54 protein-coding genes (1 of these 54 only partly in view) are annotated in these 56,475 nt (G+C 68.3%); 28 read left to right on the forward strand and 26 right to left on the reverse strand.

Features of this window, described 5'->3' with window-relative positions:
- The first annotated feature begins 272 nt into the window (after positions 1–272).
- Positions 273–1,052, forward strand: coding sequence for an isoprenyl transferase (locus FDA38_RS11655; protein WP_233714673.1), 780 nt, complete (start codon positions 273–275; stop codon positions 1,050–1,052).
- Positions 1,053–1,162: 110 nt separating this feature from the next.
- Positions 1,163–2,071: a hypothetical protein gene (locus FDA38_RS11660; RefSeq protein ID WP_137253839.1), complete on the forward strand. Its 909-nt coding sequence runs from the start codon at positions 1,163–1,165 to the stop codon at positions 2,069–2,071.
- On the opposite strand, the gene FDA38_RS11665 is transcribed toward FDA38_RS11660, so the two are convergent.
- From FDA38_RS11665 to FDA38_RS11680, 4 genes are read right to left on the reverse strand one after another with little or no spacing between them, the layout of a single operon-like run.
- Positions 2,068–2,709, reverse strand: a complete 642-nt coding sequence (locus FDA38_RS11665) for a response regulator transcription factor (RefSeq protein ID WP_137253840.1) — start codon at positions 2,707–2,709, stop codon at positions 2,068–2,070. The two genes, FDA38_RS11660 and FDA38_RS11665, sit on opposite strands and share 4 nt — an antisense overlap.
- Entirely contained in the window at positions 2,706–4,034 is a 1,329-nt protein-coding gene (locus tag FDA38_RS11670) for a sensor histidine kinase (protein ID WP_233714631.1), read from the reverse strand. Before FDA38_RS11670 ends, FDA38_RS11665 begins: the two co-directional genes overlap by 4 nt.
- Positions 4,034–4,867, reverse strand: a complete 834-nt coding sequence (locus FDA38_RS11675) for an ABC transporter permease (RefSeq protein ID WP_137253841.1) — start codon at positions 4,865–4,867, stop codon at positions 4,034–4,036. The genes FDA38_RS11670 and FDA38_RS11675 overlap by 1 nt, the downstream gene beginning before the upstream one ends.
- Positions 4,867–5,757, reverse strand: a complete 891-nt coding sequence (locus FDA38_RS11680; RefSeq protein ID WP_137253842.1) for an ABC transporter ATP-binding protein — start codon at positions 5,755–5,757, stop codon at positions 4,867–4,869. Before FDA38_RS11680 ends, FDA38_RS11675 begins: the two co-directional genes overlap by 1 nt.
- A gap of 135 nt (positions 5,758–5,892) precedes the next feature.
- On the opposite strand from FDA38_RS11680, the gene FDA38_RS11685 reads away from it, so the two are divergent.
- Complete coding sequence (locus FDA38_RS11685; RefSeq protein WP_137253843.1) at positions 5,893–6,987, forward strand: S-(hydroxymethyl)mycothiol dehydrogenase; 1,095 nt, start codon at positions 5,893–5,895, stop codon at positions 6,985–6,987.
- Here the strand turns inward: FDA38_RS11685 and FDA38_RS11690 are convergent.
- The gene (locus FDA38_RS11690) at positions 6,984–8,336 is read right to left on the reverse strand and encodes an MFS transporter (RefSeq protein WP_137253844.1); all 1,353 of its coding nucleotides are present in this window, start codon (positions 8,334–8,336) and stop codon (positions 6,984–6,986) included. The genes FDA38_RS11685 and FDA38_RS11690 overlap by 4 nt on opposite strands.
- A gap of 139 nt (positions 8,337–8,475) precedes the next feature.
- On the opposite strand from FDA38_RS11690, the gene FDA38_RS11695 reads away from it, so the two are divergent.
- Entirely contained in the window at positions 8,476–9,423 is a 948-nt protein-coding gene (locus FDA38_RS11695; protein WP_233714632.1) for a sigma-70 family RNA polymerase sigma factor, read from the forward strand.
- On the opposite strand, the gene FDA38_RS11700 is transcribed toward FDA38_RS11695, so the two are convergent.
- From FDA38_RS11700 to FDA38_RS11715, 4 genes are all read right to left on the reverse strand, one after another.
- On the reverse strand, positions 9,409–9,903 hold the full coding sequence (locus FDA38_RS11700) for a GNAT family N-acetyltransferase (RefSeq protein ID WP_137253846.1): 495 nt from the start codon (positions 9,901–9,903) through the stop codon (positions 9,409–9,411). The two genes, FDA38_RS11695 and FDA38_RS11700, sit on opposite strands and share 15 nt — an antisense overlap.
- A gap of 83 nt (positions 9,904–9,986) precedes the next feature.
- Positions 9,987–10,961 carry an aldo/keto reductase gene (locus tag FDA38_RS11705; RefSeq protein ID WP_137253847.1) on the reverse strand — a complete coding sequence of 325 codons (975 nt, stop codon included), beginning with the start codon at positions 10,959–10,961 and terminating at the stop codon, positions 9,987–9,989.
- Positions 10,962–11,020: 59 nt separating this feature from the next.
- The gene (locus FDA38_RS11710; RefSeq protein WP_137253848.1) at positions 11,021–11,497 is read right to left on the reverse strand and encodes a MerR family transcriptional regulator; all 477 of its coding nucleotides are present in this window, start codon (positions 11,495–11,497) and stop codon (positions 11,021–11,023) included.
- A gap of 42 nt (positions 11,498–11,539) precedes the next feature.
- Entirely contained in the window at positions 11,540–14,194 is a 2,655-nt protein-coding gene (locus tag FDA38_RS11715; RefSeq protein WP_202877615.1) for a helix-turn-helix transcriptional regulator, read from the reverse strand.
- Positions 14,195–14,294: 100 nt separating this feature from the next.
- On the opposite strand from FDA38_RS11715, the gene FDA38_RS11720 reads away from it, so the two are divergent.
- Entirely contained in the window at positions 14,295–14,987 is a 693-nt protein-coding gene (locus tag FDA38_RS11720; protein WP_137253849.1) for an alpha/beta fold hydrolase, read from the forward strand.
- 37 nt (positions 14,988–15,024) lie between these two features.
- Here the strand turns inward: FDA38_RS11720 and FDA38_RS11725 are convergent, their stop codons facing one another.
- Genes FDA38_RS11725 through FDA38_RS11740 form a run of 4 tightly spaced genes read right to left on the reverse strand, consistent with a single transcriptional unit; the run spans position 15,025 to position 18,175 of the window.
- Complete coding sequence (locus FDA38_RS11725) at positions 15,025–15,414, reverse strand: Fur family transcriptional regulator (RefSeq protein ID WP_233714633.1); 390 nt, start codon at positions 15,412–15,414, stop codon at positions 15,025–15,027.
- Positions 15,415–15,468: 54 nt separating this feature from the next.
- Positions 15,469–16,473, reverse strand: a complete 1,005-nt coding sequence (locus tag FDA38_RS11730; RefSeq protein WP_137253851.1) for a metal ABC transporter permease — start codon at positions 16,471–16,473, stop codon at positions 15,469–15,471.
- Positions 16,470–17,186 carry a metal ABC transporter ATP-binding protein gene (locus FDA38_RS11735; RefSeq protein WP_233714634.1) on the reverse strand — a complete coding sequence of 239 codons (717 nt, stop codon included), beginning with the start codon at positions 17,184–17,186 and terminating at the stop codon, positions 16,470–16,472. Before FDA38_RS11735 ends, FDA38_RS11730 begins: the two co-directional genes overlap by 4 nt.
- Positions 17,187–17,230: 44 nt before the next feature.
- The gene (locus tag FDA38_RS11740; protein WP_137253853.1) at positions 17,231–18,175 is read right to left on the reverse strand and encodes a metal ABC transporter substrate-binding protein; all 945 of its coding nucleotides are present in this window, start codon (positions 18,173–18,175) and stop codon (positions 17,231–17,233) included.
- Positions 18,176–18,225: 50 nt separating this feature from the next.
- Here FDA38_RS11740 and FDA38_RS11745 point away from each other — a divergent pair, with 50 nt between their 5' ends.
- Together FDA38_RS11745 and eboE are read left to right on the forward strand one after the other, a co-directional pair.
- Positions 18,226–19,527: a YibE/F family protein gene (locus tag FDA38_RS11745; protein WP_137253854.1), complete on the forward strand. Its 1,302-nt coding sequence runs from the start codon at positions 18,226–18,228 to the stop codon at positions 19,525–19,527.
- A 104-nt stretch (positions 19,528–19,631) separates the two neighbouring features.
- Positions 19,632–20,774 (forward strand): metabolite traffic protein EboE, encoded by a 1,143-nt coding sequence (eboE, locus tag FDA38_RS11750; RefSeq protein ID WP_137253855.1) that lies wholly within the window; start codon positions 19,632–19,634, stop codon positions 20,772–20,774.
- On the opposite strand, the gene FDA38_RS11755 is transcribed toward eboE, so the two are convergent.
- Positions 20,730–21,950, reverse strand: a complete 1,221-nt coding sequence (locus FDA38_RS11755) for an FAD-dependent monooxygenase (protein ID WP_137253856.1) — start codon at positions 21,948–21,950, stop codon at positions 20,730–20,732. The two genes, eboE and FDA38_RS11755, sit on opposite strands and share 45 nt — an antisense overlap.
- 95 nt (positions 21,951–22,045) lie before the next feature.
- Here FDA38_RS11755 and FDA38_RS11760 point away from each other — a divergent pair, with 95 nt between their 5' ends.
- On the forward strand, positions 22,046–22,588 hold the full coding sequence (locus FDA38_RS11760) for a TetR/AcrR family transcriptional regulator (protein ID WP_137253857.1): 543 nt from the start codon (positions 22,046–22,048) through the stop codon (positions 22,586–22,588).
- Here the strand turns inward: FDA38_RS11760 and FDA38_RS11765 are convergent, their stop codons facing one another.
- Entirely contained in the window at positions 22,589–22,885 is a 297-nt protein-coding gene (locus tag FDA38_RS11765) for a DUF6703 family protein (protein WP_137253858.1), read from the reverse strand.
- A gap of 33 nt (positions 22,886–22,918) precedes the next feature.
- Here FDA38_RS11765 and FDA38_RS11770 point away from each other — a divergent pair, with 33 nt between their 5' ends.
- The 4 genes from FDA38_RS11770 (at position 22,919) to dusB (ending at position 26,483) form a co-directional block, all read left to right on the forward strand.
- Positions 22,919–23,212: an antibiotic biosynthesis monooxygenase family protein gene (locus FDA38_RS11770; RefSeq protein WP_202877616.1), complete on the forward strand. Its 294-nt coding sequence runs from the start codon at positions 22,919–22,921 to the stop codon at positions 23,210–23,212.
- Positions 23,213–23,293: 81 nt separating this feature from the next.
- On the forward strand, positions 23,294–24,679 hold the full coding sequence (locus FDA38_RS11775) for a glycine--tRNA ligase (RefSeq protein WP_137253860.1): 1,386 nt from the start codon (positions 23,294–23,296) through the stop codon (positions 24,677–24,679).
- A 2-nt stretch (positions 24,680–24,681) separates the two neighbouring features.
- Complete coding sequence (locus FDA38_RS11780) at positions 24,682–25,362, forward strand: hypothetical protein (RefSeq protein ID WP_137253861.1); 681 nt, start codon at positions 24,682–24,684, stop codon at positions 25,360–25,362.
- Positions 25,362–26,483, forward strand: coding sequence for a tRNA dihydrouridine synthase DusB (gene dusB, locus FDA38_RS11785; protein WP_137253862.1), 1,122 nt, complete (start codon positions 25,362–25,364; stop codon positions 26,481–26,483). Before FDA38_RS11780 ends, dusB begins: the two co-directional genes overlap by 1 nt.
- 465 nt (positions 26,484–26,948) lie before the next feature.
- On the opposite strand, the gene FDA38_RS11790 is transcribed toward dusB, so the two are convergent.
- On the reverse strand, positions 26,949–27,332 hold the full coding sequence (locus FDA38_RS11790) for a PPOX class F420-dependent oxidoreductase (protein WP_137253863.1): 384 nt from the start codon (positions 27,330–27,332) through the stop codon (positions 26,949–26,951).
- Between the two features lie 12 nt (positions 27,333–27,344).
- On the reverse strand, positions 27,345–28,226 hold the full coding sequence (locus tag FDA38_RS11795; protein ID WP_137253864.1) for an NAD-dependent epimerase/dehydratase family protein: 882 nt from the start codon (positions 28,224–28,226) through the stop codon (positions 27,345–27,347).
- Between the two features lie 142 nt (positions 28,227–28,368).
- On the opposite strand from FDA38_RS11795, the gene FDA38_RS11800 reads away from it, so the two are divergent.
- From FDA38_RS11800 to ligD, 5 genes are read left to right on the forward strand one after another with little or no spacing between them, the layout of a single operon-like run.
- Entirely contained in the window at positions 28,369–29,679 is a 1,311-nt protein-coding gene (locus FDA38_RS11800) for a hypothetical protein (protein WP_202877617.1), read from the forward strand.
- Entirely contained in the window at positions 29,676–30,602 is a 927-nt protein-coding gene (locus tag FDA38_RS11805) for an acetylxylan esterase (RefSeq protein WP_137253865.1), read from the forward strand. The genes FDA38_RS11800 and FDA38_RS11805 overlap by 4 nt, the downstream gene beginning before the upstream one ends.
- A gap of 4 nt (positions 30,603–30,606) precedes the next feature.
- Positions 30,607–31,452 (forward strand): acetylxylan esterase, encoded by an 846-nt coding sequence (locus FDA38_RS11810; RefSeq protein ID WP_137253866.1) that lies wholly within the window; start codon positions 30,607–30,609, stop codon positions 31,450–31,452.
- Complete coding sequence (locus FDA38_RS11815; RefSeq protein WP_137253867.1) at positions 31,449–32,537, forward strand: hypothetical protein; 1,089 nt, start codon at positions 31,449–31,451, stop codon at positions 32,535–32,537. Before FDA38_RS11810 ends, FDA38_RS11815 begins: the two co-directional genes overlap by 4 nt.
- On the forward strand, positions 32,518–33,489 hold the full coding sequence (gene ligD, locus FDA38_RS11820) for a non-homologous end-joining DNA ligase (protein ID WP_137253868.1): 972 nt from the start codon (positions 32,518–32,520) through the stop codon (positions 33,487–33,489). Before FDA38_RS11815 ends, ligD begins: the two co-directional genes overlap by 20 nt.
- On the opposite strand, the gene FDA38_RS11825 is transcribed toward ligD, so the two are convergent.
- The 5 genes from FDA38_RS11825 to FDA38_RS11845 are packed head-to-tail and all read right to left on the reverse strand — an operon-like array spanning position 33,486 to position 38,593.
- The gene (locus FDA38_RS11825; protein ID WP_137253869.1) at positions 33,486–36,779 is read right to left on the reverse strand and encodes a HEAT repeat domain-containing protein; all 3,294 of its coding nucleotides are present in this window, start codon (positions 36,777–36,779) and stop codon (positions 33,486–33,488) included. The two genes, ligD and FDA38_RS11825, sit on opposite strands and share 4 nt — an antisense overlap.
- A 24-nt stretch (positions 36,780–36,803) precedes the next feature.
- The gene (gene mug / locus FDA38_RS11830) at positions 36,804–37,304 is read right to left on the reverse strand and encodes a G/U mismatch-specific DNA glycosylase (protein WP_137253870.1); all 501 of its coding nucleotides are present in this window, start codon (positions 37,302–37,304) and stop codon (positions 36,804–36,806) included.
- A 16-nt stretch (positions 37,305–37,320) separates the two neighbouring features.
- Positions 37,321–38,013: a hypothetical protein gene (locus FDA38_RS11835; protein ID WP_137253871.1), complete on the reverse strand. Its 693-nt coding sequence runs from the start codon at positions 38,011–38,013 to the stop codon at positions 37,321–37,323.
- Positions 38,001–38,273: a hypothetical protein gene (locus FDA38_RS11840; protein WP_137253872.1), complete on the reverse strand. Its 273-nt coding sequence runs from the start codon at positions 38,271–38,273 to the stop codon at positions 38,001–38,003. Before FDA38_RS11840 ends, FDA38_RS11835 begins: the two co-directional genes overlap by 13 nt.
- Positions 38,273–38,593 carry a hypothetical protein gene (locus FDA38_RS11845; protein ID WP_137253873.1) on the reverse strand — a complete coding sequence of 107 codons (321 nt, stop codon included), beginning with the start codon at positions 38,591–38,593 and terminating at the stop codon, positions 38,273–38,275. Before FDA38_RS11845 ends, FDA38_RS11840 begins: the two co-directional genes overlap by 1 nt.
- A gap of 89 nt (positions 38,594–38,682) precedes the next feature.
- Between FDA38_RS11845 and FDA38_RS11850 the strand changes: the two genes are divergently transcribed.
- From FDA38_RS11850 to FDA38_RS11875, 6 genes are read left to right on the forward strand one after another with little or no spacing between them, the layout of a single operon-like run.
- Positions 38,683–39,210, forward strand: coding sequence for a hypothetical protein (locus tag FDA38_RS11850; RefSeq protein WP_137253874.1), 528 nt, complete (start codon positions 38,683–38,685; stop codon positions 39,208–39,210).
- A gap of 10 nt (positions 39,211–39,220) precedes the next feature.
- On the forward strand, positions 39,221–40,363 hold the full coding sequence (locus FDA38_RS11855) for a serine/threonine protein kinase (RefSeq protein WP_137253875.1): 1,143 nt from the start codon (positions 39,221–39,223) through the stop codon (positions 40,361–40,363).
- Positions 40,364–40,412: 49 nt separating this feature from the next.
- Positions 40,413–41,129, forward strand: coding sequence for a Clp protease N-terminal domain-containing protein (locus FDA38_RS11860; RefSeq protein WP_137253876.1), 717 nt, complete (start codon positions 40,413–40,415; stop codon positions 41,127–41,129).
- A gap of 9 nt (positions 41,130–41,138) precedes the next feature.
- Complete coding sequence (locus tag FDA38_RS11865; RefSeq protein WP_137253877.1) at positions 41,139–42,416, forward strand: serine hydrolase domain-containing protein; 1,278 nt, start codon at positions 41,139–41,141, stop codon at positions 42,414–42,416.
- A gap of 45 nt (positions 42,417–42,461) precedes the next feature.
- On the forward strand, positions 42,462–43,859 hold the full coding sequence (locus FDA38_RS11870) for a sigma 54-interacting transcriptional regulator (RefSeq protein WP_137253878.1): 1,398 nt from the start codon (positions 42,462–42,464) through the stop codon (positions 43,857–43,859).
- 2 nt (positions 43,860–43,861) lie between these two features.
- Positions 43,862–45,820: a vWA domain-containing protein gene (locus FDA38_RS11875; RefSeq protein WP_137253879.1), complete on the forward strand. Its 1,959-nt coding sequence runs from the start codon at positions 43,862–43,864 to the stop codon at positions 45,818–45,820.
- Here the strand turns inward: FDA38_RS11875 and FDA38_RS11880 are convergent.
- Positions 45,817–46,665 carry a cobalamin-binding protein gene (locus FDA38_RS11880; RefSeq protein ID WP_137253880.1) on the reverse strand — a complete coding sequence of 283 codons (849 nt, stop codon included), beginning with the start codon at positions 46,663–46,665 and terminating at the stop codon, positions 45,817–45,819. The two genes, FDA38_RS11875 and FDA38_RS11880, sit on opposite strands and share 4 nt — an antisense overlap.
- Positions 46,666–46,951: 286 nt before the next feature.
- On the opposite strand from FDA38_RS11880, the gene ppdK reads away from it, so the two are divergent.
- The 3 genes from ppdK (at position 46,952) to FDA38_RS11895 (ending at position 50,811) form a co-directional block, all read left to right on the forward strand.
- Positions 46,952–49,612: a pyruvate, phosphate dikinase gene (gene ppdK, locus FDA38_RS11885; protein ID WP_137253881.1), complete on the forward strand. Its 2,661-nt coding sequence runs from the start codon at positions 46,952–46,954 to the stop codon at positions 49,610–49,612.
- A complete protein-coding gene (locus tag FDA38_RS11890; RefSeq protein ID WP_137253882.1) occupies positions 49,605–50,384 on the forward strand; it encodes a class I SAM-dependent methyltransferase in 780 nt (259 codons plus the stop codon). The genes ppdK and FDA38_RS11890 overlap by 8 nt, the downstream gene beginning before the upstream one ends.
- 148 nt (positions 50,385–50,532) lie before the next feature.
- Positions 50,533–50,811, forward strand: coding sequence for a YciI family protein (locus tag FDA38_RS11895; RefSeq protein ID WP_137253883.1), 279 nt, complete (start codon positions 50,533–50,535; stop codon positions 50,809–50,811).
- Here FDA38_RS11895 and FDA38_RS11900 read toward each other — a convergent pair.
- Together FDA38_RS11900 and FDA38_RS11905 are read right to left on the reverse strand one after the other, a co-directional pair.
- The gene (locus FDA38_RS11900) at positions 50,804–52,048 is read right to left on the reverse strand and encodes an acyl-CoA thioesterase/bile acid-CoA:amino acid N-acyltransferase family protein (RefSeq protein WP_202877618.1); all 1,245 of its coding nucleotides are present in this window, start codon (positions 52,046–52,048) and stop codon (positions 50,804–50,806) included. The genes FDA38_RS11895 and FDA38_RS11900 overlap by 8 nt on opposite strands.
- A gap of 46 nt (positions 52,049–52,094) precedes the next feature.
- A complete protein-coding gene (locus tag FDA38_RS11905) occupies positions 52,095–53,318 on the reverse strand; it encodes a hypothetical protein (RefSeq protein ID WP_137253884.1) in 1,224 nt (407 codons plus the stop codon).
- Between the two features lie 174 nt (positions 53,319–53,492).
- Between FDA38_RS11905 and FDA38_RS11910 the strand changes: the two genes are divergently transcribed.
- Positions 53,493–55,019 (forward strand): helix-turn-helix domain-containing protein, encoded by a 1,527-nt coding sequence (locus tag FDA38_RS11910; RefSeq protein WP_137253885.1) that lies wholly within the window; start codon positions 53,493–53,495, stop codon positions 55,017–55,019.
- Here FDA38_RS11910 and FDA38_RS11915 read toward each other — a convergent pair.
- Positions 54,984–55,829: an alpha/beta hydrolase gene (locus tag FDA38_RS11915; RefSeq protein ID WP_137253886.1), complete on the reverse strand. Its 846-nt coding sequence runs from the start codon at positions 55,827–55,829 to the stop codon at positions 54,984–54,986. The genes FDA38_RS11910 and FDA38_RS11915 overlap by 36 nt on opposite strands.
- Before the next feature lie 83 nt (positions 55,830–55,912).
- Here FDA38_RS11915 and FDA38_RS11920 point away from each other — a divergent pair, with 83 nt between their 5' ends.
- Positions 55,913–56,475 carry the 5' portion of a TetR/AcrR family transcriptional regulator gene (locus FDA38_RS11920; RefSeq protein WP_137253887.1) on the forward strand. The gene runs 67 nt beyond the window's last position, so only the first 563 of its 630 coding nucleotides appear in the window; the start codon lies at positions 55,913–55,915; the stop codon falls past the right edge of the window.

Consider the following 56,475-nt stretch of genomic DNA (forward strand, 5'->3'; position numbering starts at 1 on the left):
GGGGAGCTTTGGCACGCGGTTAGCGCTGTGAGGGCGCAGAGGGCGGCTGTGGCGGTGGGGAGGGCCGGTCGGCGGGGCATGGGGTGGGGCTCCGTTCTTGGGTTGCTGGTGGTGTAAGGGTGGCATACGGAGGGTGTTCGGCGGGGTGGGTTATCCACAGGTTGCAGGTTGTTGCAGGGGTGGGTGGGAGGGGGTGGGAGGATGCGGGTATGTCGCCTATTGGTCGTCGTCGGGGTCGGGGGATTTTGGGGGGTTCGGGGGAGAAGAAGGTGGTGGTGCCGCCGGAGCCGCACCCGTCCGGGGCTCGGGCGCCGGGGATTCCCAAGGAGCTGGTGCCGCGGCATGTGGCGATCGTGATGGACGGGAACGGGCGGTGGGCCAAGCAGCGGGGGCTGCCGAGGACCGAGGGGCACAAGGCGGGGGAGGCCTCGCTGCTCGATGTGATCAAGGGTGGGATCGAGATCGGGGTGAAGTACATCTCGGCGTACGCGTTCTCGACGGAGAACTGGGCGCGGTCGCCCGAGGAGGTGCGGTTCCTGATGGGGTTCAACCGGGAGGTGATCCATCGGCGCCGGGACGAGCTGGATGCGATGGGGGTCCGGGTGGTGTGGTCCGGGCGGCGGCCGCGGTTGTGGAAGTCGGTGATCGACGAGCTCGAGTACGCGCAGGAGCGGACCAAGGACAACGACACGATCACCCTGCAGTTCTGCGTGAACTACGGCGGCCAGGCGGAGATCGCCGACGCGATGAAGTCGATCGCGGCGGAAGTTGCCGCAGGCAAGCTCAAGCCGGACCGGATCACCGAGAAGACGATCGCGCGGCACCTGTACGCGCCGGACATCCCCGAGGTGGACCTGTTCGTCCGTTCGTCGGGGGAGCAGCGGACGAGCAACTTCCTGGTCTGGCAGCTCGCGTACGCCGAGATGGTGTTCCTGGACACACTGTGGCCGGACTTCGACCGCCGCGACCTGTGGCGGGCGATCGAGCTCTACGCGCAGCGCGACCGCAGGTACGGCGGCGCCGTACCGAACGAGGTCACCGCCGAGGGGTGACCCGCAGGCAGGGTGGTCGACCCGGCTGCGTCTAGGCTCGTTGTGCAAGGCATCGATCATGACGAGAGCGCGGCCCCGACCAGACCGCGCGGCGGACGAAGGACGAACTGATGGCGAACGAGGCGGAATTCGCCCACTACACCGACCAGATCGCGAAGGCGGTCATCGAGGTGAATGCGACGCTACGGTCGGTGACCTACGATCTCGGCGACGATCAGATCGGCCGGGTGCTGGGCAGCCGCTCGGACGATCTCGCGATGCTGAGACCGGGTGTCGACGGCCTGGCCGCAGCGGAGCTGACGGTGCAGCGGGCCGAAGGCGCCGCCGTTGCTCCGGCCAAGGGGAACCTGGTCCACACGCTCGCGGCGTACCAGGGCGACGTCGAGGCGCAGTCAGCCCGCATCGGCGGCGTCCAGCGAACGCTGGGTGAGCAGCGCACCGGCACGAACCCGCAGGACCGCCACTGCCTGCAGGCCGGCTCGCAGGCGCTGGAGAGCGCGCTGAAGGATCTGGACAGGATCGAGCAGCTGCCCGGTCGGGCGACGGCCGACGTGGCGAAGCTCCGGACCGGCGTCGAGTACCTGAAGAACGTCGTCGATGTCGTCGACAGCCGGGTAGATCAGATGACCGCCCAACTGTCGGAGGGCAGGCAGGCGGCGTACAAGTTCCACACCGCCGCGCCCAGCGAGCTCCAGCCGTCTGCCGATCTCGGCCGGACCATCGGCCGGATGCAGGACTCGATCGCCGACACGCGTGACAACGCGCAACGTCTGCACGCGGACCTCGCGAAGAGCAGCGGCGGTTTCCAGTCGGTCGCCGAGTTCGCCGTCGGCGTCGCCAACGGCGCGCATGCCGAGCAGCAGGACGCAGCCCAGGAAGCCGAACAGCTGGCCGATGCGGTGCGAGCCGGCGTGAACCCGACCGCTCGCGCCGACCAGCACCCCGTCGCGCACCAGCCGGAGTCGGATCTCAGCCGCCGGCTCAACGGTCCCGCCCAGGAAGGCGGCCTGAAGCTCTAGCGACCCGGTGACGGCAGCAGGCCGCGCTCGATGGCGACCGTCACGGCGCGCGTGCGGTCGTCGACGTCCAGCTTGGCAAAGAGCCGCTGCAGATGGGTCTTCACCGTGGCCTCGCCGATGAACAGCTCACGCCCGATCTCCGCGTTGCTGAGCCCGCGCGCCACCGCGGCCAGCACCTCCAGCTCACGGGGCGACGGCGAAGCCGCGGCAGGTGCAGCCGGCGTACGAAGACGAGACATCAACCGCGCCGCAACCGGCGGAGCCAACACGGTCTCACCACGAGCAGCCGCGCGGATCCCGTTGAGCAGTTCGGCGTGCGGGGTGTCCTTCAGCAGATACCCGGCCGCGCCCGCCTCGACCGCGTGCAGGATGTCCGTGTCGGTGTCGTACGTCGTCAACACCAGCACCCGCGTCGACGGGTACCCGGACACGATCGCCCCGGTCGCGGTCACGCCGTCCATCCGCGGCATCCGCAGATCCATCAGTACGACGTCAGGCCGCGTCGACTCGACCAGCGCCACCGCTTCCGAACCGTCGCCGGCCTCGCCGACCACGGAGATGTCCTCGGTCACCGACAACATCCCGGTCAGCCCCGACCGTACGACCGGATGATCGTCGACCACCAGAACCCGAATCACGCATCCTCCTGCACAGCCGGGATCAACACCTGCACGCGCGTACCGCGTCCCGGCGCACTCTCCACCTGGACCGAACCGCCCGACTCCTCGACCCGCCCGCGCATCGCGTTCAACCCGAACCCGCCGGACACGGTCGCCGGCGTGAACCCGGAGCCGTCGTCCCGGATCTCGATCCACACCCCGTCGTCGGACAACCCGAGCGTGATCCGCACCTGCGTCGCGCGCGCATGCTTGCGTACGTTGGCCAGCGCCTCCTGCGCCGACCGCAACAGTACGACCTGCTGCGCCTGCGGCAGCGCCGCGACCTCGTCATCAGGCAGGTCCAGCGACACCTGTACGTCGACACCGGTCTCGGTCGCGAACCGCTCCGCCTGCCGCCGCAGTACCTCGGTCAACGTTGCCTCCGACAACGCAACCGGGGTGAACGCGGCAACCAACGCCCGCGCCTCCGCCAGGTTCTCCCGGGCAGTGTCCTCGATCGCCGCCAGCCGCGCCGAAGCGTCGGCCCCGCGTGAAAGCTCGACCGCCGCCGCCTGCGCCAGCATCACGATGCTCGTCATCCCCTGCGCGAGCGTGTCGTGGATCTCCCGCGCCATCCGCTCCCGCTCGGCCATCACACCCGCACTGTGGTGCGCCTCGGCGAGCTCGTCCCGCGCGGCCTCGAGCTGCTCGATCAGCTCGGCGCGCTGCTGGCTCTGCGTGATGACCTTCTCGATCCAGATCCCGAACAGCAGGCTGACCACGAGGCTGACCAGCATCCACGGCAGGATCTCCCAGAACGCCTTCCAGCCCCACCCCGCGCTCCACAACTGCGCCGTACCCACGCCGAGTATCAGCAGGACACTGAGCCCGATCCCCTCACGGATGTCCTCGCACAGCAACCAGATCTGCGCCGACCCGATGAACATCAGGAACACCGACTGCGGATAGATCCCGATCAGCACCACCAGCGCCGCGATCAGTACCAGCCGATACGCGTACCGCGGAAGCCGCTCCCGCGACCGGATCGCGGGCAGCCCGATGAACTGGTACGCCGCTCCGAGCACCACGACCGTACCGGCGAACACCGACTGCCGGACCGTCCCGAGATGCCCCAGGAACGACAGCGCCAGCGTCATCCCGAGCAGCACCCAGAAAACGATGTGCCAACCGATCAACGCCCGGGTCCACACGGGCTGTCCGGCGCCACCGCTCGAGCTCTGCACGGACCCCATCTTCCTCCACAACAGGATCCACACACGAGGTCCGGTCCAGGCAGGCTCAGGAGACAGCTCGGTACGACGCCGGTCCGGAAGGGCCGACGTCGTACCGGTGACCTCGTTCATCAGCCCGCGTCCCGGCGGGTCCAGCGGAACACCCGCTGGGCGAGGAACAGGCCGACGACCAGCCAGATCGACAGCACGATCGCGCCGGTGCCGAGCTGCCACGACTTGGCCGGCTCGGTCAGTTCGAAGCCGTCCGGCAGGAACACCGACCGCATGCCCTGGGCCAGCCACTTCAGCGGGAAGATCGCGGCGACGTTGCGCATCCAGGCCGGGAGGCTGCTGTAGACGAAGTACACGCCGGACATGAACTGCAGCAGCAGGACGATCGGCGTGATCACCGCGGACGCCGCCTTGCCGGACTTCGGTACGACGCTGAACGCGATCCCGAGCACCGATCCGGACGCCGTACCGAGGATGAAGATCCAGACGAAGTTCGCCCACTTGCCCGGCTCGGTCGGCAGGTCGACGCCGAGCAGCAGCCCGGAGATCGCCAGCAGCAGCGCGATCTGCGCGATCGAGGTGATCAGGACCTGGCCGATCTTGCCGATGAAGTAGGCCTGCGGCGGCATCGGCGTACCGCGGAGCCGCTTCAGCAGGCCTTCGTCGCGCTCCAGCGCGATGCTGATCGAGAGCGACTGGAAGCTGCTCAGGAAGATGCCGGAGGCGATCATCCCGGGGGTGAAGTAGGTCGCGGCGTTGACGCCGTTGAAGTCGGTGTTGCCGAACACGGCGGAGAAGATGCCGAGGAAGATGATCGGGAAGAAGAACGTGAAGATCAGCGCTTCCCGCTCGCGGAAGAACTCACGGACCTCGAGCTTGGTCCGGGCCAGGCCGATCGCCAGGGTCGACGGCAACGCCTTCGAGGTCGGGCGCTGCGTGGTCGTGTTCGCCATCAGAGTGCTCCAGCTTCCATCGCGAGTGCGGCGGTGTCGGCGGCGGTGGCCTTGCCGATCAGGTCCAGGTAGATGTCTTCGAGGCTCGGACGGCGGACCTCGAGCTCGGGAACCTCGCCGCCGAAGCGGGCCATCAGGGCGGCCACCTCGGCGGTCGGCTGGTCGGTGCGCAGTTCGTGCTGTCCGTCGGCGTCGGTCCAGGAGACCCGCGCGGTCCGGGCGCCGCGGCCGCCGAGTGTTTCCGGCGTACCGATCTCGATCATCCGGCCGTCGGCGATCACGCCGACCCGGTCGGCGAGGTGCTCGGCCTCGTCGAGGTAGTGGGTGGTCAGCAGGATCGTGGTGCCCTCGGTGCGGAGCTCCTCGATCAGCGTCCAGAACTGCCGGCGCGCCTCGGGGTCGAACCCGGTCGTCGGCTCGTCGAGGAACAGCAGCTCCGGGTTGCCGATCACGCCGAGCGCCACATCGAGCCGCCGGCGCTGACCGCCAGACAGCTTGCGCGGGCGGGTCTTGCGCTTCTCCTCGAGCCCGACGGCGGCGATCACCTCGTCGGGGTCGCGCGGGTTCGGGTAGTAGCCGGCGTAGTGGTTGACCAGCTCGGAGACCGTCGACTCGGCCTCGTCGCGGGACGTCTGCAGGACGATGCCGAGTCGGCTGCGCCAGGCCCGGTCGCTGTGCGCCGGGTCCGTCCCCAGCACGCTCACTTCTCCCTCGTCGGCCCGGCGATACCCCTCCAGAATCTCCGTGGTCGTCGTCTTACCGGCCCCGTTCGGGCCGAGCAGGGCGAAGACCTCGCCCCGGTGGATGTCCAGATCGACACCGTCGACCGCGACCTTGTCCGGGTACCGCTTGACCAGGCCGCGCACCCTCACTGCGTTGTCGTTCTCCATGCCTCAACTCTCGCGGCCCGGGGCCGGTCGGCGGGAGCACCGGCTGACGGACTGTGTGTCCACCGACCGGGGGACACGGCGACGTACACGCCGAGGGGGCTGACGGGAGTGGGGGCGGGCGGTTAGGTTCGGGGAATGGCTCAGACGGTGCGTGGCGTGGTGGCGGCGGGCAAGGGTGCTCCGGTGACGATCGAGGAGATCACGATCCCGGATCCGGGTCCGGGCGAGGCAGTGGTGAAGGTCCAGGCCTGCGGGGTCTGCCACACCGACCTGCACTACCGGGAGGGCGGGATCAACGACGACTTCCCGTTCCTGCTCGGGCACGAGGCGGCAGGGATCGTGGAGTCGGTCGGCGAGGGCGTGACCGACGTACAGCCGGGGGACTTCGTCGTACTGAACTGGCGGGCGGTGTGCGGGAACTGTCGCGCCTGCCTGCGCGGGCGGCCGTGGTACTGCTTCAACACCCACAACGCGAAGCAGAAGATGACGCTCGCGGATGGGACCGAGCTCAGCCCGGCGCTCGGCATCGGGGCGTTCGCCGAGAAGACGCTGGTCGCGGCGGGTCAGTGCACGAAGGTCGACCCGGCCGCGAAGCCGGAGGTCGCCGGGCTGCTCGGCTGTGGCGTGATGGCTGGTCTCGGTGCCGCGATCAACACGGGCAACGTCGGTCGCGGTGACACGGTCGCGGTCATCGGTTCGGGCGGCGTCGGTACGGCGGCTGTGGTCGGAGCCCGGCTCGCCGGCGCCGCGAAGGTCATTGCCATCGACATCGATGACCGCAAGCTGACCGTGGCGCAGGAGCTCGGCGCGACCCACGCGATCAACTCCAAGAACCTCGACCACGACGGCGTCGTCGAGGCGGTTCAGGAGCTGACCGGCGGATTCGGCGCGGACGTCGTGATCGACGCGGTCGGCCGTCCGGAGACGTGGAAGCAGGCATTCTACGCGCGGGACCTGGCCGGGACGGTCGTGCTCGTCGGCGTACCCACACCTGACATGACCCTCGAGATGCCGCTGCTCGACTTCTTCGGTCGCGGCGGGTCGCTCAAGTCCAGCTGGTACGGCGACTGCCTGCCGACCCGCGATTTCCCACTGCTGATCGACCTCCACCTGCAGGGTCGCTTGCCGCTGGACCGCTTCGTCTCCGAGACGATCGGGCTGGACGACGTGGAGGCAGCCTTCACCAAGATGCACCACGGCGACGTACTCCGCTCGGTGGTCGTCTTCTAGGCCTGGCGGACGCTGCGGGCGAGGAAGCTGCCCGCGACGATGCCGATCGCGGCGACAGCGGCGAGGTACCAACTCGTCGTGGTGAGCGAGCCTGTCGACAGGTACAGGGTTCCGAAGATCGTCACGCCGCCGACCTGGCTCAGTTGGATGGTCGTGGTGAGTACTCCGCTCGCATCGGCCGCTCTGCTCAGTGGGACGTGGACCAGGGCTTGGGTGACGAGCGGGCTGGCGGACAGGCCCATGCCGGCCCCGGCCAGTACCAGCGCCGGCCACACGAATGAACCGGCGCCGGCGTACCCGAGCATGCACAGCGCGAGGCCGGTGGGAACGACCAGGTAATGCAGCCGGCCCGGGAGGGAACGCCAGAAGAACCCGACCAGACCGAAGGTGACGGCGAACGGCAGCCAGGTGAGCCCGGAGTGGAGGGCCGATTCGCCGAGACCGTCCTGCAGGTGGAGGGTGAAGCTGAACATGAACCCGCCGAGTGCCAACAGCGTGCAGGTGAGCGTCGCGATACCCGCCACGAGGCCGCGGGCACGGAGTACGTCGAGATTCAGGAGCGGATCGTCGACCCGGCGCTCGACCCGGACGAAGACCACCGCGAGCACGAGCCCCGCGCCGAAGCAGACGAACCTCCACCGCGGCCAGCCGAGCTCGTGCCCGATCACCATCGGCAGCACCAGCAGGAGTACTGCGCAGGTCGAGATCGCCAGCCCGGTCAGGTCCAGACGACGCGCGGCCGTCGGACGGTCGGCCGGTACCAGCCGGGGGACCAGGACCGCGAGAAGGATGCCGACCGGGACGTTGATCAGGAAGCTCGGGCGCCACTGAGCGCCGAACAGGTTCGCGGCGAGGAGCAGGCCGCCGACGACCAGGCCCGCCACCTGGCCGGCGGACAGCGTCACGCCGTACGCGGACAGGGCCTTGGCGCGAGCGGGGCCGGTGAAATGGGTCTGGATCACGCTGATGATCTGCGGCACCATCACTGCGGCTGCGATGCCTTGAGCGAAGCGGAACAGCACCAGCGGCAGGATGGCCGGAGCCAGGCCGCAGGCGAGCGACGCGAGCGTGAACAGCACGACGCCGATCAGGTACATCCGGCGGCGGCCGTAGAGGTCGCCTAGCCGCGCACCGGTGATCAGGGTCATCGCGTACGCGACCATGTAGCCGCCGACGACCAGTTGCAGCCAGGCGCCCGATGCATGGAAGTCGGTGCCGATGGTGGGCATCGCGACGTTGACGACGGATGTGTCCAGCAGTGCCATGAACTGGCCGAGCAGCAACACGGCGAGCATCAGTCCGCGCCGGGTGCCGACGTCAGCCGGGCGGTCGATCATCACAGCGGCCATCAGGTTTTCTCCCTCGTTGAGTCAGGACGTGGGTATGTACCTGGCGCACCTCGCGGATTCATCGGCCGCGCTGCGATGAATTCCGGCGGCCCGCGCGGTACGTACTTCCACAGACCCTGATCAGTGGGAGGCTCGCGACGTGGACCGAGACGACTTCGACCAGCAGGTGGCGCCGTACCGGCGTGAACTGCTGGCGCACTGCTACCGGATGCTCGGTTCGGTGCACGACGCGGAGGATCTCGTCCAGGAGACCTTCCTCCGGGCCTGGCGCGCGATCGACTCGTACGACGCGGAGCGGGCCTCGCTGCGCACCTGGCTCTACCGGATCGCGACCAACGCCTGCCTGACAGCGCTCAAGGGACGTGGACGGCGTGCGCTCCCGTCAGGTCTGGTCGCAGCGGCGACCGATGCCCAGGCACCGATCGAGTTGGCCCTCGACGTGCCCTGGTTGCAGCCGTTCCCCACCAGTGGCGACCCTGCTGCGGCCCTGGCAGCCAAGGGGAGTCTGCGGCTCGCGCTGGTGGCCGCGATGCAGTATCTGCCCGCTCGGCAGCGGGCGGTGCTGGTACTGCGGGACGTCCTGGACTGGTCAGCCGCCGATGTCGCCGAGGCGTTGGAGACGACCCCGGCCTCGGTCAACAGCGCCCTCCAGCGTGCTCGGGCGCGCCTGGCCGAGGTAGATGTCACCGAGGACGACGTCGACGAGCCCACCGACAAGGAGATCAAGGGGATCGTCGACGATTACGTCCGCGCCTTCGAAGCCGCCGACGTACAAGAGCTGAGCCGGCTGCTCGCCGAGCGGGTCGTGCTGGAGATGCCGCCGGCGCCGCTGTGGTTCGTGGGGCGCGACGCGTACGGCGCGTTCATCGAGCGTGTCTACGCGATGCGCGGTCCGGCTTGGCGGATGGTGCCGACGACGGCGAACGGCCAGCCCGCCGTCGGCGCGTACGTGCGCACCGACGACGGGCGCTACCACCCGCACACCCTCCAGGTCTTCACCGTCACCAGGGCCGGGATCACGCACAACATCACGTTCTTCGACCAGGGCCTCTTCGAGTACTTCGGGCTGCCGTCACACCTTGAATGAGATCCACAGGTCCGGAGTCGCGTCGGGTTTGCCGGCGATCGGTCGGGCCTCCTGGGTCCAGACATCGCCGGATACCTCGGTCGCGACCCGCTGCCAGAAGCGGACTGCCTTCTCGTTGTTGCCCTGGAACGCGACGTCGCACGGACCGGGGTGGTTCGACAGCACCTCTTGTACCGCCCGCAGTCCCAGACCGCTCCGGCGTACCGGGCGCACCATGAAGAACGCGTTCAGCACATGTACCGGCTGCTGCAGCGCGCGCATGAAGCAGAAACCGACCGGGTTCTCGCCGACCGAGATCAGATACCCGGCCCACTCCGGATCGCCGGTGAGAACCTTCTCCAACCACTCGGTGCGGTAGCTGCCGTCGGGCCGCGGCAGCTGGCCCTGGAACTCGGACATGTCGTGGCGAAACATCAACCACAGCCGCTCCATCAAATCCCGGTCGGAAGGCTGGACACGGCGCACCAACAGATCAGACATACGTCTCCTCAGAACGTGATCAGAACGCAGAAAAGCCTCCCGCCGGAAGAGTCCGGTACGGAAGGCTTACTGCGGTCAGTTTATCAGTTCTGCGGGGCCGTCTCCCCGGCGACCCAGTTCATATCCGGGTAGCGCAGGCCGACCGGGGTCAGCTTCGACAGCCCGGCCACATCCTCCGCGGTCAACGAAAGCTCGACCGCCGCCGCGTTCTCCTCCAGGTACTTGCGCCGCTTCGTCCCCGGGATCGGCGCGATATCGTTGCCCTGCGCAAGCACCCAGGCGAGTGCGACCTGGCCCGGCGTGGCGTCGTACCGAGCCGCCACCGAGCGGATCTCCTCGACCAGCGCGAGATTCGCGTCGAGGTTGTCTCCGGAGAAGCGCGGCAGGGTACGGCGGAAGTCGTCGGCCGGAAGCTCCGACGGCAACGCGCCGGTGAGCATGCCGCGACCGAGCGGCGAGTACGGCACGATCCCGATGCCGAGCTCGCGACAGGTCGGCAGTACCGACTCCTCGATGTCCCGGCTGAACAGTGACCACTCGCTCTGCACGGCGGTGATCGGATGTACGGCGTGCGCCCGCCGGATCGTCTCGGCCGACGCCTCCGACAACCCGAGGTACCGAACCTTGCCCGCCTCGATCAGCGAAGCCATCGCCCCGACCGTCTCCTCGACAGGTACGGCGGGATCCATGCGGTGCTGGTAGTACAGGTCGACGTGGTCCACGCCCAGCCGCTGCAGCGACGCGTCGATCGCGGACCGGACGTACTCCGGCGTCCCGTTCACGCCGCGCTTCGACGGGTCGCGCCCGTCGCCGGTGATCCCGAACTTCGTCGCCAGGAACACCTCGTCCCGGCGGTCGGTGATCGCCGCGCCGACCAGTTCCTCGTTCGCGCCGAAGCCGTACAGGTCGGCGGTGTCGAGGAACGTGATGCCGAGGTCGAGCGCGCGGTGCAGGGTGGCGACGGACTCGTTGTCGTCGGCTGCGCCGTACGCGTAGCTCATTCCCATGCAGCCGAGTCCGAGCCGGCTGACCTCGGCGCCTTGACTACCCAGTTTCATCAGAATCTCCCAGAAGTTGGCATGGCTCCGCCCGGGTACCCCGGGGTGAGCGCGGAAAGTTACGGAGTGGCAGTGCCGCCGTACACGTCGATCTTGTAGTCGGTCACTGCGAGGGCGAGCTGCAGATCACGCAGCTGCCGGTGGATCTTGGCGCGGTGCTCCTGCATCAGGGCGAGCCGCTGGGGTGCTGTGTGGTCGCCCTCCTGCACCAGCGCCAGGTAGTGGCTGAGTGTGCCGATCGGCATTCCGGAGGCACGCAGCCGGCTGATGAACAGGATCCGCGCCATCGCCCGCCGGTCGTAGCTGCGGTAGCCGGCCGCGTCCCGGCCCACCTCGAGCAGACCGATCCGCTCGTAGTACCGCAGGGTGTGGGCGGTGAGGCCGGTGAGCTCGGCGGCCTCGGCGATCGACAGCTGCTCGGGCAGATCGTCCGGGAGCTCGAGCAGGCAGAGCAGGTCCGGGTCGATCGGTTCCAGCTCCGGGTGGTGTGCCGCGATGGCGGTACGGCGGTCCGTGAGCAGCTCGGTCGCGTTCATGTCTTCGACCGTACGCCTTAGAGCGCACTCAAAGGCAAACTCTCATCCGATCAAGTTGTGCAGCTGGTGCCGGCCGGAGATGCCGAGCTTGGGGTAGGCGCGGTAGAGGTGCGAGGCGATGGTTCGCGGGGAGAGGAAGAGACGATCGCCGATCTCGGCGTTGGTCAGGCCGCGGGCGGCGAGCAGGACGATCTCGCGTTGCTGTGCGGTGAGTTCGGCGAGGGCGTCGGTGATGGTGGTCGGGGTGAGCGGCTCGGCTACGCCGCAGGCGCGGAGTTCGGTCTCGGTACGCCGGGTCCAGGGGACCGCTCCGAGTCGGCGGAAGGTCTCCAGCGCGGCGGCGAGGACCGGCTTGGCGTCGTTGATGCGTCGTTGCCGCCGGAGCCACTCGCCGTAGTCGAGCCGGAGCAACGCCCGCTCGAACGGCCACTGCTCACCCGCGGGATCGGCCAGCGCCTGCTCGAACCACTCCGGTTCGCCGATGAGCGCCCGGGCTCGTGCGACCAACTGCCGTTGACGCGGGCCCATCGCGACTGCGTTCTCGACGAGAGCATGAACCTCGGGGGCGCGTTCGGCCCGGACGGCGGCCGCGGCCAGGTCGGCGATCGCCAGGTACGACACGTGGTGATGCAACGGCTCACCGGCATCGGAGAAGAGCCGCCGCAACTCGGTGTACGCCGAGCCGTAGTTGCCCGCACCGAATGCCGCCTTCCCCGCCGCATGGAACGCCCGCGCGGCCACCGACCGGTACTCCCGCTGATCCGCGGCCTTCGTTGCCCTGGCCAACAACCGTCGCGCTTCGGCGGCCTCACCGCGGAACGCCAGCACCGTCGCCGTACTCAGATCGGCCGACGCGGCAACAGTCTCCATTTGGTATGCCAAAGCGGCGTCGTACGCCTCCCGGCCGGCCGCGAGCGCCTCGTCCCAGCGGCCGCTGTCGATACAGGCCCACTGCAATGCCGACAGCGCCGCGCCGCTTCCGCCACGCATCCCGGGTTCGCGCAGCCGACTGAGTGCCTCGCGCAACAACTTCACGGCGAGTTCCGTTGCGTCGAGCAACCACGCGGCCGCGCCGGCCATGCCCGGATCACTGACCTTCCCGAGCCGATCCAGCTCACCGACAAGCTCCGCCGACGGCTCCACACAAGCCCACGCCCAGAGCCGAGGCACAACGTCACCGGGCGGCAACAGCTTCAACCCGTCGAGTACGGCGGACCGATCGCCCGGATCACCCGACTGGTACGCAACTGTCGCAGCCAACGCGATCGCATCCCAGGCGATCGCCGGCTGCCGTGCCGCCGCCTCCGACGAGACCGTGAGCAGCGTCGACAACGCGGCGCCGTGCTGGTTGGACCAGACCAACGCCCAGCCGATCAACTGCTGAGCAGCAATCCGCACCGACGGATCGGCGGTCAACGCCAGCGCTCGCGCAGCGAGATCCTCGACCCAGTCCGCCTGACCGCTCGACAGCGCGAGCCCGGCCGCCGTCAATAGCCGCCGAGCCCGGTCGCCCTCCGACGGACTTAGCTCGGCCGCCCGCTCCAACGCTCGTGCCGCCGCGGCCGCACCGCCACGCTGTTGTGTCTGCGCGGCCGTCGCCTCCAACAGCGCCGCGAGCTTCTCGTCGGGTTCGAGCGCCGCTGCCGCACGGTGCCAGGCGTGCCGATCCGGCTGATCGACCAGTGCATCGGCGATCCGCGCATGAGCCGCGGCCCGTTCGGCAAAGGGCACCGAGTGATAGACGGCGGCACGCACCAGCGGATGCGTGAACTGAGGCCCCGAGCCGTCCACCCGGATCAGCCCGGCCCGCTCAGCGGGAGCAAGAGCCTCCAGCCCAGGCACCTGCAACGCCAGCTCCGGACTATCGGCGACTGCGGCCAGCAGCAGCGCCGTACGCGTCGACTCAGGCAGTACGGCGACCTGTGCGGCGAGCACGCTGCGCAGTCGATCGGTCAGCGGCAACGGTTCGGCCGCCCAACGCCGGCCGGCACCTGGATCGGCGGCGATCGCCTTCGACAGTTCGATCAGTGCGAGCGGATTTCCGGCGGCCTGGGCGAGGACCTGTTCTCGCGCCCGCTCGCGTGGCGGATGCGGCTGCTGATCGAGCAGCAGCCTGGCGTCCGCAGTACCCAACGGCTGCAGGCGGAGTTCGGCGAAGTCGAACCCTGGCGGAGCCGTCGCACCACGGGCGGCGATCAACATGACGAGCGGTTCGGAGTCCAGCCGACGCGCAGCGAACGAGAGACTGTCCAGCGATGCGCGATCCAGCCACTGAGCGTCGTCGACGGCGACGAGCAGGGGAGTGGTCTCGGCCACGAGCGACAACAACGTGAGTACGGCGATTCCCGTCAGCAGGCTGTCCGCCGGGACCGGTTCGTCGGTCAGCGCGAACGCACCGAGCAGCGCCTGTGCCTGGCGGTTCGGGAGCTTCGGGACGACGTCGAGCACCGGGCGGAGCAGCTGGTGCAGACCGGCGTACGCGAGATCTCTCTCCGACTCGCGGCCGACGACGCTGAGTACGCGGCGGCCCGCGGTGCGCGCCCGTTCGGTCACGTCGGCCATGAGTGCTGTCTTGCCCAGGCCGGGATCGCCGAGCAGGACCTGTACGCGTGGCGCGGTGTGGGGTGCGGCAACGAGTTGCGCGAGCTGGAACAGCTCAGTGTCCCGTCCGATCACCCCGATGCCAGTGGGAGCCACTTGAGCAGTCTCCCACCGGGATCAGTCAACGTGCGGATACCCCTGACCGCGGCCGGCTCGCGAGCATGAACTCAAGACTGCGATGAAAGGACCTCCCGAGATGGACAACCGACCGAACATCGTCCTCGTGCACGGCGCCTGGGCCGACGGCTCGTGCTGGAGCGGCGTCATCGAACGGCTGCAGGCGGACGGGTACCGGGTGACCGCTCCGCAGTTCCCGCTCACGTCGCTCGCCGCCGACGTCGCGCGGCTGCGGCAAGTACTGGAACTCCAGGACGGTCCGACGATCGTCGCCGGGCACTCGTACGGCGGTCAGATCGTCACCGCGCTCGGCACCGAGGCGCCGAACGTGGTCGGCCTGGTCTACATTGCCGCGTTCGCCCTGGACAACGGCGAGGCGCTGGGCGCGCTGCTGTCCCAGGGGCCGACACCGGCGGCGCTCGTCCATCTGTTCACCGACCAGCAGGGCTTCAACTGGTTGTCCGAGGACGACTTCGTCGGCCACTTCGCCGGCGACCTCGAGCCCGCCAAGGCGAGGGTCCTGTACGCCGTGCAGCAGCCGCTCGCCGGGTCGACGTTCACCGACGTGATGGGCGTACCGGCGTGGAAGTCCCTGCCGACCTGGTACCTGGTCGCGAAGGGCGACGAGGCGATCCCGCCGGACGCCGAGCGTCAGTTCGCCGGCCGGATGGGTGCGACGACGGTGGAGGTCGAGTCGGGCCACGTCGCGATGGTCTCCCACCCCGACGAGGTCACCGACCTGATCCGCACCGCCGCGGAGGGCGTGCACTGATCGGGGCAGAAGCCGCCGGCAGCGCTTTGCCGGCGGCTCAGGCCTGGCAGTCCTGGCAGGTGCCGAAGATTTCGAGGGTGTGGCTGATGTCGGCGTACCCGTGCTCGGCGGCGACCTTGTCGGCCCAGCGCTCCACGGCCGGTCCCTCGACCTCGACGGTCCGGCCGCAGTTGCGGCAGACCAGGTGGTGGTGATGACCCTTCGAGCAGCGCCGGTACGCCGTCTCGCCGTCGGCGTTGCGCAGTACGTCGACCTCGCTGGAGTCCGCGAGCGCCTGCAGGGTCCGGTAGACAGTGGTCAGGCCGACGTTCTCACCGGCGGACCGGAGGTCCTGGTGGATCTCCTGGGCGGTGCGGAATTCGTCGAGCTTGTCAAGCGCTTGCGCGACCGCCGCGCGCTGACGGGTCGAGCGTGTTCCGATAGCCACCGTTCCTCCTGTCATCTCATCACCACGCCCAATTCTCTCAGAAGTCAGCAAGTGTCAGTGCTCATCCCAGTGATCCCCGTGTGCCGCGTGCAGGTGCCCGTCGTGCACATAGTCCACGTGGTCACCGTGTTCGACCTTCTTGTGACCGCAGACCTGGTTGTGCGCGTGCGGGTGCCCGGCACTCACCACATGCGGCTCAGGCGCGGGTACGCCGACCTCCGGCTCCTCGTCCGCGAGCGGACGCGCCCGCCCGGACCGCCGCCGGAGCAGCGTCCCGACCGTGGCCGCCACCACGAACCCGGCCAGCGCCAGTACGACGATGGTCGCGCCCGGAGCCACATTCGCGTTGTACGACGTGACGATCCCGGCCAGACACGCCAGCACCCCGATGATGCACGCAGTGACAAACGTACTGCGGAACGAGCGCGTCACCTGCTGCGCTGTCGCCACCGGGACCACCATCAGCGCACTGACCAGCAGCAGGCCCACGGTCCGCATCGCCACGGTGACCGTCACCGCAGCCATCACAGCGATCACGAGGTTGAGCAGCTGCACCCGGAGTCCCGTCGTACGGGCGAACTCCTCGTCCTGGCACACCGCGAACAGCTGCGGTCCCAGACCGATCGCCACGACCAGCACGGCCACGGCCAGGCCGACGACGACGTACAGGTCACTCTGGGACACCGTGGTCAGTGAACCGAACAGATAGGTGTTCAGGGTGGCCGCACCTTGACCAGCCAGCCCGATGAGCAGCACACCGCCGGCGATACCGCCGTAGAACAGCAGGGCGAGCGCCACGTCCCCAGTGGCCTTGCCGCGCGCCCGGACCAGCTCGATAGCGGTCGCACCGGCGATCGATACGAGTACGGCGGTCAGGACCGGGGCGCTCCCGGTGAGCAGCCCGAGTGCGACGCCGGTGATCGCGATGTGGCCGATGCCGTCACCCATCAGCGACAGCCGCCGCTGCACCAGGTAGGTCCCGATGGCCGGGGCGGACAGACCGGTCAGCAGGCCGGCGATCAGCGCCCGCTGCATGAACGCGAGCTCGAACATGCTCATGAAGGTGTCCACCCCGCTCCGTCGTCGATGTCGTCGGTGTGTGAGTGGTGGACGTGGGCGTGGGTCTGCGAGGCGTGCGGCGGCCCGTCGTACACGATGCGGCCGCGGCGCATCACCACCGAGCGGTCGATCAGCGCGTCCATCGGGCCGAGATCGTGGCTCACCATCACGACCGTCGTACCGCTGGCGACCCGGTCCCGGACCGCGTCGGCGAAGATCTGCTGGCTGGCCAGATCCACGCCGGCGGTCGGCTCGTCGAGGATCAGCAGCTCCGGGTCGGACACCAGCGCCCGCGCGATCAGGACCCGCTGCTGCTGCCCGCCGGACAACTCGGCGACGGCGTCCTTGCGCCGGTCGGCCATGTCGACGACCTCGAGGGCCTGCTCGATCGCCAGCTTGCCGTCCGCCCCGAGCGGGCTGAACAGTCGCCGCTTGGAGAGCAGGCCCGACGAGACCACCTCGTACACGGTCGCCGGTACGCCGCCGGCCGCGGTGATGCGCTGCGGTACGTACCCGACGCGGCGCCACTGGCGGAAGCGGGGGACCGGAGTACCGAACAGTCGCACCTCGCCGCGGGCCGCCGGCAGCAGGCCGACGATGGTCTTGATCAGCGTGGACTTGCCGGACCCGTTGGTCCCGAGCACGGCGACGACCTCGCCCTGCCGGATCCGCAGATCGATACCCCGAAGCACGAGCCGACCGCCCAGATCCACCGAAAGATCGGAGACCTGGACGGCCCTGGGGGAGTCTTCAGGTGTCATTTGCAGCCGTTCGCCGTCCGCAGTTCCTGCAGGTTCTGCTGCATGAGGGTCAGGTACGTTTCCTTGGAGTTGGCGTCGGACAGGCCCTCGATCGGGCTGAGCACGGCGGTCTTGACACCGACGTCGTTCGCGATCGTGTCGGCCACCTTCGGACTGACCAGCTCCTCGTAGAAGATCGTCGTCACTTTCTGGGCCTTCACGATGTCCTGGACCTCCTTGATCCGGCTCGGCGTCGGCTCGGCGTCCGGCGTGAACCCGGCGATCCCGACCATCGTCAGACCGTATCGCTTCGCCAGGTAGGCGAACGCCTCGTGACTCGTCACGAACGTGTTCAGCTTGCAGTCGGTCAGACCGGTCTTGTACTGCGCGTCGAGCTTGCTGATCTGACCGAGCAGGGCCTGGGCGCGTTCGTGGTACCCGGCGGCGTTGGCGCTGTCGACGCTGGCCAGCTTCTCCTCGACCGCCTTGACGACCTCGGCATACCGCACCGGGTCGAGCCAGAAGTGCGGGTCGAGCGCGTCCTCCTTGTGGGCGGCCGGCGCCGCACCGTCGCCGTGCTCCTCGAAGTCGGCGCCCGTCGTCTCCAGTTGGGCGGCCGGCGAGACGTCGAAGCCGGCGTCCTGCGCGTTCTGATCGACGGCCTCGTCGACGGCCGGCTGCAGCTTCTTCTCGTAGATCACGACCTTCGCCTCGACCATCGATCCGACCTGCTTGGGGGTCAGCTCCAGGTCGTGCGGCTCGACACCCGGTGCGGTCAGGGTGGTCACGTGCACGGCGTCGCCACCCACCGTGCGAGCGATGAACTCGAGCGGGTAGAACGAGGTCACGACGTCGAGCTTCCCGTCCGCGGCGCCGGTGGCCGACGGGCCACCGCATCCGGCCAGGGCGAGTGTCGCCGTGACGACGGCACCGGCGACAATAGCTCGAAGACCTGATCTCATGACAATCATTTTCATTTTATTGGAACTGGTTGTCAAAACAAGGAGTCACTTTGGCCAGCCGCAACGTCGGGCGTCGGCGCGCAGACCACCGGAGCAACCGGCGCCGGAAGCTGGAAATTCCCCAGGGCCACGGCCACGGTCATGGGCACGGTCACGGCGACCATGTGGTCGACACCTCAGTGGTGAACGACGATGCGATCGTCGCTCGCCGGGTCCGCATCGTGGTCGCCGCGGTGCTGATCCCGCTGCTCCTCGCCGCGGTCGTCGGCATGATCGTCATGTGGCCCAACGGCGACGTGAAGGTTGCGTCGTACCAGACCCAGACCGCCCGCGGCGAGGTCACGGCGATCAAACCGTGCCCGGCCCCGAAAGCCGGAACCCCGGCCCAGTGCGACCAGGCGACGGTCAAGCTCACCAGCGGCCCCGACAAGGGCAAGGTGATCCCGGTCGAGGTCCCGCCGGCCAATCAGACGTCGATCCCGGTCAAGGTCGGGCAGTCGATCATGCTCGGCGTGCAGGACGCGCCGACGGTCGCCGAGCGGTACTCGTACGTCGACCACGACCGCACCAACTCGCTGTTGGTGCTGGCCGCGATCTTTGCCGTGGCGGTCGTCGCGCTATCGCGCTGGCGAGGGTTCGCGGCATTGATCGCGCTTGCGGTGACGGCGGTCATGCTGACGCAGTTCATCCTCCCGGCGATCCTCCATGGCGAGAACGCGCTCCTGGTCGCGGTCGTCGGCGGCACGGTGATCATGGCGATCGCGTTGTTCCTCACGCACGGGATCAATGCCGAGAGTTCGATCGCATTGTCCGGGACAGTGGTCGCACTCGGGCTGACGGTCTTGCTCGGCTGGTTCTTCACCAAGTTCTGCCAGCTGAGCGGCCTGGCGTCCGAGGGCGCGTCGGGTGCCAAGTCCCTGGTGCCCGACATCGACCTCACCGGCCTGCTGGTCGCAGGCATGGTGATCGGCGCACTCGGCGTACTGGATGACGTGACGGTCACCCAAGCGGCGGCCGTCTGGGAGTTGTCGGCAGCGAACCCGACCGCCAACCGCCGCGAGCTCGTCGCCGCCGGCCTGCGCATCGGCCGCACCCACGTCGCCTCGGTGGTCAACACCCTCGTCCTCGCGTACGCCGGGGCAGCGTTGCCGGTGCTGCTGGTCTTCGCCATCCAGGACCTGCCCGGCCGGGCCGTCCTGTCCACCGAGTCGGTCGCGATGGAGATCGTCCGCGGTCTCGTCGGCAGCCTCGGCATCATCGCCGCCGTACCGCTGACCACCGCGCTCGCCGCGATGGCCGTCGCGGACCGCTCTCGCGAACTGGTTGCCGAACCCGAACACATCACCAACTGAAAATCAGCCCTTCCGCCCAGGCCGTCAGGCTCCTAGAGTGCTGATAGGTCACGGAGAGTCCGCCCGCAATTACCTTCGGTGGCCTAACGGGGTGAGGAGCGCTGATGAGATTCCGTCATCGGGATGGTTCGATCGTCCATCTGGGGTACTGCGCGACCGTGCATCCGGCCGGAGAGCTGGACGAGCTGATCGCCGGTCTCGACGACTGCGCCGGCCCGGTGCGGGCGGCCCTCGACGTACCTGTGCTCGGGGTCGGGCTGTGGCTCCCGCATCAGCTGGCCGATCGGCTCGCGAACTCGCCGGCTTCGCTCAGCAAGCTCCGCCGATCGCTGCAGCGCAATCGGCTCGAGGTCGTCACGCTGAACGGCACGCCGCACTCGCACTTCACCGACAAGATCGTCGGCACCAAGCTGTACTGCCCGGACTGGACCGACCCGGAGCGCCTTCGCTACACCCTCGACCTGGTCGACGTACTGGCCGAGCTGCTCCCCGCGGACGCGTCGTACGGCTCGATCTCGACCGTGCCGCTCGCCTGGCGCGTGCCGTGGTCGAAGGCGCGCAACCGTGCCGCGCGCGAAGCGTTCGACCGGGTAGAGCAGCACCTCGCCCGCACCGAGACGAGGACCGGCCGGACGATCCGGCTCGCCGTCGAGACCGAGCCCGGCTGCGTCCTCGAAATGGTCGGCCAGGCCGCTGCGTGGCTGGACCGCTACTCCAGTCCGTACGGCGGTACGTCGCGCATCGGGCTGGGATTGGATGCGTGCCATCTGGCCGTGCAGTTCGAGGAGCCGGCGGATGTGTTCCAGATGCTGTGGCGGGCGGGTGTCGATGTGGTCAAAGGGCAGTTGTCCGTTGCGCCGACGCTGGTGGACCCGTCTGATGCGGCGGCTCGGTACGTGCTCAGCCAGCTCGGCACGCCGAAGTACCTGCGTCAGGTGCGTGAGTGGGGCGGGCCGGGCGTGGATGACGTGGCGCAGGCGTATGAGCTGTCCGGGCACGCGGCCTGGCGGATGCATACGCACCTGCCGGCCCACAGTGCGGCGCCGGACGGGTTGAGCGTGACGACCGGCGTACTGGACGACTGTTTGACCAGACTGGTCGGTGGAGGCCATCCACTCACGCACCACCTCGAGTCCGAGGTGTACACGTGGCCGCGTGGTCGACACTCCTTGGTCAAACGGATCACCAAGGAGCTGGCGTGGCTACGCGGCCGCCTGACCGACCTGGGGCTGGACGAGGTCCACTGAGCTGAGCGTCTTGCCCACAGCGTTCTGCGACCAGATGAGACGCTGCACTCCGGTCGGCAGCTTCGCCAGCGATGCAGCGGCGAACGGCATCAGCCGCAGTGCCAGCGGGCTGCCCGGGATGATCGTGCCCATCAACTTCGGACCGATCCGCCGACTCTGGTCAACCAGCGGCCTGATGATCCGCTCGTAGCTCTTCAGCCCGGACGCCAGATCGTCGCGTGCCTTGGCCAGCTCGCCGGCGAGGACGTACGCCGTGATGACGGCCAGACTGGTCCCGCCGCCGACCGCTGGGCCGGGGCAATAGCCGGCGTCGCCGACCAGTCCGATGCGGCCGGTGCTCCACGTGTCCAGGGTGATCTGTGCGATCGAGTCGAAGTAGAAGTCCTCGGCCGACTCCAGGTGCTCCAGCAGCTGGGGCACCTTCCAGCCGTAGTTGCTGAACTCCCTTACCAGCAAGGCCTTCTGCTCGTCCTTGTCGCGGTAGTCGTAGTGCAGCTCGTGCGGCGTACGGAACAGGAAGCCGCTGCGGGTCTGGCCGGTCTGGTGCACGCCGTAGATGCCGACGAGCTTGTCGACCGACAGATGCGCGAGGGTGTGGTTGCCGACGTCGAAGATGTCCGGCATCGAGAAGACGGCGAGGTAACCACCGAGCCAGCGGCGCAGCGGTTCCTCCGGCCCGAACGCGAGGCGGCGTACGTTCGAGTGCAGGCCGTCGGCCCCGATGACCAGGTCGAACCGACGTTGTGTGCCGGAGTCGAAGGTGACGTCGACACCGCTGCCGTCGTCGTCCAGGCTCGCGATCGAATCGCCGAAGATGTACTCGGCCGAGTCGCGCGAGGCGTCGTACAGGATCCTGGTCAGCTCGCCGCGGAGGATCTCCACGTGGCTGCTCGAGATCCCGGCGTACATCCGGCTGAGGTCGACCTCGACAGGGCGCCGGCCGAACCGTTCCATCGTCATCGACTCGATCCGGGTGCGGGCCGCGTCGATCGCGTCCCAGCAGCCCATCCAGCGGGTCACCTCGGCGGCCGAGCTGAACAGGTCGACGGCGTGACCGCCGAGGCCGTGCCGCAGCTCGGGCGTGCGCTCGACGATCGTCGGCTCGAAACCGTAGCGGTGCAACCAGTGCGCGAGCACCGGACCGGCCACGCTGCCACCCGAGATCAGGACCTTCATCGCGAACCCCCTTTTGTTTACTTAACGGAAGGTAAGCAAACCCGCCCGGCGATGTCAATGGCTTACTTACCGGAAGGTCAGTTAATCTTCGGGGTATGCCGAGACAACGGACCGGGGACACCCGGGCGCGGATCCAGCAGGCCGCGCTGGACCTGTTCGCGGAGCAGGGCCTGCAGCAGACCAGCCTGCGCGATATCGCCGACCGGCTCGGGGTGACCAAGCCGGCGTTGTACTACCACTTCGCGTCCCGCGAGGATCTGCTGAACAGCCTGGTCGAGCCGTTGATCGCCGACTTCGAGGCGTACGCCGCCGCGCAGCAGGCCGCCGCGCCGATCGCGCCGCGCGAGCTCCTCGGCTCGTACTTCGACCTCGCCTACCGGCACCGCGCGCTGATCCAGCTCGCGATCCGCGACCTCTCGGTGCTGCACGAGCTCAAACTGGCCGAACGCTTCATCGAATGGCGTGGCGCGCTCGCGGAGCTGCTGATCGGCACGAACCCGTCGCTGTCGGATGTGGTGCGCTGCATGGTCGCACTGGGCGGCCTGTCGGACTGCGCGGTCATGCTCGACCACGATCCGGTGTCGGAGTTGCGTGAGGCCGCGGTCGAAGCGGCGTACGACAGCCTCGGCCGGCCTTGATCAGCCGTTTGCGATCCGCGACACGGCGAACAACAGAATGACGAGAATCGAGAACAGCCGCAGGAACTTCGGCCCGCCCGTCACCGCCGGCCACGACAGGAATGCCAGCCACCCCAGCAACAACGCCAGCAGCACCAGCGCCGGCACTCCGATCACCACCGGAGCGAACACTCCGGCCAGTGCGAGCACCAGGGTGATCCCCGGCAACGTCAACTTCGGCGCGGCGTGCAGCTTTGCCACATACGGATAACTGACCTTCGTGATCCGCTGCCGCAACGGACTGCTGGGGGTGCTCATACCTCTATTGTTCCAGGTCCTATGGTTGGGCCCGTGTTCGTGGTGATCAGGTTCCGGGTGGCGGAGTCCTCGCAGGCCGAGTTCGCGGAGCGGGTGAAGGCCGCGGTCGACGTGCTTTCGCAGCAGAAGGGGTTCGTCTCGGCCCGGGTCGGCCGGAACGTCGACGACCCTGAGTTGCTGGCGCTGGACCTGGAGTTCGTGAACGTCGGGAGTTACCGGCGGGCGTTGTCGCCGTACGACGTGAAAGTGGCCGCGGTGCCGCTGTTGTCGGAGGCGATCAACGAGCCGACGGCGTACGAGGACTGGCCCGGGGATTTGCTGACCTAGCACGGATTCGATGGCGGCCACCAAGGACCGATAGCCTGGACCTTTCCGTAGCTTCACCTGTGCCTGTTCTGGAGTCGAAAAGTGCCCGTGGAAACCGTCGATGCCGTCGTCAGCCTCAGCAAGCGGAGAGGCTTCGTGTATCCCTGCGGCGAGATCTACGGCGGTACCAAGTCGGCCTGGGACTACGGACCGCTCGGGGTCGAGCTGAAGAACAACGTCCGGACCCAGTGGTGGCGGACGATGGTGACCGGCCGCGACGACATCGTCGGCCTCGACTCCTCGGTGATCCTGCCGACCCAGGTCTGGGAGGCCTCCGGCCACCTGGCCGAGTTCGTCGACCCGCTGACCGAGTGCCAGTCCTGCCACAAGCGGTTCCGCGACGACCACCTCCGCGAGGACTTCGCCCGCCGGAAGAACAAGGGCGTCGACGACGTCAAGCTGGCCGAGATCGCCTGCCCGAACTGCGGTAACAAGGGCACGTTCACCGAGCCGCGGATGTTCAACGGCCTGCTGAAGACCTACCTCGGCCCGGTCGAGTCCGAGGAGGGCCTGCACTACCTCCGCCCGGAGACCGCGCAGGGCATCTTCATCAACTTCGCGAACGTGATGGGCACCGCCCGGAAGAAGCCGCCGTTCGGTATCGCCCAGGTCGGCAAGAGCTTCCGCAACGAGATCACGCCGGGCAACTTCATCTTCCGGACCCGCGAGTTCGAGCAGATGGAGATGGAGTTCTTCGTCGAGCCCGGCACCGACGAGGACTGGCACGAGTACTGGCTGAAGGCCCGCTGGGACTGGTACACCGGCCTCGGTCTGAACCCGGACAACATGCGGTTCTACGAGCACCCGAAGGAGAAGCTGAGCCACTACTCGAAGCGCACCGTCGACATCGAGTATCGGTTCAACTTCGGCGGCAAGGAGTTCGACGAGCTCGAGGGCATCGCGAACCGCACCGACTTCGACCTGTCCACACACTCCAAGCACTCCGGCGCCGACCTGTCGTACTTCGACCAGGAGAAGGGCGAGCGCTGGACGCCGTACGTGATCGAGCCCGCGGCCGGCCTCACCCGCAACGTGCTCGCGTTCCTGCTCGACGCGTACACCGAGGACGAGGCCCCGAACGCGAAGGGCGGGGTGGACAAGCGCACGGTACTGCGGTTCGACCCGCGGCTCGCGCCGGTCAAGGCCGCCGTACTCCCGCTGTCCCGCAACGCGGATCTGTCGCCGAAGGCGCGTGATCTCGCCGCCGAGCTGCGGAAGAGCTGGAACGTCGACTTCGACGACGCCGGCGCGATCGGGCGGCGGTACCGGCGACAGGACGAGATCGGTACGCCGTACTGCATCACCGTCGACTTCGACACGCTCGAGGACCAGGCCGTGACGATCCGGGAGCGCGACTCGATGAAGCAGGAGCGGGTCGCGTTGACCGAGGTCACCGGGTACCTCGCGCAGCACCTGGTGGGTTGCTGAGGATGAGGCTGTCGCGGGATCGGGTTCGCTTCGGGCTGGCCGTCTTCGGGTTGTCTGCGCTGGCGGTGTTCTTGTTGTCTGCTTGCTCGGACAGCAAGCCTTCGGCCGGGAGCTCGCCGTCCGCGTCTTCCTCCGCCAGCGCGCCGTCCAGCGCCCCGATCCCGACCGCTTCTACGCCTTCGCTGACCCCGCTGCCGACGCCGTCGAAGCCGTGGCCGACGCCGAAGGTGACAGGCGAGCCGGCCGACGACGCTCCGCTGGCGTCGCGGATCACCTTCGCGATCTCCAAGCAGGCGCAGATCGCGGCCGGCAAGGCAGCCACCACGACGGTGAAGTGCCCCGGCATCGACAAGGTCGAGACCGCGGGCCAGCACGAGCTCACGTGCACTGTCACGTACGCCGGGAAGTCGTACAGCGGCACGTTGACGGTCGACGCGAAGCAGTACTCGGCGTCGTACAAGTTCACGTCGGACTCGGTCGCGATCGTTCGCGCGAAGGTCGTCGACGCCGTGCAGCGGTCGGCCGCCGATGCCGCGAAGGTCACCTGCACGATGGATGATGTTGCCGTGGTCAAGCATTCCGACGCGGGGATCGCGTGCGACGTGACGACGACGGCGAACGCCGTACAGCCTTATAAAGCACAGGTTTCCGGCAACGGCCAGGTGCTGGTGGCGAAGGCCTGATGTTGCAGCTGGGCGGGCTCACGATCGACACGCCGGTGGTGCTGGCGCCGATGGCCGGGATCACCAACGCGGCGTACCGGCAGCTGTGCGCGGAGCAAGGTGCGGGGCTCTACGTCTGCGAGATGATCACGTCCCGCGGGATCGTCGAGGGTGACCAGAAGTCGTTGGACATGCTGACGTTCGCCGACTCCGAGACGGTGCGGTCGGTGCAGCTCTACGGCGTCGACCCGGTCTACATCGGGCGTGCTGTGCAGATCCTTTGTGATGCCTACGGTGTCGCGCACATCGATCTGAACTTCGGCTGCCCGGTCCCGAAGGTGACGCGTAAGGGCGGCGGTGCCGCACTGCCGTGGAAGCGGAACCTGCTCGGCGCGATCCTCCGCTCCGCGGTCCACGCGGCGACGCCGTACGGCATCCCTGTCACGATGAAGACGCGGATCGGGATCGACCACTCGCACCAGACGTACTTGGATGCCGGGCGGATCGCCGAGGAGTCGGGCGCGGCCGCGATCGGTCTGCACGGGCGTACGGCGGCACAGGCCTACTCCGGTCAGGCGGACTGGTCGACGATCGCCGCGCTGGTGGAGCACGTATCGATTCCCGTGCTGGGGAACGGCGACATCTGGGAAGCCGGTGACGCCCTCCGGATGGTCGCCGAGACAGGCTGCGCCGGGGTGATTGTCGGGCGCGGGTGTTTGGGGCGCCCGTGGTTGTTCCGGGATCTTGCTGTGGCGTTTGGTGGCGGCGAGGCGCTGAACCTGCCGACGCTCGGCGAAGTCGCCGTCGTGATGCGCCGCCACGCTGAGCTGCTGGCCGAGCTCATGGGCGAGCAGCGCGGGCTACGCGACTTCCGCAAGCACGTCCCCTGGTACCTGAAGGGTTTCCCCGCCGGCGGCGAACTCCGCGCCGCCCTGGGCATGGTCGACACCCTCACCCACCTGGACGAACTCCTAGCCCAACTAGACCCCATCGTCCCCTTCCCAGTAGCCGAACTAGGCGCCCCCCGAGGCCGCCAAGGCAGCCCCCGAGACCACGTCGTCCTACCCCAAGGCTGGCTAGACGACACCGACGGCCTGTCCACGGATCTAGCCGAAGCCGAGATCGGCGTCTCCGGCGGCTAACAGCTGAAGGACACCGGCCAAAGGACACCGCTTCGCGGCGACTGGTCGATTGGCCGCCTTCGGCGGCGCGGATCGTGCTCCGGCCGACCCATCTGGTGCAGATGATCGCCGGTTCGCCGGACCGCTCTCATCGGATGAGGACGAAGGCGATCGCCAGGGCGGATGTTGACTTCCCGCCCACCCACTCAAATGTGGTGAGGGACGGTGTGATTGCCGGCGTGTGGTTGCCCGCCCGCCCACCCAAATGAGGTGGGGGAGCACGTCGTGTCTGGCGTGAGGGTGGCTGCCCGGCTGCCCACCACCATGTGGTTGGGAGGATGCGGTGTCGTTCGAGTGAGCGTGGTTTCCTCCCGCGCTCGACCCTGGAACGCGCCAGGACTGTTGCCTCCGAGCCGCCGGCCAGTGGGGCTAACGCATCGACGCCTGCCAGGATCTAGATGCTGAGGGCAACTACCTGTCGACTGGTCAGCTCATGCCGACCGTCTGGTGGTCGGGTTCTACGACGATGACGACCCGCTCGTGGTCGGGGGGGTACTTGATGTCTATGTACTTCGCGACCAGCTGGTCGATGATCGCCCATGCCTCGTCGCCCTCGATCCACTCGACGGCCCGGCCGCGGATGGCGATCGGTTCGAAGGGGTTGTCGGCGGGGACGATCGAGAGAGCTAGGCGGGGATCGCGGCGTAGGTTGCGGGCTTTCTGCATGCCGGGGCCGGTGAAGAAGACGATGTGGTTGCCTCGGGTGCCGGCGTACACCGGGGTGCTGTGGGGGGAGCCGTCGGGGAGGGTTGTTGCTAGGTGGGCGAAGGCGGGGCCGGCTAGGACGCGGCGGATGGTGGGGTCGAGCATGGGTGAGGCCTTTCAGCGTGGGTTGGTGGTGCGCCAGGTGATGTAGTGGGCGACGGCTTCGGGGAAGGTGAAGGTGGGGGTGAAGCCGGTCTCCGTTGTCAGGCGGGTGATGTCTAGGTGTGGACTGGTTTCGCCGCCGGGCTCGACGGAGAGCTGGTCGGCGGCGTCGGCGTACGTGAAGGGGGTGCCGCTGGAGACGTTGTAGGTGGTGTGGTTGAGGACCTCGGCATTGACCAGGGACGCGATCGCGCGGCCCATGTCCGGCGCGTAGCACCAGTCGCCGCCGGTGTCGGCGGGTAGGGGAGTGGGGGTCTCGCCGCGGAGTACGGCGCTGACGTACGGCGGGATCGGGCTGAAGATCGACTCCGGGTCCATCAGCGGGCCCCAGGTCGAGCCGATGCGGAGCACGATCGGGTGGATGCCGGTTCCGGCGAGGCTGTGGGTCGTCACGGGCTCGACGGCCTTCTTGAAGGCGACGATCAGGTGCGGGAGGTCGGCGGTCGGGAGCGGGAGGCCTTCGTGCCAAGGGCTTTCGTCCTGCCCGATGTACACCCCGATGCTGCTGGCGACCGCAAACCGCCGTACGCCCCACGTCCGCGCCGCATCCAGCGCGTTGAGCAACCCGACGGTGTCGTGGCGGAAGTACGCGACCGGATCCTCGGCAGGAATGCTCCCCGCGAGATGCACGATGTCGCTGATCGCGTACCGATCGCCGAGCTCGAGGAAGGCGGACCGGTCGGTGACGTCGAGCTGCTCGACGACGACCTTGCCGTCCAGGAACGAAGGGGCATCGGTACGCCGGTGGGACGTGATGACGACCTCGTGCCCGAGGTCGAGGAGGGCGCGGGCGGTGTGGGCGCCGATCATGCCGAGCCCACCGGTGACGAGAATCATGCCCGCGACGCTAAGACCGCGAAGACGTCCACTGCTTGAACGAATCCCGCACGATCCCTTGACCCGACCCCCGAAATCAGGGGACGTTAGACGGCATTGGATTTACGAATCACTTCCGAACCTGGTTCGTTGAAGGAGTGTCGTGGGCATCGTGATCGGCGTCGTCAGGCACGCGACCCACCACGAGTTGTACCACGAAGCGGCCCGCACGCTCGGCGGTGTCGACCTCGAGTGGGTCAGCTACGACCACGAGGACGAGATCCGGGACAAGGTCGCCGAGTTCCTCAGCACGACGCGACTCGACGGCTTCCTCGCCGGACCGGTCCCGTACGCCGCGAGCCGCGAACTGCTGCCGCCCGGGCTCCCGGTCGGCGTGATCCGTTCGTCGGCGCTCGATCTGACGCTCGCGCTGTACCGCGCCCAAGAACGCGGTTGGGGTCCGACACCGGTCAGCATCGACACGTTCCCGGCCGAAGCGGTCGAAGCGGTGGCGAGTGCACTGGACCTCGACCAGGACCAGATCGATTGTTTGCCCTACGCACCGACCCAGACCGTGGACGAGATCGTCGACTTCCACCGTTCGGTATACCAAAAGTTCGGCGACCGCAGCTACGTGATCAGCGGCCGCGCCGCGGTCCGCGAGCAGCTGGACGGGCAGCTCCGGATCATGAGCGGTATGCCGGTGCCGGCCACGATTCGCACCGAGCTGCACGAGCTCGCGCTCAGGATCGAATCCGAGCGTGCCAGCGCCCAGCGGTTCGCCGCCGGTGTCTTCCTCATCGACCGATCGGCGGACGTCGAACGCGCCCGGATCGGGCTGATGAACCACCTGCTCAACACCCCGGAATTCGCCGGCGCCTGGATCGAGAACCGCGGGCGCCGCGGTGTCGTCGTCTTCGCCCACAAGGCGTTGTTCGAGCGCATCACCCGCAACTGGGTCGCCGTACCCGCGCTGGCCGAGGCCGCCGCAGCGCTCGGCGCACAGATCTCCGCCGGCTTCGGCGTCGGCGTGTCCGCGCGCAACTGCGTCCTCCTCGCCGAGCAAGCCGCCGCGCGTGCCGAGCTATCCGAAGAACCCTGTGCGTACCTCTTCGAGGACAGCGGCGTCGTCATCGGCCCGATGGGCCCGGCCGGCGAAGCGCTCCGGTTCTCGTACCGCGAGCACGGTGAAGAGGTCGAACAACTGGCGAAGTACGTCGGTCTGAGCGCGACCACCGTGTCACGGCTGGCCGCGCTGGACCACGAACTCCAAGGCCGCACGCTCTCGCCCGGAGAGCTTGCCGGTCATCTCGGCATCACGGATCAGAGCGGACGCCGTCTCGTCCGCACCCTCGACGCAGGCGGCCTGGTGAGCGTCGAGGGCACCGCCCAGCACCACCCCAAAGGACGCCCGACGCGTCTCTACCGACTGCGCATCGTCCAAGCGCTGGAGAACCGAGAGGAACGCTCTTGAGAGACCCCGAGAATACGACCGTCGAGGTCGAGCTGCCCGACGACTTCGACGACTTCTGGGCGACCGGTCTGGCGGACTGTGCGTCGTACCCGCTGGACCCCGTCCTCACCGAGATGCCGACGCTCTCGACCGACAAGGTGATCGTCTACGACCTGCGCTATACCAGCTACGGCGGTCTGCGGATCGCCGGCTGGTATACCATCCCGCGCGATCATCCGGCGCCGCTGCCGGCTCTGGTCACGATCCCCGGCTACATCTCCGAGCCGACGATCCCGAAGGAATGGTCCGAGCTCGGGTACGCCGCACTCGCCGTCGCGCCGCGCGGCAAGCTCAGGTCGAACGAGACGTTCAACCCGGGCTACCCGGGACTGCTGACCCACAACATCGTCGACCCCAACACCTACGGCTATCGCGGGTTCTATCTGGACGTAGTCCGCGCAGTCGAGGTGTTGCTGGATCGTCCCGACGTCGACAACGGGAGGATCGGGCTGCAGGGATCGAGCCAGGGCGGTGGGCTCGGAATCTCCACAGCCGCGCTGATGCCCGACGTGATCCGCTGCGTGGCGGCGGGAGCGCCGTACCTCTGCGGCATCATGACCGCGCCGACGCTGACCCGCTCGTACCCGTACGAGGAGATCAACGAGTACCTGCGGATCCACCCGAAGGACGTCGACCGCGTACGCGAGACGGTCGCGTACTACGACGGCCTGAACTTCGCGCCGAAGGTCCAAGCGCCAACTCTCCTGTACGTCGGCCTCGAGGACGACGTCTGCCCGCCGGAGACCGGGTTCGCACTCCACCGCGCGCTGACCTGCGAGACCACGCTGCGGACCTATCCACACTGCGCGCACCACGCCGGCCTGCCGGACGTGATGCGGGTCGTCGAGGACTTCCTCGCCGAGCACCTCACCCCGGGACGGTGAACGAATGAACTTCGACAGCTATTGGTCCGCCGTCGACGACGAGCTGGCGGCGATCCCAGGCCGGCCCGTCCTCGATGTCGTACCGGCGCGGACGACCGACGAAGCCACGTTCTACACGCTGCGGATCACCAGCACCGGCCCGTACCGCGTGTACGGCAACCTCAGCATCCCGGCCGGCGACGGACCGTTCCCCGCACTCCTCATCACCCCGCGCTACGGCAGCGTCAACAACATCCCGCACCCGAACGACCGCAGCCGGTACGTCGTACTCAGCCTCATGCACCGCGGGCAGCGGCTCGCCGACGAGGGGTTCGCGGCGGCGTACCCAGGTCTGCTGACGATGGGCATCGACGACTCCGCGACGTACATCTACCGCGGCATCGCCGCCGACTGCCTACGGGCGGCCGAGTTCCTGCACGGACTGGCCGAAGTGGATCCGGAGAAGGTCGCGGTCACCGGCGACGATCTGGCGATGCTGACGGCTGCACGGCGCCCCGGCTTCAGCTCGATTCGCGTGACGGATCTCTTGTTCTACAGGGCGATGGAGGCACGCCTCAGGTCATCCCTCTACCCGCTGGAGGAGTTGAACGATCATCTCCGCACAGGCTCCTCAGCCGAGACCCTCGCCACCACACTGTCGTACTTCGATCCGGCGCGCCACGCGCCCGCGATCAGCTGTCGGACGTTGTTTGCCATCGACAACGAAGAATGGTGCGAGTCGCTGATCTCTGCCACCCGAGATGCCGAGGTCTACCACGTGACTCACAGAGACGGCACCGACAACGACTTTCTCGACGCCTGGCTCGCGGAGCGATCCGGAGTACCTGCCATGTCAAAGTTCATCGCATGAGCACCCCGCTCGGCGTCCGCCAGGTCATCAACGCCAACGCCACGGTCACGTTCCTCGGCGGCTCGCTGATGCCGCCGCCTGTTATCCAGGCGATGGCCGACGCCGCCACCCGCTTCGTCGACCTCCCCGAGTTGCAGGTGCGCGCGGGTGAGCGTCTCGCCGAACTGACCCACAACGAATCCGCCTACGTCACGTCCGGCGCCGCGGCAGCCATCACCCTCGCGATCGCGTCGTGCATCACCACCGAATCGCAAGCGTTCCCGACCGACGCCGAGGTCGTGATGTTCGCGAGCCAACGTAACGGCTACGACTACTCGGCCCGCTTCCTCGGCGTCCACATCGTCGAGATCGGCCCGTCCGTCGAGGAGCTACAAGCAGCACTCGTACGACGGCCCGCCTGCATGCTCTGGATGGCTGGCGCGCACTACGCGGCCGGCGCTCTCCCGATCGAGGAGGTAGTCCGGGTCGCGCAGGACGCCCCCGCTACGCCAGTGATCGTCGACGCCGCGGCTCAGATCCCGCCGGTCTCGTCGCTGTGGCGGTTCACCCGGGACATCGGCGCCGACGCGGTGATCGTCAGCGGCGGCAAGGGCCTGCGCGGGCCGCAGGCGAGCGGCCTTGTGCTGGGGAAGGCCTGGCTGATCGACCGGATCCGCGCGCACTCGTCGCCCAACCACGAGATCGGCCGCGGGATGAAGGTCGGCAAGGAGGAGCTCCTCGGCCTGCTCGCCGCGGTCGAGTGGACCCTTGAGCAGGACGAGGACGCGATGCTGGCGTCGTACGAGCGGATGGTCGACGACTGGATCGCCGGCTTGCAGGCGGTCCCCGGCCTGGTGGTCGAGCGCGGGTACCCGAGCGAGGCGGGCCAACCGCACAGCCGAGCGGTGCTCAGACTCCCCGGCACCCGCGACGAGGTGATCAAGAAACTCTGGGACGGCAACCCTCGAATCGCCGTCGGAACCTTCGGCCTCTCCGACGACGCGATCGCCCTCAACCCGCAGACGCTCCAACCCGGCGAGGACAAAGTGGTTCTCGAAGCCCTCATCACCCTTCTAAGCTCTGGGGATGGCGAGCAAGCCGGATGAGACGCGGGACGGCGTAGACCTGACCAACTTGGATCAGCCGTTGTTCGACGGGGCGGAGGCGACCAAGCGGGATCTGGTCGACTACCTGGACGCGGTGCACGAGCGGATCCTCCCGGAGCTGCGGGAGCGGCCGTTGTCGGTGATCCGGATCCGTCCGGGGCAGCCGAAGTTCATGCAGAAGAACGTTCCGAAGTACACGCCGGACTGGGTGAAGACCGTGCAGGTGTGGGCCGAGGCGTCGAAGCGCGAGGTGTCGTACGCGCTGTGCGACGACCGGCGGACGCTGCTGTGGTTCGCCAACCAGCGTGCCGTCGAGTACCACCCGACACTGATGCGGGCCGGTGCCTGGGACCACGTCACGCATCTCGTCCTCGACCTCGACCCGCCGGAGGGTGAGACATTCACGATGGCGGTCCAGGCGGCCTTGCTCGTACGCCAGGCGCTGACGGACTCCGGCCTGTCCGGCGCGGTCAAGACGAGCGGCGCGAAGGGTGTGCACGTGATCGTGCCGATCGTCGACACGGTGTCGATCGAGGACGCGGCGGCCGCAACCAGGGCGATCGCGGCGCGGGCGGAGAAGATCGATCCGGCGGTCGCGACCACGGCGTACATCAAGGACGATCGGCACGGGAAGGTGTTCGTCGACTCGACCCGTTCCGGCGGCGCGACGATCGTGGCCGCGTACAGCCCAAGGGTCCGGCCTGGTACGACGGTCTCGTACCCGGTGGGCTGGGACGACCTGGAGAGCGTCACCCCGCGCGACTTCACCGTCCGGAACGCGGTCCAGCTGCTGGGCGACCGCGACCCGTGGGCCGACGAGCTCCCGGCGCCGCAAGACCTCCCCGAGGACCTCCTGGAGGAAGGCCGCGCGATCCCGATCGCCCGAGTCGTCGCCATGCACGAAGGCAAACGCCGCAAACGCGCCCGCGAAGCCGCCGGCGAGGAATCCTAGACCTCGGTAGCCGTCTTCACACTGAGCGCTTCCTGCCGTACGTCGGGATGCGGATGCTTGCGCAACTCGGCCAGCAACTCGCGCCACACCGGAGCCCAACCGGTCCGGTGACCCGCCTCGGCGATCAGCGAACCGGCCAGCAATCCCGCCGCCAGCGTCTCGCCGCGAAGCAGGGCGCGGGCCGGCTCCTCAAGCAGCTCCGGTGTCCAACGCGAGGTGAGCACGCCCAGCCGCCCGCCGAGCCGGGACGACGCGTAGTGCGCCGCCAGCGGACGCCTTTCAACGGCCTCGACGAGAGCGCCGAGATCGGCCTGCAGGTTGTGCCAGTCGAGTGAATCGACGAGCAGATCCAACCGCAGCTGCAGCAGCTCCGGGCTGTCGAGTTCCGCGGCGACCGTCCTGAGGATCTGCCGGTCCGGCTTCGCATAGAACGTCTGGGTCAGGCGCTGCACCAGCACCTCGAGCCGCTGCCTCGCGGGATGATCGCGGTCGGGCGTCGCATCGGGCCGGCGTGGGTCGGCCTCGAGCCGGACCAAGAGACGGGCGGCCCGGACGAGCTCGTCGCCTACCAGCTCGGGGTCGATTGCGACCAGGGCTGTCGTCGCGTCGTTCCACACCATCGCTGTCGACAGATCCGTGATGAAGTCCACGCAGATCGGCGCCACCGCGGGATTCCACCGCGCCCACCGCGGCAACGACCGCACCGCACTCCGCACCACCTCAGGCTCAGGCCGGTTCGTCACCGCGACCAGCAGATCGGCATACCGAGCGCGGTACTTCGCCGCCATCCCGTACGCCGGCCGCTGCGTCAGAACCGTCGCCGTAGCCGCGCTGTCATGCACGGCCTGCTGCAGCAACGCCCAACTCGCCGGCTCATGCAGCAGGTACTGCGAAGCCGCACTGGCAATCGCAGCCTTCACGTCGCGATGCGCCGAGGCCCACGCGTCCGCAAGAACGGCACTCGCACCAGGAGCGCGGAGCTTGCCCAGCAACCGCGCCGCCTCCTTGCGGGACGTGATCTTCACGCCCTCGCCGACCAGCACCGGATGCAACAACCCCGGCAACCGACTCGGCCGCACGAACATCGCCGCCCGGGTCGCCGCATACATCGCGACCCGGGCGCGGTCGTCACCCGCGTGCGCGAGCAAAACCGGCAACGCCTCCTGCGGCGAATCCGTCCACGCCAACGCCCCGAGCGCAGCCTCCTGCAGCAGCACGGATTCATCCGTCAGGAACGGCTCGAGCGTTGCCCGCCCCGCGCTCGGCACATGCCCCAGCATCGACACCGCGTTCGCACGAGCCCAGTCCGGCATCCGCTCGTCAGCGGCCGCGCCGGCCACGAGTTCGGCGTACCGCGCCTGTTGGCGGGGGAGCCAGCGGCGGATCGCGCGGTCCGAGACGTTCCAGGCCGGATGGTCCCGCTCGAACCGGCGGATCCGATCGGGATGCGCGAGTACGTCGTCCAGCAGATCGGTCCGTACTTCGGTCACCGCCTGCCAGACCGGATCCCAGCGCGCCATCCCGACATCGCGTCTGATGATCCGCTCGACCCGCTCGCCGCGCGTCGCGGACGGCCACAACCACAGCTCGGTCGCCTCGCCGACGGTGTACTCCTGGTTCGACCAGACCGCCTGTTCGAGCGCGGCCTGCAGGTGCTCGTTCGACCAGCCGCGATCGTCGAACGCTCGCGAGATCGCGAACGGCAGCCGGAACTCCTTCCGCGCCACCCCGTCGTCGACGTACTTCCGCAGTACGTCGTAGACAGCCGTCTCCTGGCCGCGCGGCAGCCCTTCGATCAGCCCGTACAGCGGGATCGAGCCCTGGTTCTCCGTCATCCGCCCGTGCGCCTTCAACCCCCACTCCAGCAGGACCGGATCGTTGCGTCGGGCACCTTCCTGGACGGCGGTGGTCGCGAGCGTGCTGAGCGCTCGTTGGGTGCCCCAACTGGTGTCGCGCGCCTCCAATGCGCTCGTCAGCAAACTCTCGAGCGAGGCTGTCAGAGCGCCGCTCAGCATCGACGGCGGAAGGTTGCTGAGGGCACGCAGGACGGTCTGCCGAACGGTGTCGCGATCGTTGCGGGCTCGCGTCACCCAGGCGACCGCAGCCTCGACGGCGGCCGGCTCCCGCGAGTGGCCGGCCGACGCTACGACTAGCTGGTATACCAAAGCGCGATCGTCTGCGTCCGGCTGCGTGATCTCCGGCTCGAGCAGCGCGAACGCTTCGTCGTACGGCAGGAACGCGGTGGTGTGCCAGCGCGAGTGGTTGCCCTCAGCAATCGTCGGCAGGGCGAGCATCCGCCGGGCCTGCTCGAAGCGCACGGAACGGGGGAGGACGGCGAGCAGGTCCTCGCCGAGCACGTGCTGGCCGAGGTCGACCGTGCTGGTGATGCCGTTGAAGACCGTCGCGCGGCGGGACGGCGGCAGGTCGCCGAGCAGCTCGGTCAGGTTCGGCCAGAGCAGTCGACCGAGCGCGATCAGTTCGTCGTCGGAGTAGCGGTAGAGCCGTCGGCGTACCGCGGGAGTCAGAGCAGCCCACCTCGGCCGCTCGGGCGTCAGCAGGATCTGCAGAACCGCTTCCGGATCCAACCGGCCGAGGATCGAGGTGATTGCTGGAGGCAACTGATCCGGCAGGAGTGCCGATGTCAGCAGCTCGGTGACCTGGGCGCGATCGTGCTCGAGCGCCCCGACCACGCCGTACGCCGTGCCTTGCCACCACTCGTCCCGATCCGGGCCGGACGGCAGCGTGCTGTGCGCGTAGGCGAGGACGACCTTCGGGTGCCGTGATCCGAGCCGCTCCCACTCGCCCGGACCGAGGATGTAGGCGAGCTCGGGCAGCAGCCGCTCGACGGTCTCGCCGTCCGTGCTGGAGAGCAGACTCGCGGCGGCCTGGTCGCCCCAGCGCTCGCGGTGGTCGTCGATCAGCCGGGAGGCGAGCGCGGATCGGCGGGTCTTCCGGATCACGTGCAGGAGCTTCGTGCGCAATACGGCGGGTGCGTCGTCGTACAGGATCCGCAGGTCGTCGTCCGAGACCGCGACACCCTTCCCGACCGCCGCGAGCGCGCGATGCTGCACCGCCGGCGTCGGGTCGTTGAGTAGCCGGGTCACATAGGCGACGTCACCCGTGACCTGCGCAATCGTGACACCAAGAGTCCGCTCGTACGGCGTTCCCCGCCCAAGCTCATCGAGCAGCTCGGCGGTCCCGCCCAACCGGCGGCCTTCGAGCGCCACATGCCGCAGCCGGTCGCCGTACGAAAGCTGGTCGATCGCCTGCAGCAGGTCCGTGGCTCGCATAACCCCATCCTGCCGAACGACCGGTCAACTCACCCGTCGCAGCTCCGCGAACGCCTCGGCGAGCTTCGGCAGCGTGTAGTGGGCGTTCAGGCCGCTCGGGTTCGGGAGGACCCAGACGCGGGTCGTGCCGATCGTGCGGTCCTGCTTGCCGATGGCCGCCGTGCGGTCGGCGAAGGCGTCGCGGTAGGCGGTGACGCCGAGGACGGCGAGCCACTCGGGCTGCACCTGGAGCACCTTGGCAACCAGGTTCTCGCCGCCGGCGACGAGCTCCGGGCGGGTGAGCTCGTCGGCGCGGGCGCTCGGCTTGTCGACCACGTTGGTGATGCCGAGCCGGTAGCTGAGCAACTCCTGCTGCTCGGCGGGCGCGAGTTGATGCGGAGTGAATCCACTCTGGTGAAGCGCCGGCCAGAACCGATTCCCCGGCCGGGCGAAGTGGTGCCCGGTCGCCGCTGACATCAGCCCCGGGTTGATCCCGCAGAACAGCACTCGCAGGCCGGGGCTGATGACATCGGGCAGAGCTTGCATGAGTGGAACGCTAACGTCAGTCGTTCTCGTTGTTCAGGTTGCCTGGCAGTTGGGACGCGATACAGCTGCGCGCCACGAACAGCCAGATCGTCTCGCCCAGGGCATCGACCCGGATCATCGCGGCGCCTAGATCGTTCGTGGAGTACCGGTAGCCGCCGCTCGCCGGCAGGGTGAAGCCGACCGGATCGTGCAGGCTGCCGCCGGCGTAGGTGCTGTCGGTGAAGTAGTTGTAGTAACCAGTGCACGCCGACGGGTTGATGCTGACGATGATCGCCCCGTTCCCGGTGTGCGGCGCCGCATCGAAGTCCCGGCCGAACGTACGGCGGTGGGACAACCGCTCACTCGTATCGTCACTGCAACTGGCCGCCACCGACGTCGAGTGCGAGGTGTCCAGCGCGCCAGGGACCAGGAACGCGCAGAAGTTCGACCCGTCCCCGGCCCGCCAGCGGCCGAAGTGGAAGTTGTTCGACGTCGTCGTGTGGACGTCGAACCTCGTCCCCGCGATCGCCGTACCCATCACGTAGCCGCACGACTTGTTCGCGAGCCAACCGCCGGCCGGCATCACCCCGTGGTTGTTGCAGGCCGCCGGCTTCTGCACGTTGCCGATCGTCGTGTACTGGTTGACCGCGTGAGCCGGCTGGGCGAACGCCACCACGCCCAGCACAACCCCGCAGACTGCCGCGATCAGCCGCCGCATCAGCAGAACCATCCGTCCTGGACCCAGCCGTCATGGTTGATATCGCCGTACGCGAACCCCCAGGCCCACTCGCCGTGGATCTCCTTCACCAGGAAGGTCTGTGGCTTGTGCAGCGTGCCCATCCGGGCGCCGCCGGGCGCGACGCGCAGTTCGAGGTCCTGCGCGCAGACGGTCTCGCGGACGCCGACGTGACCGTTGGCGGCGTTCGCCGGGACAGACGTGAGTACGGCGCCCGCGACCACGAGCGCACCGATCAGAGCGAGTCGTTTCATCACCACGACCCCCAACCGCCGAGGCACTCGATCCGGACGAAGCCCCAGTCGTTCGGGCCGAAGTCCTGGATCGAGGCCCAGCCGTTGTAGACCGGGTGCTTGCCGCGGGTGTGGCCGACCTTGTCGCCGTACGTCAGCGTCCGGATCGGGTGCACTGGACCGGGGATCGAGAAGTCGTAGTTCTCGTACATGGTCGCGTCCTGGCACACGATGATCGCGTGCTCGGGCACCTCGACCGCATCCGCCGCGGGCGCGGCGGCGGTCAGTGCGGCACCGGTGACGGCGACCGCGGTGAGGAGGAGGGCGGGTTTCCGTGTCATCAGAACCTCCGTGTCGATGTCATCTGTGATGACGGTAGGACGTGTCTTCAGAGATGGCAAGAGCTGTCATCAGTGGATACAGTGAGGCCGTGAGTGAGCGGAAGGAGTACTACGGGCTCGCCGAGATCGCCGACGCGCTCGGCCTGAACCGGCAGCTCGTCACGGCCTGGCGCCGCCGTCGCAGTCACGGCATCCCGGACCCGGACGGCGAGCTCTCGTCCGGCCCGATCTGGCGTGGTACGACGATCGAGCCCTGGATCGATGTGGTCCGCGAGCAGCGGGACGCGCCGGCACAGCCGATCAGCCCGGAGCTCGCGTTGAAGGCCGGCCGGCGGATGCTCCGCGTCGCGGCGCTGCTGCTCGAGGAGCCGATCCGGCTGAAGCTGCTCAGCCAGGCGCTGGCCGAGGCTCGCGAGTTGCTGCCGGTCATCGACGATGCCGCGGACGATCGGCTCGGCCGAGCGGTCCGGCAGCTGCTGTCGCCGCTACGTGCGACCGGTGACGATCCCGGCAATCTGCAGCGGTTCCGGCGCAAGGTCGTGGCCGAGTTGGCACAGCTGGAAACCCTGGTCGAACTGACAGCAGATTCCCTTCCGGAAGCGGACAGTGCCAGTTAGTGTGCGAGCCGTGATCGTCGACGTACCTGGCTACCGGCTGGCGGAGCCGCTGGGTGCGGGAGCGACAGGGGTGGTGTACGCCGCGAACCGGCTGGCGGACGGGGGCGCTGTCGCGATCAAGGTCGTGCATCCCGAGCTGGTCGACCCGCAGTACCGCGAACGGCTGCGGCGGGAGGCGCGGCTGGCCGCGGCCGTCGTGCATCCGGGCGTGGTGCGGGTGCACGAGGTCGGCGGTGAACGTGATCAGGCCTGGTTGGTGATGGACCGGCTGAGCGGCCCGGATCTCCAGCATCTGTTGGACGATGAAGGTCCGCTGCCGATCGAGCGGGCGGTCGGGCTGATGACGGAGGTCGCCGATGCTGTCGACGCGATGCATCGTGCGGGTGTCATTCATCGCGACCTCAAGCCGGCCAACATCATCCTGAACAACGACCGCCCGATGGTCGCGGACTTCGGCGTCGCCCGTCAGCTCGCCAGCCTCGAATCCACCACCGGCCTGGACCTGAGCGGTGACGCCGCCTGGCTGCACACCGGCGCACCGTCCGGCCCAGCGCTCGGCGCGATGGCCGGAACGATCGCGTACATGGCGCCCGAGCAGTGGCGCGGCGATCCGGTCACGCCCGCGACCGACGTCTACGCGCTCGGCGGCACGCTCTACAGCCTCCTCACTGGCAAGCGCCCGTACGAACGCCGCACGCTCCCCGAGTTGGCGTACGCCGTCGCGATGCTGCCGCCGCCGATCACGGGCATCACGCAGTACGACGCCGTGATCCGGAAGGCGATGGCGAAGGATCCGGGGGAGCGCTTCGCGACGGCGGCCGACTTCGCGAAGGCGCTCGGCACGGGAGTTGTTCCGCGGCAACGCTCGACCAGACGGCTCCTGCTCGCCGGGGCCGGCGTCCTGGTGATCGCGGCGGTCGGCGGAGTGTTTGCCCTGCGCAACCATCAGGCGAATGACGATCAGCTGACGGTGTGCGCGCAGGACGCGACGGTCAGGGACGCGCCGCGGAGCCGGACGGTGGTCGCGACGGTGTACTACGGGGACCGCTTGACGCCGATCTCGCCGCGCGACGGCGACACCTGGGTGCATGTGCGGCTGCCGGACGGCCGCACCGGATGGTCATTGACCGACTTCGTCCGGCATCACTGCTGATCGTCAACCCAGGGTTGACGCGGCTCGATCGTCAACCTAGGGTTGACGCATGACTCCTGGACCTGATCTGCAGCAGCTCATCAACACGATCAAGACCGACGCCGGCAGCGACGACGAGCTCGAGCAGCTCGCGACCGCGGCCGCGACGATCAGCGAACTCACCACGACCGGCGACGCCGCGCTCGGGTTCTTCGTCGACCGGGCCCGCGGTTCGGGGAAGTCGTGGGTCGAGATCAGCGCGGTGCTCGGCGTCAGTAAGCAGGCGGCCCACAAGCGGTTCGCCGACTCCTGGACCGCGCGGCCGGCGTTCGAGCGCTACACCCAGCGGGCGCGTTCGGTGGTGCAGGCGGCCGCCGATATCGCCAGGGCCCGCAACCACGACTTCATCGGCACCGAGCACCTCCTGCTCGGGATGTACAAGGAGCCGGGCGCGATCGCCGCCAAGGTGCTCGTCAAGCACGGCATCACCGACGAATCGGTCCTCCGAGCCGTCGATGTCGAGAGCCCGGCCGCCGAGCCGTCGACGGAACCGAAGGAGCTCGACGCCGAGAACCCGCCGTACACCCGGCGGGCGGCGCACGTCCTACAGGGCGCGGTCGGTGAGGCGCTCACCCTCGGCCACAACTACGTCGGCACCGAGCATCTCCTGCTCGCCTTCTACCGCGACCAGGCGGGTATCGCCACGAAGATCCTGCTCGAGCAGGGCCTGGACGAGTCAGCGGCCTGGGCCGATATTCGCGCGGCGCTGGAAGGATTCAAGAAGTAGGTTAGGCACATGCCTGACTGGTCTGCGCGGTTGAACGAGTTGGCGGTAGCGGCTGAGGTGCCCGGTGCGGTGCTCGGCATCTGGCAGGACGGTGCGACCACGATCACGCCGTACGGCGTGCTGAATACCGAGACCGGGGTGGAGACCACCGGTGACTCGGTCTTCCAGATCGGGTCGGTGAGCAAGCCGTGGACCGGGACGATGATCGTCCAGCTCGCCGCCGAGGGCCGGCTGCAGCTGGACGACCCGGTGGTCAAACTGTTGCCCGAGGCACCTATTGATCCGCGGATCACGGTCCGTCATCTGCTCACCCATACCAGCGGTATCGACGGCGACCTGTTCACCGACACCGGCCGCGGCGACGACTGCCTGGAGCGGTACGTCGCTCTGCTCGCCGACGTGGAGCAGCTCTTCGAGCCGGGTACGGCGTACTCGTACTGCAACGCGGGATTCGTCGTACTCGGCCGGCTGATCGAGGTCCTCGACGGCCGGGCCTGGGACGAGTCGTTGCGGGCGCGTCTGGTCGAACCACTCGGCCTGACGCACACGGTCACCCTGCCCGAGGAAGCCATCCTGTACCGGGCCGCCCGCGGTCACACGGCTGAGGACGGCTCGCCGGTCAAGACGTGGCAGCTGCCGCGCAGCATCGGCCCGGCCGGGCTGATCACGGCGAGTGCCGCGGACCTGCTCGAGTTCGCCCGGATGCACCTGGACGACGAGAGGTATGCGGCGATGCAGGAGCCGCAGGTGCCGTTCGCCGGCGGCATCGGCGGCTTCATCGATCTCGGCCTGACCTGGCGGATCTACGACTGGGACGGCCGCCGGATCTTCGGCCACGACGGCTCGACGATCTCGCAGACCGCCTTCCTGCGGGTCGATCCCGACGCCCGGCTGATCATGTGCCTGCTGACGAACTCCGGCAACGGGACCAGGCTGTTCGAGCCGCTCGCCTCCGAGGTGTTCCAGCACTACGTGGGCGTCAGCCACCCCGCGGCGCCGCAACCGGTCGACGGTCCGGTTGACGACCGGCATGTCGGACGGTACGAGCGCGCCAGCGTGCGGCTGGACGTCGTACTGCGTGGTGACCGCCTCGTGCTGACCGAGGAGGCGACCGGGGACCGGCTGGCGTTCGCCGAGGAGCCGGTGCACGAGTACGACGTACTGCCGACCGAGCCGCTCGACGGGGACCATTTCGTCGTTCGTTACTCTCCGGAGCACCCCTGGGTCCCGTTGACGTTCACACCGACTCACCTCTTCACCTCTGGACGCGTCACGCCCAGGCGGTGAGATAAACAAGGTGCAGTTTGGGCTGACCGAGCTAACGTCTTCAGCGTGACTAGTGCACCTGCTGAACTTCCCCGTAAGGCTGGTGACCTCCGGGCCGCCGGCTATCTGCCCCGGTCGATCAAGGCCGAAATCCGTGACAACCTGCTGAAACAGCTCCGGGCCGGGCGTGATCCGTGGCCCGGAATCGTCGGATTCACCCGCACGGTGATTCCGCAGCTCGAGCGCGCGCTGCTCGCCGGGCACGACGTCGTACTGCTCGGTGAGCGCGGTCAGGGCAAGACCCGGCTGCTGCGCACGCTGGTCGGGCTGCTCGACGAGTGGACCCCGGTGATCGAGGGCGCCGAGCTGCCCGAGCACCCGCTCGACCCGATTACCCCTGCTTCCAAGCGCCGCGCCGCCGAGCTCGGCGACGACCTGCCGGTCGCCTGGCTGCACCGCGACCTGCGGTACGCCGAGAAGCTGGCCACGCCGGACACCTCGGTCGGCGACCTGATCGGCGACGTGGACCCGGTGAAGGTTGCCGAGGGCCGCAGTCTCGGCGACCCCGAAACCATCCACTTCGGCCTGGTCCCGCGCTCGCATCGCGGCATCGTCGCGATCAACGAGCTGCCCGACCTCGCCGAGCGCATCCAGGTCGCATTGCTGAACGTGATGGAGGAGCGCGACATCCAGGTCCGCGGCTACACATTGCGGCTGCCGCTCGACGTGTTGCTGGTGGCAACGGCCAACCCCGAGGACTACACCAACCGCGGCCGGATCATCACGCCGCTGAAGGACCGGTTCGGCGCCGAGGTCCGGACCCACTACCCGCTCGACATCGACGCCGAGGTCGACGTGATCCGGCAGGAGGCCGAGTTCACCGCTGAGGTCGGCGAGCCGCTGCTCGAGGTACTGGCTCGATTCGTCCGGCATCTGCGCGAGTCGACCGCGATCGACCAGCGGTCGGGTGTGTCCGCCCGGTTCGCGGTCGCCGCGGCCGAGACGATCGCCGCCGCCGCGTTGCGCCGGAGCGCGATCACCGGCGAGACGCCGGCCGTCGCGCGACCGGTCGACCTGGAGGCGGTGCCCGCAGTACTGCGGGGCAAGCTCGAGTTCGAGCCGGGTGAGGAAGGGCGCGAGATCGAGCTGCTCGAGTACCTGCTGCGTCGGTCGGTGGCCGACACGGCACGCGAGCGCTTCGCCGGTCTCGACCTGACCCCGCTCGCCCATGCTGTTGCCGACGGCAACCTTGTGACGACCGGCGAGCGGGTGCCCGGCCGGGACGTGCTGGCCGCGTTGCCCGAGCTGCCCGTCCTGCACGATGTTGCCGCCCGCGCCGGCGTCGAGCCGGACGACTCGTCCGGCCGGATCGCCGCCGCCGTCGAGCTCGCCCTGGAGATGCTCTACCTGTCCAAACGAGTCGCCAAGGACGCCGACGACGACACGACGGTTTACGGCGGCTGATCATGTCGTCGATTCCAGAGGGCTGGTCGTACGGGCCGTGGCACGACGGGCCTGATCCGCTCAAGGCGCCCGCGGATCTGCGGGACGCGCTGGACGAGATCGGCCGCGACGTGATGAACGGTTCGTCGCCGCGGTCCGCGCTGGAGGAGTTGCTCCGGCGCGGGACCCGGAACACTCAGGGTCTGGACGACCTGAGTCGCCGTCTGTGGGAGCGCCGTCGCGAGATCGAGCGGCGGCACAACCTCGACGGCACGCTGCGCGACGTACAGCGGCTGCTGAACGAGGCGCTGGAGGCGGAGCGGCACGAGCTGTTCCCGAACCCGTCCGACGACGCCCGGTTCCGTGAGGCGCAGCTCGACGCGCTCCCGTCCGGTACGGCGGCCGCAGTACGGGAGCTGGCGAACTACGACTGGCAGTCGTCGGACGCTCGGGCGAAGTACGAGGAGATCCGCGAACTGCTCGGGCGTGAGCTGCTCGGGTCGCGGTTCGAGGGTATGAAGGAGGCGCTGCAGCAGACCACGCCCGAGGACGTCGAGGCGATCAACGAGATGCTGACCGACCTCAACGCGTTGCTCGCGGCGCACGCGCAGGGCCGGCCCGAGGTGCCGGAGCTGTTCGAGGAGTTCATGGCCAAGCACGGCGAGTTCTTCCCGGAGAACCCGCAGAACGTCGAGGAGCTCATCGACGTACTCGCGCAACGTGCGGCCGCGGCGCAGCGGATGATGAACTCGATGACACCCGAGCAGCGGGCCGAGTTGATGGAGCTGTCGCAGCAGGCGTTCGGCAGTCCGCAGCTCGCGCAGCAGTTGTCCCAGCTGGATGCTCAGCTGCAGGCGCTGCGACCGGGTGAGGACTGGTACGGGTCCGAGCAGATGAGCGGTGAGGATCCGCTCGGTCTCGCCGAGGGTGCGCGGGCGATGTCCGACCTCGCGGAGCTGGATGCGCTGGCCGAACAGCTGGCGCAGTCGTATCCGGGCGCGCGGCTCGAGGACATCGACCTCGACGCGCTCACCCGGCAATTGGGTGATGAGGCAACGGTCGACGCGCGTCGGCTGAGCGAGCTGGAGCGGGAGCTGCGCGATCAGGGTCTGATCGAGCGGGCGCCGGACGGTTCGCTGCGGTTGTCCCCGAAGGCGTTGCGTCAGCTCGGCCAGACGGCGTTGGCCGACGTACTGCGCGCTGCTCGCGGGGCCGGTGAGCGTGATGCGGCCAATGCCGGTGCGGCCGGTGAGCTGAGCGGGTCAACGCGGAAGTGGGAGTTCGGCGACACCCAGCCGTGGGACGTGCCGCGGACGGTGCGCAACGCCGTACTGCGGACTGCCCACACCGGTGGTGGCGGCGTGAAGCTCGACGTGGCGGATGTGGAGATCGCGGAGACCGAGCATCGCGCCCGGGCCGCGGTCGCGTTGCTGGTCGACACGTCGTGGTCGATGGTCCAGGAGGGCCGCTGGCTGCCGATGAAGCGTACGGCGCTCGCGCTGCACCAACTCATCTCGACCCGCTACCGCAACGACGCACTCCAGCTGATCACCTTCGGCCGGTACGCCGGGGTGGTGGAGCTGCCGCAGCTGATCGGGATGGAAGGCACCTGGGAGCAGGGGACCAACGCGCACCATGCGCTGCTCCTCGCCGGGCGCCACCTGCGTCGCCACCCGGACGCCCAGCCGGTCGTCCTGATGGTGACCGACGGCGAGCCGACCGCTCACCTGGAGCCCGACGGCACGGCCGAGTTCTCGTACCCACCCGAGCCGGCCACGCTTCGCAAGACGATCTTCGAGGTCGACCGCCTGGCCAAGCTGGGTGCCACGCTGACCGTCTTCCGTCTCGGTGACGATCCGCGGCTGAACGCGTTCGTCGACCTGCTCGCCCGGCGCAGTGGCGGCCGGGTCCTCGCGCCCGACCCCGACGGCCTCGGCGCCGCCGTGGTCGGCGACTACCTGAGGACACGCCGCAAGCTCTAACGCACCCTGATCGCGTGATCCGGGGCCTCGCCCTGGAGGATGGCAGCCAGTACGTCGATGCCGTCCACCAAGCGAGGCCCCGGCCGCGCGAAGTACCCGTTCGCGTCGACCGCCCACACCTGCGCGTCCGCGGGCAATGGCAACTCCGCAGTCAGCTTCGCGGCACCTTCCAGATCAAACCCGCACGGCGCCGACACAATCACCTCGGGTCGCGCGGCGCGTACGTCGTCCCAGGTGATCGAGACCGACCGCTGACCGGCTGTTCCCAGCACATTCGTCCCACCCGCAAGCTCCACCATCTCCGGCAACCAATGCCCCGGCGCAAACGGCGGATCCGTCCACTCGAGCAACGCGACCCGCGGCCCTGCAACCAGATGCTGGTGTTGCTTGAGCCTGTCGCGCAGTTCCTCAACGAGGGGCGTGCTGTCTCGACCGATCGCCTTTGCGACCGTCTCGATCGACGTCAGCACCTCGTCGAGGTTGTGCGGATCCGTGGTGACCACCTCGGCCCGGCAGCCCAGATAGCTGAGTGCTTCCTCGACGTCGGTCACCTCGATCGCGCACACCGCGCACAGGTCCTGCGTGATCACCACATCCGGCGCGAGCTCGCGCAGTACACCGGCGTCGAGGTGATACAGATCCTCCCCGGCCGCCACCTTCCGCCGTACGACGGCGTCGATCTCACCCGGCGTCAGGCCCTCGGGCAACGCCGTGGTCGACACGATCCGCCGACCGCGCGCCGCCGCCGGATAGTCGCACTCGAACGTCACGCCGACGACCTCGTCGCCGGCACCCAGCGCGAAGCAGATCTCGGTCGCCGAGGGCAGCAGGGAAACGATGCGCACCCGCCGACTCTAGCTGCCGGCAACGACCGGTACCCCGACCAAACCGCGCTACGCGTCCCGCCTGTGATTCATTTTGAGACAGCCCGATTGTCTCGCGTTGTCAACCAGGGAAGGGTTTTCCGGCCTTCGACCTGTGGGGAGCGTCACGTCAGCATCGTGAGACCAGTGTTCAACTGGACTGGTTTTTAGGCTTACCCTGAAAGCACGCCCCCGCCGCCGGAGTCGACGGGCCAGCGGGTTATCTGCCCGCGCCTGAAAGCACCCGCCTGCAACCCAGGGAGTGACCGTGCCGAAACTCGTCTACGACTTCGCCGAAGGCAACAAGGACATGAAACAGCTGCTCGGCGGGAAGGGGGCGAACCTGGCCGAGATGACCAATCTCGGCCTGCCGGTACCACCCGGCTTCACCATCACCGCCGACGCCTGCCGTGCCTACCTGGAGACCGGCGCGGTGCCGGCCGACCTCGCCGACGAGATCGACAAGCACGTCGATCTGTTGCAGCAGAAGATGGGCAAGAAGCTCGGCCAGGCCGACGACCCGCTGCTGGTCTCGGTCCGCTCCGGCGCCGCTGTATCGATGCCAGGCATGATGGAAACCGTCCTCAACGTCGGCCTCAACGACGACTCCGTGAACGGTCTCGCGCACCAGTCGGGCAACCCACGCTTCGCCTGGGACGCGTACCGGCGACTGATCCAGATGTTCGGCAAGACCGTGCTCGGTATGGAAGGCGATGTCTTCGAGGACGCGATCGAGGCGGCGAAGGAAGCCAAGGGCACCCGCAACGATCTCGACCTCGACGCCGACGACCTGAAGGCCCTGGTCGAGACGTTCAAGCGAGCCGTCCATGACCACACCGGCCGCGAGTTCCCGCAGGACCCGCGGACCCAGATGGACCTGGCGACCGAGGCGGTCTTCCGCTCGTGGAACTCCGACCGCGCAATCCTCTACCGCCGCCAGGAGCGGATCCCGACCGACCTCGGCACGGCGGTCAACATCTGCTCGATGGTCTTCGGCAACCTCGGTATGGACTCCGGCACCGGCGTCGCCTTCACCCGCGACCCCTCGACCGGTCAGCACGGCGTGTACGGCGACTACCTGCAGAACGCGCAAGGCGAGGACGTCGTCGCAGGCATCCGCAACACGGTCCCGCTCGCGGACCTCGAACAGCTCGACCAGACGTCGTACGACGACTTGATGCAGATCATGGCGACGCTCGAAGGGCACTACAAGGACCTGTGCGACATCGAGTTCACCGTCGAGCGCGGCAAGCTGTGGATGCTGCAGACCCGCGTCGGTAAGCGGACCGCGGCGGCGGCGTTCCGGATCGCGACCAGCCTGGTCGACGAAGGCGTGATCGATACCGACGAGGCGCTCCGGCGGGTGAAGGGTGCGCAGCTCGCGCAGCTGATGTTCCCGCGGTTCGACGCGGACGCCGAGAAGGAGCTGATCACCAAGGCGATCGGGGCCTCGCCGGGCGCGGCATCGGGCAAGGTCGTCTTCACCTCGGCCGCGGCGGTCGAGGCGGCCGATCGCGGTGAGAAGGTCATCCTGGTACGGCGTGAGACGAATCCGGACGACCTGCACGGCATGATCGCGGCGCAGGGCATCCTGACCAGCCGCGGCGGCAAGACCTCGCACGCGGCGGTGGTTGCCCGCGGCATGGGCAAGACCTGCGTCTGCGGCGCCGAGGACCTCGACGTGAATGTTGCCCAAGGCACCATCAAGGTCAACGGCACGATCATGGAAGCCGGTGAGCTGATCTCGATCGACGGCACCACCGGCGAGGTCTTCCGCGGCGAGGTCCCGGTCGTCCCGTCACCGGTCGTGCAGTACTTCGAGGGCTCGCTCGCCCCGGAAGCCGGCGAGGAACTCGTCGCGTCGGTGCATCGGTTGATGACCCACGCGGACGAGGTACGGCGTCTCGGCGTACGCACCAACGCGGATACCGCGGACGACGCGGCGCGGGCGCGGCGGTTCGGGGCCGAGGGCATCGGGTTGTGCCGGACCGAGCACATGTTCCTAGGGGAGCGGCGCGAGTCCGTCGAGCGGTTGATCCTCGCGGAGAGCGACGCCGAGCTCGAGGCGGCGCTGGCCGAGCTGGAGCCCTTGCAGCGTGGGGATTTCCTGGAGTTGCTGACCGCGATGGACGGCCTGCCGGTGACGATCCGGTTGATCGACCCGCCGCTGCACGAGTTCCTTCCGTCGATGGAGGAGCTCGCGGTGAAGGTCGCCGTGGCGCGTGAGCGCGGCGAGGACCCGGGTCGCAACGCGGCGCTGCTCGCGGCGGTCCAGCGGCTGCACGAGCAGAACCCGATGCTCGGCCTACGCGGCGTGCGGCTCGGACTGGTCATCCCTGGTCTGTTCGCGATGCAGGTACGGGCGATCGCGTCCGCCGCTGTCGAGCTGCGGGGCCGAGGTAAGGATCCGTGGCCGGAGATCATGATCCCGCTGGTCGGCGCCGTACAGGAGCTGCATCTGGCCCGCGACGAGGTCGAACGTGTGCTCGCCGAGGTCGGCGTCGCGGGGGAGATCCCGATCGGCACGATGATCGAGTTGCCGCGGGCCGCGGTGATCGCGGATCAGATCGCGGAAGCGGCCGACTTCTTCTCGTTCGGTACCAACGACCTGACCCAGACCACATGGGGCTTCAGCCGCGACGACGTCGAGAGCGCGTTCTTCTCGCGGTACCTGGAGAAGGGGATCTTCGCGGTGTCGCCGTTCGAGTCGATCGACCGCGAGGGCGTCGGCGCACTGGTGCGGACCGGAGTGGATCGCGGTCGCGCGACCAAGCCCGATCTCAAGCTCGGCATCTGCGGCGAACACGGCGGCGACCCGGACAGCATCCACTTCTTCCACGACGTCGGCCTCGACTACGTCTCCTGCTCGCCGTTCCGTATTCCGGTGGCGCGCCTGGAAGCCGGGCGGGCAGCATTGGCGGGTGACTAGAGAGAGTCTCCGGCAGACCTTCGGGGAGGACGCGGAGCTGTACGACCGCGTCCGCCCCACCTATCCACCCGAACTCTTCGACGACCTGGCCGGGATCGTGGGCGACCATCCACGTGTCCTCGAGATCGGCCCCGGCACCGGCCAGGCAACGTCCGCCATGGTGGACCGCGGCTGGCCGGTCACCGCCGTTGAACTCAGTCCCGACCTCGCCGGCGTGCTGAAGCGCAGGCTTCCGGGCATCGAAGTAATCGTCGCGGACTTCGACACCTGGGACCTGCCGGCGCAGACCTTCGAACTCGTCGTCTCGGCGACCGCGTTCCATTGGCTCGACCCGGCAACGCGCATGCAGCGATGTGTCGACGTCCTGCGGCCGGGTGGCGCGCTGGCGGTCGTGTCGACACATCACGTCGCGGGCGGAAGCGAGCAGTTGTTCGCCGACGTGCAGTCCTGCTACGACCGATTCACCGACGACGCCACCACGGACGGATTACCCGCGGCGGACGACGTACCTAATGATCCCGAAGGGATCGAACGAAGTGGGCTTTTCGGGTCCGTCGAGTTTCGCAGATATGTCTGGGATGTGGACTATTCGGCCGCGCAGTACCTCGAACTTTTGTCCTCATACTCGGGTCATCGGGCCTTGACAATCGAGCGGCGTGACCGACTGTACGACTGCATCGGCGCTCGCATCGAGGCAGCCGGGGGCTCGATCACGAAGCGTTATTTGAATCAACTGTCTGTAGGAATTTCTCTTAACCAACCCCTTGCGTAGCGGGTCATGGACTGGTCAGAATAACCGGGCGGGAAGGGAGATCACTCGTCGACTTTCGGGTCTGACCTGAACCAGCCGCTGTGGCGGCTCGTGACTCCCTTTCCCGCACCAAATCCCTTTGTTTCTTCGGTCGTTGTAGGGTTTCGGCATGGCCCTTTATGTCGTGCAGCTGCGCTTCGACCCCGCCGACACCGACCGCCGTCTCGAGGTCCGTCCGGCCCACCGCGAGTACCTGACCGAGCTGAAGGAAGCCGGCAAGCTCGTCACCGCCGGACCGTTCCCCGACCAGACCGGCGCCCTGCTCATCTACGACGTAGCCGACGAGGCCGAGCTCCGCGACATCCTCGCCAAGGACCCGTACACCCCGGCCGACGTCTACGAGCTCGCCACGCTCTCGGAGTGGCAGCCCCTCTTCCCGATCAGCTGAGCGACCCCAGCAACGCAAGCGTCTTCGCCCAGCCCTGCAGGAGGGCGGATTCGTTCGCAGGGCGGGTGCCACCGAGAGCGGTCGGCCCGATGATCGGGTGGTCGAGGATCGTGCCGTGCGGTAGGTACGGTGTGCCGCCGACGCCGTGACCCGCGCCGGTGACGATCACCGCCTCGTGCGGGAACTCGGCATGCGCTGTGTCGAGTTCCTGCATGATCAGCTCCGCGGACTGCCTCGAACCCCACTGCGCGTCGGCGGAGCCGGCCACGGCGAGGACCGGACCGTCCACGCCGTCGACCGGGATCGGATCCTCCGGCGCCAACGCCTTGCCCTGATAAGTCCACGCCGCGCCGCCTTGACGGGGGAAGGAGCCCGTCAGGTGGGCGCCCGGCGCGAACAGCACGGTCCCGTCGATGAGATGCGGGAAGTGATCGGCCACCAGCAACGCCGCCTCAGTGCCGAACGACGTACCCATCACGACCAGGCGCGCCGGATCGACCCCGGGTTGCCTCGCGAGCCAGGCGGCCGCCGACGCGAAGTACTCGAGCGGGATGTTGTGCAGGTCGTCCGGTACGCCGGGCGCGTGGAAGTACGCCAGCGCCAGCACCGGATATCCGTGCGACGCCAACAGGTTCGGGCTCGACTGCGGAGGTATGCCGCCTTCCGAGCCACCGAGCAGGAGGACCGCGGGATGCTTGGCGCCGTCCGGCTTCGGGGCGACGTAGATCCCGGTGAGCTTGTGCTTGGCCATCGTGAGCGACTGGCTTGTCACGCCGGCGGACGTCCACTGCCGGGTGAGCGTCGTACTCCCGAGCCGTTTCCCGTCGCGGCTCACGAAGACGTCGAGGTGCTCGACGAATCGTCCGTTGTCCGTCGGCGGGATGTACGACTGCTTGTCGGGATCGCCGTCCGGCGGGTTCATCGACCAGAACAGCCCCATCCCGTCGACGTTCTGGTAGCTCCCGCTCGTGGGCTTCGCGGTGTCGAGGTCGACGGTGCCGTGGGCGTCGGCGGTGAACGTCGCTTCGCCGTGCCACTTCTTTCCGTCCCGGTCTACCGCGTCGGCGCCGACGGTTGCCGACTCGTTCGCGGGTATGTCGGTCACCTTCAGGTGGACAGGTTGGTCGGCCAGCGTCACCGCCTGGTCGACGGTGAGGGCAGCGTGATCGGATCCGTTCGACGAACATCCCGCCACCACCAGGCAACAGGCGAGCGCAGTCGGCAACGATCGGTTCACCGATCCAGATTGACACCCGGGGGAGTCATTTCGAGCAGCGTCGAAATCAGGCTTCGGCGGCTTCGAGGTCCAGGTGGTCGACGTACGCCCAGAGCCAGACGAGCGGGGCAAGGACGAGTTCGGGTTCGTTGTCCTCGTCGGCGATGAACAGCATCGACGCCTCGCCGTTGCTGATGTCCTCGATCACCGCTTCGCACATCTCGAGCGCGAGCTCGAACGGCAGCAGTCGCGGCCCGTTCTCCCAGCGCGGCTCGGGCAGCGGCAGCACGGGCGCCTCGTCGGTCCCGTCCAGCTCGACCGATACCTTCTGCAGCTCCTCGTACAGGTCGTACGAGATCAGTCCCGCGAACGGTCGCCCGTCCAGCCCGATCAGGTACGGATCGTCGGCCCCCTCGCGGAAGGTGTCGCGGATGTCCGGCAGCGCCGCCTTGAGGTCGGTCGCCTCCAGGTACGGCGCTTCGTCCGGCTCCTCCTCGTCAACGTCCACCTCGACCAGCCCGCTGCGCATCTGGTCGAACTGATGCAGCAGCTGGTTCAACTCGTCGTACGCCCCGGCGCCCGGCGCCTGCTGCGCCCGCGCCTCCAGGTCGCGTAGGTGGTCGACCAGATCGTCCTCGAAGTGCAGCTCGTACCGCGGCAGGCCCGGCTCGCGACCAGCGTTGATCTGCGCGACGAGCTGCGTCGAGACCGGCCCGATCCGCTCGGCCAGCACCTCCAGCGGCGTGGTCGGCTTCTCCTCGTCGTCGTGAGCGCAGGAGTCGTCCTCGCCCTTGCCGTCGCCCTCCATCGCCAGCAGCACCTGGAACGCCTGGAACGAGAGCAGCGCGGCGGTCGCCATCGTCCCGTCGCCGATCAGCATCAGCGGATTCCCGCCGGCCTCGGTACGGCGTACGTGGTCGGACATCAGCGTCGCGGCCTGCTCGACGTTCACCTGGCTGGCCAGTGACGACAGCCCGTGGTCCGTGTCCACGCCGAGCAGCTCGACCAGCCGCTCCGAGCTCATGTCGAAGTTCGAGCGCAGGTAGTACCGCAGCCAGCCGGCGTCGACCGGGTTGCCGAGCAGCTCGGCGATCCGGGCGCGGAAGTCGGCCAGGTCGGCGATCGCCAGCACCACCAGAACCGGCTGGTCGCCGTCGCCGATCACCAGCGGCCGGGTATCACCGTTGTGGAATCCTTCGATTACCTGGTGCAAGCTGTCCGCGGCTGCCTCGAGCGGCCACGACTCCGCCTCGAACTCGTTGACCACCGCGGCGGAGGTGTCGTCGGGCATCTGCTGATCCTCTCCGGGGTGCGGCGGGAGTTGGGGGTAACTGTAGGCTGCGGGCGTTTCACCAGGTCACACGGGTCCTCAGGACCCTCGGGCTTCGGCTGCACGTGACATTGGATACGCTGGCACCGGCGGGTCGGTGCAGAGGTATCTCACATGTGAGATAAGGTCCGGCGCGTGACCGATGACTACCTGAGCCGGATCGGAAACCTCATCCGGGACGCCCGCAAGCATCGCGGCTGGACGCAGACGCAGCTCGCGGAAGTACTGAACACCAGCCAGAGTGCGGTGAACAGGATCGAGAAGGGTCATCAGAACCTCACCCTCGAGATGCTCGCCCGGATCGGCGAGGCGCTCGACTCGGAAATTGTCTCTCTCGGCGGCGGCCCGGTCCACCTTCGCGTCGCCGGCGGCCGGCGACTTTCCGGATCCATCGACGTCAAGTCGAGCAAGAACGCCGGTGTCGCGCTGCTGTGCGCATCGCTGCTGAACAAGGGCCGTACGACGCTGCGCAAGGTCGCCCGGATCGAAGAGGTCAACCGTCTCCTCGAGGTGCTGAACTCGATCGGCGTCCGCACCACCTGGCTGAACGACGCCGGTGACCTCGAGATCGTCCCGCCGGCACACCTCGACCTGAGCTCGATGGACGCCGAGGCGGCCCGTCGTACCCGTTCGATCATCATGTTCCTCGGCCCGCTGCTGCACCGCGAGGATGCGTTCGAGCTGCCGTACGCCGGTGGCTGCGACCTCGGCACGCGCACCGTCGAGCCGCACCTGACCGCGCTCCGCCCGTTCGGCCTCGAGGTTAAGGCGACCGGCGGGCAGTACCACGCACTGGTCAACCGGGCGATCACGCCGGGCAAGCCGATCGTGCTGACCGAGCGCGGCGACACCGTGACCGAGAACGCGATCATGGCCGCCGCGCGGTACGACGGCGTGACCGTGATCCGCAACGCCAGCCCGAACTACATGGTCCAGGACCTGTGCTTCTACCTCGACCTGCTCGGCGTGAAGATCGACGGCATCGGTACGACGACGCTCACCGTGCACGGCCGCGCAGACATCGACGTCGACGTCGACTACGCGCCGTCCGAGGACCCGATCGAGGCGATGAGCCTGCTCACCGCGGCGATCGTGACCAAGTCCGAGATCACCATCCGGCGCGCGCCGGTGGAGTTCCTCGAGATCGAGCTCGCGCTGCTCGAGGAGATGGGGCTCGACTACGACCGCAGTACGGAGTACCTGGCCGAGAACGGCCGGACCCGGCTGGTCGACCTCACCACCCGCCCGTCGAAGCTGCACGCGCCGATCGACAAGGTCCACCCGATGCCGTTCCCGGGGCTGAACATCGACAACCTGCCGTTCTTCGCGGTCATCGCGGCGATCGCGACCGGGCAGACGCTGATCCACGACTGGGTCTACGAGAACCGCGCGATCTACCTGACCGACCTGAACAAGCTCGGCGGCCGGGTCAAACTGCTCGACCCGCACCGCGTGATGGTCGAAGGCCCGACGCACTTCTCCGGCACCGAGATGATGTGCCCGCCGGCACTTCGCCCGGCCGTCGTCACGCTGATCGCGATGATGGCCGCGAAGGGTACGTCGGTACTGCGCAGCGTCTACGTGATCAACCGCGGCTACGAGGACCTCGCCACCCGGCTCAACTCGCTAGGCGCTCAGATCGAGACCTTCCGGGACATCTGAGTCCTGCAGGAAGGCGACCGCCTCGGCGATCACAGCCGGGTCCTGGAGGATCCGGCTGTGGCCGAGGCCTGTGGTGGGCAGGAAATGCGCCCGCTCGCCATAGTTCCGCAGCAACACCTGCGCCTGCGCTGGGTCCACGACGTCGTCCTCGTCGTTGTGGATCACGAGTAGCTCGGCCTTCCCGGTCGCGACCGAGAATCGGTTCCAGATCTGGTTGTCGCCGTCGAAGTACCCGCGCTCGATCGACCGGCGCAGGTGCTTGTTGATCTTCGGACCCAGCCCGAGCGCCGCGCAGAACGTATCGGCCAGGTAGCCGAAGTCCGCGACGCCGCTGATCGTCACGATCCGCCGCGCTGCCACGCCCTCGCGGACCGCGTACAACGCGAACGGCACGCCGAGCGAATGTGCGATCACGCCTTCGAACGGTCCGTGCCGTTCCTCGAGCTGCTGGATGATTCGCTGATGCCCGAGGATCGACACGATCGGCCCGGGGGAGTCGCCGTGCCCGGGCGCGTCGTACGACACCGGGCTGTATCCGAGCTCGAGCAGTCGCGTGATGAATCCGGCGTACCGCGATGCCCGTGACCGCCAGCCGTGCACGAGCAGCACCGGCCGTTTGCCGTCGCCCCACGCGTAGGTGAGCACGCCGTCGATGTCTTCGACCCGTGCCGCGTCGTGGACGTGGCGCTCGCTGTCACGGATCTGGCCGCGGGCGAGCGGGCGGCGCCACAGCCCGAACGCGAGCCGGCCGCCGAGCCGTGGCGACACCGCTCCGATGGTCCGCAGACCCGTGCCGATCAGCTGCTGCATGAACGTCCTCCCCTAACTATACGAACGGTCGTACTATTACTTTTGCACGAGATCATCGTCAAGGGCAACTAGGATCGGGAGCCGTGGAGAAGGTCGACGGACGGTTGGTGCGGGGTGACCAGACCCGCCGCGCCGTGCTGCGCCGGTCGGTCGACATCGCGTCGGTCGACGGGCTCGAAGGCTTGTCGATCGGGCGGCTCGCGACCGAGCTCGGAATCAGCAAGAGCGGGCTGTTCGCGCATTTCGGCTCCAAGGAGGAGCTGCAGCTGTCGACGATCCGGGCCGCGCGGCGGATCTACGCCGACAACGTGGTGATCCCTGCGTACGAGGTCGAGCCTGGTCTCGGGCGCGTGTGGGCGTTGAGCAAGCACTGGCTCGACTACTCGCAGCGCCGGGTGTTCCCGGGTGGCTGCTTCTTCCAGAAGGTCTCGCACGAGTACGCCGCCCGAAGCGGTGCCGTCCACGACGCCCTCCTCACGGTCCACTGGGAGTGGATGGGACTGCTCGAGGAGGCCGTCCAGGCTGCCGTCGACAACGGTGAGCTGGAGGCCGACGCCAAGCAGTTGGCGTTCGAGCTCAACGCGTACTACGAGGCCGCCAACCTCGCGTCGATCCTGCACGACGACGGCGGCGCGGCGTACGAGCT

It is taken from the genome of Kribbella jiaozuonensis, assembly GCF_005233875.1.
GTDB classification, from domain to species: Bacteria; Actinomycetota; Actinomycetes; order Propionibacteriales; family Kribbellaceae; genus Kribbella; species Kribbella jiaozuonensis.

What these genes read in the sequence shown, in the direction of transcription:
- FDA38_RS11905 (WP_137253884.1), bottom strand. Translation starts at nt 53,318, where the DNA reads ATGCCCGACGACACCTCCGCCGCGGTGGTCAACGAGTTCGAGGCGGAG.
- FDA38_RS11790 (WP_137253863.1), bottom strand. Translation starts at nt 27,332, where the DNA reads ATGCTCGACCCCACCATCCGCCGCGTCCTAGCCGGCCCCGCCTTCGCC.
- FDA38_RS11810 (WP_137253866.1), top strand. Translation starts at nt 30,607, where the DNA reads ATGAACTTCGACAGCTATTGGTCCGCCGTCGACGACGAGCTGGCGGCG.
- FDA38_RS11875 (WP_137253879.1), top strand. Translation starts at nt 43,862, where the DNA reads ATGTCGTCGATTCCAGAGGGCTGGTCGTACGGGCCGTGGCACGACGGG.
- FDA38_RS11895 (WP_137253883.1), top strand. Translation starts at nt 50,533, where the DNA reads ATGGCCCTTTATGTCGTGCAGCTGCGCTTCGACCCCGCCGACACCGAC.
- FDA38_RS11710 (WP_137253848.1), bottom strand. Translation starts at nt 11,497, where the DNA reads ATGAACGCGACCGAGCTGCTCACGGACCGCCGTACCGCCATCGCGGCA.
- FDA38_RS11755 (WP_137253856.1), bottom strand. Translation starts at nt 21,950, where the DNA reads ATGAAGGTCCTGATCTCGGGTGGCAGCGTGGCCGGTCCGGTGCTCGCG.
- FDA38_RS11780 (WP_137253861.1), top strand. Translation starts at nt 24,682, where the DNA reads ATGAGGCTGTCGCGGGATCGGGTTCGCTTCGGGCTGGCCGTCTTCGGG.
- FDA38_RS11840 (WP_137253872.1), bottom strand. Translation starts at nt 38,273, where the DNA reads ATGAAACGACTCGCTCTGATCGGTGCGCTCGTGGTCGCGGGCGCCGTA.
- FDA38_RS11740 (WP_137253853.1), bottom strand. Translation starts at nt 18,175, where the DNA reads ATGAGATCAGGTCTTCGAGCTATTGTCGCCGGTGCCGTCGTCACGGCG.
- FDA38_RS11680 (WP_137253842.1), bottom strand. Translation starts at nt 5,757, where the DNA reads ATGGAGAACGACAACGCAGTGAGGGTGCGCGGCCTGGTCAAGCGGTAC.
- FDA38_RS11760 (WP_137253857.1), top strand. Translation starts at nt 22,046, where the DNA reads ATGCCGAGACAACGGACCGGGGACACCCGGGCGCGGATCCAGCAGGCC.
- FDA38_RS11720 (WP_137253849.1), top strand. Translation starts at nt 14,295, where the DNA reads ATGGACAACCGACCGAACATCGTCCTCGTGCACGGCGCCTGGGCCGAC.
- FDA38_RS11795 (WP_137253864.1), bottom strand. Translation starts at nt 28,226, where the DNA reads ATGATTCTCGTCACCGGTGGGCTCGGCATGATCGGCGCCCACACCGCC.
- FDA38_RS11915 (WP_137253886.1), bottom strand. Translation starts at nt 55,829, where the DNA reads ATGCAGCAGCTGATCGGCACGGGTCTGCGGACCATCGGAGCGGTGTCG.
- FDA38_RS11705 (WP_137253847.1), bottom strand. Translation starts at nt 10,961, where the DNA reads ATGAAACTGGGTAGTCAAGGCGCCGAGGTCAGCCGGCTCGGACTCGGC.
- ligD (WP_137253868.1), top strand. Translation starts at nt 32,518, where the DNA reads ATGGCGAGCAAGCCGGATGAGACGCGGGACGGCGTAGACCTGACCAAC.
- FDA38_RS11685 (WP_137253843.1), top strand. Translation starts at nt 5,893, where the DNA reads ATGGCTCAGACGGTGCGTGGCGTGGTGGCGGCGGGCAAGGGTGCTCCG.
- dusB (WP_137253862.1), top strand. Translation starts at nt 25,362, where the DNA reads ATGTTGCAGCTGGGCGGGCTCACGATCGACACGCCGGTGGTGCTGGCG.
- FDA38_RS11670 (WP_233714631.1), bottom strand. Translation starts at nt 4,034, where the DNA reads ATGAACGAGGTCACCGGTACGACGTCGGCCCTTCCGGACCGGCGTCGT.
- FDA38_RS11845 (WP_137253873.1), bottom strand. Translation starts at nt 38,593, where the DNA reads ATGACACGGAAACCCGCCCTCCTCCTCACCGCGGTCGCCGTCACCGGT.
- FDA38_RS11690 (WP_137253844.1), bottom strand. Translation starts at nt 8,336, where the DNA reads ATGGCCGCTGTGATGATCGACCGCCCGGCTGACGTCGGCACCCGGCGC.
- mug (WP_137253870.1), bottom strand. Translation starts at nt 37,304, where the DNA reads ATGCAAGCTCTGCCCGATGTCATCAGCCCCGGCCTGCGAGTGCTGTTC.
- FDA38_RS11815 (WP_137253867.1), top strand. Translation starts at nt 31,449, where the DNA reads ATGAGCACCCCGCTCGGCGTCCGCCAGGTCATCAACGCCAACGCCACG.
- FDA38_RS11865 (WP_137253877.1), top strand. Translation starts at nt 41,139, where the DNA reads ATGCCTGACTGGTCTGCGCGGTTGAACGAGTTGGCGGTAGCGGCTGAG.
- FDA38_RS11730 (WP_137253851.1), bottom strand. Translation starts at nt 16,473, where the DNA reads ATGAGCATGTTCGAGCTCGCGTTCATGCAGCGGGCGCTGATCGCCGGC.
- FDA38_RS11700 (WP_137253846.1), bottom strand. Translation starts at nt 9,903, where the DNA reads ATGTCTGATCTGTTGGTGCGCCGTGTCCAGCCTTCCGACCGGGATTTG.
- FDA38_RS11835 (WP_137253871.1), bottom strand. Translation starts at nt 38,013, where the DNA reads ATGGTTCTGCTGATGCGGCGGCTGATCGCGGCAGTCTGCGGGGTTGTG.
- FDA38_RS11675 (WP_137253841.1), bottom strand. Translation starts at nt 4,867, where the DNA reads ATGGCGAACACGACCACGCAGCGCCCGACCTCGAAGGCGTTGCCGTCG.
- FDA38_RS11660 (WP_137253839.1), top strand. Translation starts at nt 1,163, where the DNA reads ATGGCGAACGAGGCGGAATTCGCCCACTACACCGACCAGATCGCGAAG.
- FDA38_RS11825 (WP_137253869.1), bottom strand. Translation starts at nt 36,779, where the DNA reads ATGCGAGCCACGGACCTGCTGCAGGCGATCGACCAGCTTTCGTACGGC.
- FDA38_RS11860 (WP_137253876.1), top strand. Translation starts at nt 40,413, where the DNA reads ATGACTCCTGGACCTGATCTGCAGCAGCTCATCAACACGATCAAGACC.
- FDA38_RS11765 (WP_137253858.1), bottom strand. Translation starts at nt 22,885, where the DNA reads ATGAGCACCCCCAGCAGTCCGTTGCGGCAGCGGATCACGAAGGTCAGT.
- eboE (WP_137253855.1), top strand. Translation starts at nt 19,632, where the DNA reads ATGAGATTCCGTCATCGGGATGGTTCGATCGTCCATCTGGGGTACTGC.